This window comes from Allocatelliglobosispora scoriae (genome assembly GCF_014204945.1).
GTDB lineage: Bacteria > Actinomycetota > Actinomycetes > Mycobacteriales > Micromonosporaceae > Allocatelliglobosispora > Allocatelliglobosispora scoriae.
The window spans coordinates 1896550-1954220 of the sequence record NZ_JACHMN010000003.1; the positions used below are offsets into that span (position 1 = coordinate 1896550).

At 70.5% G+C, this 57671-nt stretch carries 49 protein-coding genes (2 of these 49 only partly in view); 29 read left to right on the forward strand and 20 right to left on the reverse strand.

What is annotated here, in order from left to right:
• The 6 genes from F4553_RS34710 to F4553_RS34735 form a co-directional block, all read left to right on the forward strand.
• Positions 1–1787: the 3' portion of a 1-deoxy-D-xylulose-5-phosphate synthase gene (locus F4553_RS34710; RefSeq protein ID WP_312875504.1), read on the forward strand. Its footprint begins 7 nt before the window's first position; only the last 1787 of its 1794 coding nucleotides appear in the window; its start codon lies off the left edge, out of view; the stop codon is at positions 1785–1787.
• Between the two features lie 10 nt (positions 1788–1797).
• A complete protein-coding gene (gene ispG / locus F4553_RS34715; protein ID WP_312875505.1) occupies positions 1798–2958 on the forward strand; it encodes a flavodoxin-dependent (E)-4-hydroxy-3-methylbut-2-enyl-diphosphate synthase in 1161 nt (386 codons plus the stop codon).
• A 40-nt stretch (positions 2959–2998) separates the two neighbouring features.
• Positions 2999–4786, forward strand: a complete 1788-nt coding sequence (locus F4553_RS34720) for a hypothetical protein (protein WP_221470601.1) — start codon at positions 2999–3001, stop codon at positions 4784–4786.
• 9 nt (positions 4787–4795) lie between these two features.
• A complete protein-coding gene (locus F4553_RS34725; RefSeq protein ID WP_184845030.1) occupies positions 4796–6010 on the forward strand; it encodes a cytochrome P450 family protein in 1215 nt (404 codons plus the stop codon).
• A 129-nt stretch (positions 6011–6139) separates the two neighbouring features.
• The gene (locus tag F4553_RS34730; protein WP_184845033.1) at positions 6140–6490 is read left to right on the forward strand and encodes a PadR family transcriptional regulator; all 351 of its coding nucleotides are present in this window, start codon (positions 6140–6142) and stop codon (positions 6488–6490) included.
• A 1-nt stretch (position 6491) separates the two neighbouring features.
• Positions 6492–7853 carry a permease prefix domain 1-containing protein gene (locus tag F4553_RS34735; RefSeq protein WP_184845036.1) on the forward strand — a complete coding sequence of 454 codons (1362 nt, stop codon included), beginning with the start codon at positions 6492–6494 and terminating at the stop codon, positions 7851–7853.
• Between the two features lie 73 nt (positions 7854–7926).
• Here F4553_RS34735 and F4553_RS34740 read toward each other — a convergent pair whose 3' ends face one another.
• Complete coding sequence (locus F4553_RS34740; protein WP_184845039.1) at positions 7927–8775, reverse strand: S1 family peptidase; 849 nt, start codon at positions 8773–8775, stop codon at positions 7927–7929.
• Positions 8776–9087: 312 nt separating this feature from the next.
• On the opposite strand from F4553_RS34740, the gene F4553_RS34745 reads away from it, so the two are divergent.
• The 4 genes from F4553_RS34745 (at position 9088) to F4553_RS34760 (ending at position 13023) form a co-directional block, all read left to right on the forward strand.
• Positions 9088–10665 carry a pectate lyase family protein gene (locus tag F4553_RS34745; protein ID WP_184845042.1) on the forward strand — a complete coding sequence of 526 codons (1578 nt, stop codon included), beginning with the start codon at positions 9088–9090 and terminating at the stop codon, positions 10663–10665.
• Positions 10666–10768: 103 nt separating this feature from the next.
• Entirely contained in the window at positions 10769–11989 is a 1221-nt protein-coding gene (locus tag F4553_RS34750; RefSeq protein ID WP_376776331.1) for a D-alanyl-D-alanine carboxypeptidase family protein, read from the forward strand.
• Positions 11990–12178: 189 nt separating this feature from the next.
• The gene (locus F4553_RS34755) at positions 12179–12604 is read left to right on the forward strand and encodes a helix-turn-helix transcriptional regulator (protein WP_184845045.1); all 426 of its coding nucleotides are present in this window, start codon (positions 12179–12181) and stop codon (positions 12602–12604) included.
• Between the two features lie 5 nt (positions 12605–12609).
• Positions 12610–13023, forward strand: a complete 414-nt coding sequence (locus F4553_RS34760) for a VOC family protein (protein ID WP_184845047.1) — start codon at positions 12610–12612, stop codon at positions 13021–13023.
• A gap of 28 nt (positions 13024–13051) precedes the next feature.
• Here F4553_RS34760 and F4553_RS34765 read toward each other — a convergent pair whose 3' ends face one another.
• Both F4553_RS34765 and F4553_RS34770 read right to left on the reverse strand, forming a co-directional pair.
• Entirely contained in the window at positions 13052–13675 is a 624-nt protein-coding gene (locus tag F4553_RS34765; protein ID WP_184845050.1) for a hypothetical protein, read from the reverse strand.
• Positions 13668–14147 carry an RNA polymerase sigma factor gene (locus F4553_RS34770; protein ID WP_312875506.1) on the reverse strand — a complete coding sequence of 160 codons (480 nt, stop codon included), beginning with the start codon at positions 14145–14147 and terminating at the stop codon, positions 13668–13670. Before F4553_RS34770 ends, F4553_RS34765 begins: the two co-directional genes overlap by 8 nt.
• 332 nt (positions 14148–14479) lie before the next feature.
• Between F4553_RS34770 and F4553_RS34775 the strand changes: the two genes are divergently transcribed.
• Positions 14480–15460, forward strand: coding sequence for an ATP-binding cassette domain-containing protein (locus F4553_RS34775; protein WP_184845053.1), 981 nt, complete (start codon positions 14480–14482; stop codon positions 15458–15460).
• On the forward strand, positions 15457–16284 hold the full coding sequence (locus F4553_RS34780; protein WP_184845056.1) for an ABC transporter permease: 828 nt from the start codon (positions 15457–15459) through the stop codon (positions 16282–16284). Before F4553_RS34775 ends, F4553_RS34780 begins: the two co-directional genes overlap by 4 nt.
• A 45-nt stretch (positions 16285–16329) precedes the next feature.
• Here F4553_RS34780 and F4553_RS34785 read toward each other — a convergent pair whose 3' ends face one another.
• Positions 16330–17688 carry a flavin-containing monooxygenase gene (locus F4553_RS34785; protein ID WP_184845058.1) on the reverse strand — a complete coding sequence of 453 codons (1359 nt, stop codon included), beginning with the start codon at positions 17686–17688 and terminating at the stop codon, positions 16330–16332.
• The gene (locus F4553_RS34790; protein WP_184845060.1) at positions 17576–18124 is read right to left on the reverse strand and encodes an OsmC family protein; all 549 of its coding nucleotides are present in this window, start codon (positions 18122–18124) and stop codon (positions 17576–17578) included. Before F4553_RS34790 ends, F4553_RS34785 begins: the two co-directional genes overlap by 113 nt.
• A 97-nt stretch (positions 18125–18221) precedes the next feature.
• Between F4553_RS34790 and metX the strand changes: the two genes are divergently transcribed.
• The 4 genes from metX (at position 18222) to F4553_RS34810 (ending at position 23869) form a co-directional block, all read left to right on the forward strand.
• On the forward strand, positions 18222–19436 hold the full coding sequence (metX, locus tag F4553_RS34795; RefSeq protein ID WP_184845063.1) for a homoserine O-acetyltransferase MetX: 1215 nt from the start codon (positions 18222–18224) through the stop codon (positions 19434–19436).
• Positions 19433–20758: an O-acetylhomoserine aminocarboxypropyltransferase/cysteine synthase family protein gene (locus F4553_RS34800; RefSeq protein ID WP_184845066.1), complete on the forward strand. Its 1326-nt coding sequence runs from the start codon at positions 19433–19435 to the stop codon at positions 20756–20758. The genes metX and F4553_RS34800 overlap by 4 nt, the downstream gene beginning before the upstream one ends.
• Positions 20759–20765: 7 nt before the next feature.
• Entirely contained in the window at positions 20766–21248 is a 483-nt protein-coding gene (locus F4553_RS34805) for a CoA-binding protein (RefSeq protein ID WP_184845068.1), read from the forward strand.
• Between the two features lie 71 nt (positions 21249–21319).
• Positions 21320–23869: a tetratricopeptide repeat protein gene (locus F4553_RS34810; RefSeq protein ID WP_184845070.1), complete on the forward strand. Its 2550-nt coding sequence runs from the start codon at positions 21320–21322 to the stop codon at positions 23867–23869.
• Here F4553_RS34810 and F4553_RS34815 read toward each other — a convergent pair.
• The 4 genes from F4553_RS34815 to F4553_RS34830 form a co-directional block, all read right to left on the reverse strand.
• Positions 23858–25501, reverse strand: coding sequence for a condensation domain-containing protein (locus tag F4553_RS34815; RefSeq protein WP_184845074.1), 1644 nt, complete (start codon positions 25499–25501; stop codon positions 23858–23860). The two genes, F4553_RS34810 and F4553_RS34815, sit on opposite strands and share 12 nt — an antisense overlap.
• A gap of 107 nt (positions 25502–25608) precedes the next feature.
• Complete coding sequence (locus F4553_RS34820; protein ID WP_184845077.1) at positions 25609–27912, reverse strand: ATP-binding protein; 2304 nt, start codon at positions 27910–27912, stop codon at positions 25609–25611.
• 140 nt (positions 27913–28052) lie between these two features.
• Positions 28053–28304: a chorismate mutase family protein gene (locus F4553_RS34825; RefSeq protein ID WP_184845080.1), complete on the reverse strand. Its 252-nt coding sequence runs from the start codon at positions 28302–28304 to the stop codon at positions 28053–28055.
• Positions 28304–30100: a chorismate-binding protein gene (locus tag F4553_RS34830; protein WP_246467562.1), complete on the reverse strand. Its 1797-nt coding sequence runs from the start codon at positions 30098–30100 to the stop codon at positions 28304–28306. Before F4553_RS34830 ends, F4553_RS34825 begins: the two co-directional genes overlap by 1 nt.
• A 251-nt stretch (positions 30101–30351) precedes the next feature.
• Between F4553_RS34830 and F4553_RS34835 the strand changes: the two genes are divergently transcribed.
• The 8 genes from F4553_RS34835 to F4553_RS34870 are packed head-to-tail and all read left to right on the forward strand — an operon-like array spanning position 30352 to position 38049.
• Complete coding sequence (locus F4553_RS34835; RefSeq protein ID WP_221470603.1) at positions 30352–31590, forward strand: aspartate kinase; 1239 nt, start codon at positions 30352–30354, stop codon at positions 31588–31590.
• Entirely contained in the window at positions 31587–32360 is a 774-nt protein-coding gene (locus F4553_RS34840) for a 2-amino-3,7-dideoxy-D-threo-hept-6-ulosonate synthase (RefSeq protein WP_184845086.1), read from the forward strand. The genes F4553_RS34835 and F4553_RS34840 overlap by 4 nt, the downstream gene beginning before the upstream one ends.
• Positions 32357–33457 (forward strand): 3-dehydroquinate synthase II, encoded by a 1101-nt coding sequence (locus F4553_RS34845; protein WP_184845088.1) that lies wholly within the window; start codon positions 32357–32359, stop codon positions 33455–33457. The genes F4553_RS34840 and F4553_RS34845 overlap by 4 nt, the downstream gene beginning before the upstream one ends.
• Positions 33458–33462: 5 nt before the next feature.
• Positions 33463–34221, forward strand: a complete 759-nt coding sequence (locus tag F4553_RS34850; protein WP_184845090.1) for an amidohydrolase family protein — start codon at positions 33463–33465, stop codon at positions 34219–34221.
• Positions 34214–35503 (forward strand): AMP-binding protein, encoded by a 1290-nt coding sequence (locus F4553_RS34855; protein ID WP_184845092.1) that lies wholly within the window; start codon positions 34214–34216, stop codon positions 35501–35503. The genes F4553_RS34850 and F4553_RS34855 overlap by 8 nt, the downstream gene beginning before the upstream one ends.
• Complete coding sequence (locus F4553_RS34860) at positions 35496–36629, forward strand: FAD-dependent monooxygenase (protein WP_184845094.1); 1134 nt, start codon at positions 35496–35498, stop codon at positions 36627–36629. The genes F4553_RS34855 and F4553_RS34860 overlap by 8 nt, the downstream gene beginning before the upstream one ends.
• 5 nt (positions 36630–36634) lie before the next feature.
• The gene (locus F4553_RS34865; RefSeq protein ID WP_184845097.1) at positions 36635–37405 is read left to right on the forward strand and encodes a 2,3-dihydro-2,3-dihydroxybenzoate dehydrogenase; all 771 of its coding nucleotides are present in this window, start codon (positions 36635–36637) and stop codon (positions 37403–37405) included.
• Complete coding sequence (locus F4553_RS34870; protein ID WP_246467564.1) at positions 37402–38049, forward strand: isochorismatase family protein; 648 nt, start codon at positions 37402–37404, stop codon at positions 38047–38049. Before F4553_RS34865 ends, F4553_RS34870 begins: the two co-directional genes overlap by 4 nt.
• A 60-nt stretch (positions 38050–38109) precedes the next feature.
• Here the strand turns inward: F4553_RS34870 and F4553_RS40355 are convergent, their stop codons facing one another.
• From F4553_RS40355 to F4553_RS34885, 3 genes are read right to left on the reverse strand one after another with little or no spacing between them, the layout of a single operon-like run.
• Positions 38110–38604 (reverse strand): helix-turn-helix transcriptional regulator, encoded by a 495-nt coding sequence (locus tag F4553_RS40355; protein WP_221470604.1) that lies wholly within the window; start codon positions 38602–38604, stop codon positions 38110–38112.
• A 30-nt stretch (positions 38605–38634) separates the two neighbouring features.
• The gene (locus tag F4553_RS34880) at positions 38635–40221 is read right to left on the reverse strand and encodes an FAD-dependent monooxygenase (RefSeq protein WP_221470605.1); all 1587 of its coding nucleotides are present in this window, start codon (positions 40219–40221) and stop codon (positions 38635–38637) included.
• The gene (locus tag F4553_RS34885) at positions 40218–40529 is read right to left on the reverse strand and encodes an SRPBCC family protein (RefSeq protein WP_184845099.1); all 312 of its coding nucleotides are present in this window, start codon (positions 40527–40529) and stop codon (positions 40218–40220) included. Before F4553_RS34885 ends, F4553_RS34880 begins: the two co-directional genes overlap by 4 nt.
• Before the next feature lie 126 nt (positions 40530–40655).
• Between F4553_RS34885 and F4553_RS42660 the strand changes: the two genes are divergently transcribed.
• Positions 40656–43424 carry a helix-turn-helix transcriptional regulator gene (locus tag F4553_RS42660; RefSeq protein ID WP_184845102.1) on the forward strand — a complete coding sequence of 923 codons (2769 nt, stop codon included), beginning with the start codon at positions 40656–40658 and terminating at the stop codon, positions 43422–43424.
• A 95-nt stretch (positions 43425–43519) separates the two neighbouring features.
• On the opposite strand, the gene F4553_RS34895 is transcribed toward F4553_RS42660, so the two are convergent.
• Positions 43520–44122, reverse strand: coding sequence for a malonic semialdehyde reductase (locus F4553_RS34895; protein WP_184845105.1), 603 nt, complete (start codon positions 44120–44122; stop codon positions 43520–43522).
• A 461-nt stretch (positions 44123–44583) separates the two neighbouring features.
• On the opposite strand from F4553_RS34895, the gene F4553_RS34900 reads away from it, so the two are divergent.
• Positions 44584–46260 (forward strand): FAD-dependent monooxygenase, encoded by a 1677-nt coding sequence (locus F4553_RS34900; RefSeq protein ID WP_184845108.1) that lies wholly within the window; start codon positions 44584–44586, stop codon positions 46258–46260.
• A gap of 146 nt (positions 46261–46406) precedes the next feature.
• Positions 46407–47780: an MFS transporter gene (locus tag F4553_RS34905; protein ID WP_184845111.1), complete on the forward strand. Its 1374-nt coding sequence runs from the start codon at positions 46407–46409 to the stop codon at positions 47778–47780.
• Between the two features lie 148 nt (positions 47781–47928).
• On the opposite strand, the gene F4553_RS34910 is transcribed toward F4553_RS34905, so the two are convergent.
• Positions 47929–48609, reverse strand: coding sequence for a TetR/AcrR family transcriptional regulator (locus F4553_RS34910; RefSeq protein ID WP_184845114.1), 681 nt, complete (start codon positions 48607–48609; stop codon positions 47929–47931).
• On the opposite strand from F4553_RS34910, the gene F4553_RS34915 reads away from it, so the two are divergent.
• Entirely contained in the window at positions 48608–49792 is a 1185-nt protein-coding gene (locus F4553_RS34915) for an FAD-dependent oxidoreductase (RefSeq protein ID WP_246467566.1), read from the forward strand. The genes F4553_RS34910 and F4553_RS34915 overlap by 2 nt on opposite strands.
• 93 nt (positions 49793–49885) lie before the next feature.
• On the opposite strand, the gene F4553_RS34920 is transcribed toward F4553_RS34915, so the two are convergent.
• Together F4553_RS34920 and F4553_RS34925 are read right to left on the reverse strand one after the other, a co-directional pair.
• Entirely contained in the window at positions 49886–50938 is a 1053-nt protein-coding gene (locus F4553_RS34920; protein ID WP_221470606.1) for a methyltransferase, read from the reverse strand.
• A gap of 88 nt (positions 50939–51026) precedes the next feature.
• A complete protein-coding gene (locus F4553_RS34925; protein WP_184845117.1) occupies positions 51027–51572 on the reverse strand; it encodes a cupin domain-containing protein in 546 nt (181 codons plus the stop codon).
• A gap of 363 nt (positions 51573–51935) precedes the next feature.
• On the opposite strand from F4553_RS34925, the gene F4553_RS34930 reads away from it, so the two are divergent.
• Positions 51936–54833, forward strand: a complete 2898-nt coding sequence (locus F4553_RS34930; protein ID WP_184845120.1) for a fibronectin type III domain-containing protein — start codon at positions 51936–51938, stop codon at positions 54831–54833.
• Positions 54834–54882: 49 nt separating this feature from the next.
• On the opposite strand, the gene F4553_RS34935 is transcribed toward F4553_RS34930, so the two are convergent.
• From F4553_RS34935 to F4553_RS34950, 4 genes are all read right to left on the reverse strand, one after another.
• A complete protein-coding gene (locus F4553_RS34935) occupies positions 54883–55353 on the reverse strand; it encodes a peptidase inhibitor family I36 protein (protein ID WP_184845123.1) in 471 nt (156 codons plus the stop codon).
• A gap of 53 nt (positions 55354–55406) precedes the next feature.
• On the reverse strand, positions 55407–56276 hold the full coding sequence (locus tag F4553_RS34940; RefSeq protein WP_184845126.1) for a hypothetical protein: 870 nt from the start codon (positions 56274–56276) through the stop codon (positions 55407–55409).
• Positions 56277–56367: 91 nt separating this feature from the next.
• Complete coding sequence (locus F4553_RS34945; RefSeq protein WP_184845129.1) at positions 56368–57399, reverse strand: LLM class flavin-dependent oxidoreductase; 1032 nt, start codon at positions 57397–57399, stop codon at positions 56368–56370.
• Positions 57400–57449: 50 nt separating this feature from the next.
• Positions 57450–57671, reverse strand: partial view of a DUF1810 domain-containing protein gene (locus F4553_RS34950; protein ID WP_184845132.1) — the 3' portion only. 204 nt of this gene lie beyond the right edge of the window; the window shows 222 of its 426 coding nt (coding positions 205–426); its start codon lies off the right edge, out of view; it ends in the stop codon at positions 57450–57452.

Consider the following 57671-nt stretch of genomic DNA (forward strand, 5'->3'; position numbering starts at 1 on the left):
CGTTGCCCGACCTGGCCCTGTTGAGCAGGGTCACCGGTCCAGCAGATGTACGCCGAATGCGACCCGACGAGCTGCCCGCACTGGCGCGGGAGATCCGGGACTTCCTCATCGACCGGGTGGCGGCCTCCGGTGGCCACCTCGGTTCCAACCTGGGCCTGGTCGAGGTGTCGATCGCCCTGCACCGGGTGTTCCGCTCGCCGACCGACACCCTGCTCTTCGACACCGGGCACCAGGCCTATGTGCACAAGCTGCTCACCGGCCGGGCGGAGCGGTTCGACCGGTTGCGGCAGGCCGACGGCTTGTCCGGCTACCCGTCGCGCGCCGAATCCGAGCACGACGTCATCGAGAACTCGCACGCGTCCACCGCCGTGGCGTACGCGGACGGGTTGGCGAAGGCTCTGGAACTTCGGGGTGACACCGACCGCCGCGTGGTCGCCGTGCTCGGCGACGGCGCGCTCACCGGCGGCCTGGCCTATGAGTCGCTGAACAACCTCGGCGGGGCGCCGGAGCGGCCGGTCATCGTCGTGCTCAACGACAACGGGCGCTCCTACGGCCCCACGATCGGCGGGATCGCCGACCACCTGTCCGAGCTGCGCACCATCTCGTCGGCGGAGGACGGCAACTTCTTCACCCACCTGGGGCTGGCCTATGTCGGGCCGGTGGACGGGCACGACGAGCCGGCGGTGGAGCGCGCGCTGCGGCAGGCCCGCGACCTCGGCGGACCGGTGGTGGTGCACTGCGTGACCCGCAAGGGCTACGGCTACGCCCACGCCGAGAACGACGAGCTGGAGAACTTCCACGCCGTCGGGGTGATCGACGTGGCGACCGGCAATCCGTACCGGGAGGTCGACGAGACCTGGACCGACGTGTTCGCGCAGGAGCTGTGCCACCTCGGGCAGTCCCGCCCGGACCTGGTGGCGATCACCGCGGCGATGGGCGGCCCGACGGGACTGCTGCAGTTCGCGACGAAGTTCCCGGAGCGGTATTTCGACACCGGCATCGCCGAGCAGCACGCGATGGCGTCGGCCGCCGGACTCGTGCTCGCCGGGGCGCACCCGGTCGTCGCGATCTACTCGACGTTCCTGAACCGGGCACTCGACCAGCTCCTGATGGACGTCGCGATGCACCGGTCGCCGGTGACCGTCGTCCTGGACCGGGCCGGGATCACCGGGCCCGACGGGGCCAGCCACCACGGCATCTGGGACCTGGCGCTGCTGGGCATGGTCCCCGGGCTGCGGGTCGCCGCCCCACGCGACCCGCAGCGGCTGCGGGACCTGCTCGCCGAGGCGATCGGGGTCGGCGACGGGCCGACCGTGCTGCGCTTCCCGAAGGCCGTCGCCGGTGCCGACATCGCCGCCGTCGACACGGTGCACGGCATGGACGTGCTGGCCGTGCCCGGCGACCTCCCCGCCGACGTGCTCCTGGTGGGGGTCGGCGTCCTGGCGGGGGAGTGCCTGCGGGCGGCCGAGCTGCTCGCGGCGCACGGGATCGGCGCCACCGTCGTCGATCCGCGCTGGGTGCTGCCGGTCAACCCCGCCCTGCCCGGCCTCGCCGCCCGGCACGCGCTGGTCGTCGCCGTCGAGGACGGTACGCGGGTCGGCGGCGTCGGGGCCGGGATCGCCCAGGCCTGCGCCGACGCCGATGTCACCACCCCTGTCCGCAACCTCGGCCTGCCCCGCTCCTTCATCGAGCACGGCAGCCGGGCCGACCTGCTCGCCGCCGCCGGGCTCACCCCGCAGGGCATCACCGACCTGGTGCTGCGCCTGCACCGCCGACCGACACAGTAAGGGCCTTTCCGTGACCGCCATCTCCCTGGGCATGCCCCCTTCCGCTCCGCGCGTCCTGGCCGACCGGCGGATCTCCCGCCGGCTCATGGTGGGCCGGGTCCCCGTCGGGGGCGACGCCCCCGTCAGCGTCCAGTCCATGACCACCACGCTCACCTCGGACGTCGACGCCACGCTCCAGCAGATCGCGCAGCTCGCCGCCGCCGGGTGCCAGATCGTCCGGGTCGCCGTCCCCAGCCAGGACGACGCCGACGCGCTGGCGGTGATCGCCCGCAAGTCCACGCTGCCGGTGATCGCCGACATCCACTTCCAGCCGAAATACGTCTTCGCCGCCATCGACGCGGGCTGCGCCGCCGTGCGCGTCAATCCCGGCAACATCAAGAAGTTCGACGACAAGGTCGGCGACATCGCCCGGGCCGCCCGCGACGCCGGGATCCCGATCCGGATCGGCGTCAACGCGGGCTCCCTCGACGAGCGCCTGCTCGCGAAGTACGGCCGGGCCACGCCGGAGGCGCTCGTCGAGTCGGCGCTGTGGGAGTGCTCCCTGTTCGAGGAGCACGGGTTCACCGACATCAAGATCTCGGTCAAGCACCACAGCCCGCTCGTCATGGTCGCGGCCTACCGGCAGCTCGCCGCCGCCTGCGACTACCCGCTGCACCTCGGTGTCACCGAGGCCGGACCGCTGATGCAGGGCACCATCAAGTCCGCGAGCGCCTTCGCGATCCTGCTCGCCGAGGGCATCGGCGACACGATCCGGGTCTCGCTGTCGGCCCCGCCGGTCGAGGAGGTCAAGGTCGGCATCGGGATCCTGGAATCCCTCGGCCTGCGTCCGCACCGGCTGGAGATCGTCTCCTGCCCCTCGTGCGGGCGGGCCCAGGTCGACGTCTACAAGCTCGCCGAGGAGGTCACGGCCGGGCTGGAAGGGCTGCCCTATCCGTTGCGGGTGGCGGTGATGGGCTGCGTCGTCAACGGTCCCGGCGAGGCGCGCGAGGCCGACCTCGGTGTCGCCTCCGGCAACGGCAAGGGGCAGATCTTCGTCCAGGGCGAGGTCATCGCGACCGTACCCGAATCCCAGATCGTCGAGACCCTCATCGAGGAGGCCCTCAAGCTCGCCGCCCGCCTCCAGCTCGAGGAGAGCGACGACGCGACCCCGGAAGTCCTGGTCGCCGCCTGACCGCAGTCCCGCACGACAACGCAACAGGGAGCACGAAAAGATGAGTGTGGAGCGCACCACCCAGCTCTGGCCGGAGGTGGTCGAGCGGGTGCACCGCGACGGCCCCGCCGCACCCGCCATCGGTGTCAACGGACCCGACGGCACCCCCGCGAACCCCTTCGACCTGCTCTGGACACGCAAGGCGATCGCGGGCTCGCCGCTGGCCGAGCACGTCGCCGCCGCCGGGACGCGACCCGAATACGGCACGTCCCTCTACGACCCGGTCGCGGCGTGGCGGGTCCTGCAGCAGTATCCCGGCGCGTTCGGCACCGAGTTCGAGCAGCGCAACCGGGCCTGCGCCGAGATGACCGAGCACGCGTGCGCGCTGCTCGGCGACATCAGCGCCGCCCGGTCCGGGCTCGGCGACAGCCGCCGGATCTGGCAGGCACCGGTGGAGATCGGCGACGACTCGGCCGGTGCGATCCTGGCGTCGGCGCGCAGCGGCGCCAACGGGGGACGGACCACGAAGTCGCATCCCGGGCTGTGCACGAGCCCCGCGTGGGCGGAGGTGATGGAGGAGTTCGGCCTCGCCGGCATCGCCTCGCTGCCGACCGTCGGCCTGGGCGCCTGGCTGATGTCGCTGCTGACCAACGACTTCCCGGGCGGCGACGACTGGCGGCAGGACTACGTGATCTTCCTCGCCTACGCCTTCTACTTCGAGTACAACCTCGACAGCGCCTCGTTCGGGCAGCAGCGGGCCGAGCGGGTCCTGCAGGACCTCAACCACATGTGGGACGTGCCCGGCCTGCCGGTCGACCTGGTGGTGCGGCGGCTGCACATGCTGACCTCGATGGCGTTCTTCGACACCAAGCGCAAGGACGAGGCCGCCGTCCGCGACAACCCGACCGACGGGCTCACCGCCTGGGTGCACCGCGACCGCGACTGGTGGCGCGACTTCAAGGCCCTCGACAGCGGCGGCTGGGCGCACTACCTGTCGTTCCACCCCGGGGTCGCCGGGCGCGACGACATGATGCTGTGCGGGCTGACCAACGACTGGGTCGACCTCGGCCCCGACCTGCGCAACGGCGAGTGCAACCAGAGCGTCCTGGCGATGACGCGCGGCTCGGTGACGACCTCGGCGCTGCTGGAGTGCTACGAGCGGTCGGTGTGGATGCTCAACAGCCAGCTCACCCCCGACGGCAGGGTACGCCCTGAGCGCTTCACCGGGTGCATGACGACGATCGGCACCTGCATGTGGGAGATGTCCAACCACCGGCACGACATCTGGCGCTACTACGTGATCGGCATCGACTCGTGCGCGGAGGCCACCGAGCGGGACCTCTACCGGTCCGGGCTGCTCGCCGACTGCTACGCCGAGGACTTCACCCCTCGCCTACCGGTCGGCACCGAGTCGCTGGCGGTGTCGCGGCGACCGCTGCCCTACGAGGTCCTCGTGGGCGGGGAGTGGCACCGGGGCGAGGTGGCCCTGAGCGTCCCGCTGTGCGACGCCGTCGAGGCCGGGGTGCTCGCGATGAGCGTGGTCCTCTACTCCTACGTCGTCCCGAAGCTCCTGCGCGACGGCGAGATCACCGTGCCGGCGTTTTTGTCCTACGTGGACAGTGAATACTGCGGCAACTTCGCCGAGGTGATGCGATCGGCGTACGCGAGCGGGTTCGACGACCCCTACTGCCAGGCGGTCGCGAGCCTCGTGCTGGAGCAGTGGTGGTCCGGCATGTACTTCGCCATCGGCCTGGGCAGCCTCATCGAGGCCCAGCCCGGTGCCATCGCCGGCGACCGCGCCTACGACACCGCCGCCGAACCGGCCCACCCCACTCCCAGCTACCGGTAAAGGATCACCATGTCTCAGCACGAAAGCTCCCGGGTGGCGCTCGCCACCGAGGTGTTCGGCAATCCCGCCGCGCTCTTCACGGCGCTTGGCAGCCGCTCGCCGCTGCACCGGGTCACGCTCCCCGACGGGCAGGCGGCGGTCATGGTCACCGGCAACCGCGAGGCCCGCGAGGCGCTCAACGACCCCCGCCTGGTACGCAGTATCGAAGCCGCCGCGCCCGAACTGCGCATGTTCCACCCCCTCGCCCATGACGAGTACAAGATGCCGCAGCACATGCTCTTCGCGGACCCGCCGAACCACGCCCGGCTGCGCCGCCTCGTCTCCAAGGCGTTCACCCGCCCCCGGGTGAAGGAGATGCGGGCCCGGGTCCAGGAGATCACCGACGAGCTGATCGACGTCATCGCGCCGAAGGGCAGCGCCGACCTCGTACCGACGCTGACCCAGCCGCTCTCCGTCGCGGTGATCAGCGAGATGCTCGGCGTACCGGCGCAGGACCGCGCCGAGTTCGCCCACCACGCGACCCTCATGACCGGCATCAACGCGTTCTCCGACTTCGCCGCGGTCATCGCCGCCAACCAGTGGCTGGACGCGTCCCTGACGGAGCTCGCGGCCCGCCGCCGGGTCGAGCCCGCCGACGACCTCCTCTCGGCGATGGTCGCCGCCCAGGTCGACGACGACCAGCTCACCGACCTGGAGGTGAAGTCCAACGCGCTGCTGCTGCTCATCGCCGGGTTCGAGACGACGATGAACCTGATCGCCAACGGCATCGTCGCGCTGCTGACCCACCCCGAGGCGCTGGCGGCGCTGCGGGCGGACCCGTCGCTGATGCCGAACGCGGTCGACGAGATGCTCCGCTACGACCCCCCGGGCTCCACGGTGACCTACTACTACGCCGCGGAGCGCACCGAGATCGCCGGGTTCGCGATCGAGCCGGGCGAGCAGGTGGTGATCTCGGTGGCCGCCGCCAACCACGACCCGGCGGTCTTCACGGACCCGTCGCGGTTCGACATCCACCGCAACACCGGCCAGATGCTCAGCTTCAGCCACGGCATCCACTTCTGCCTCGGCGCGCCGCTCGCCCGGCTGGAGGCGGAGGTCGCCTTCACCACCGTGCTGCGCCGGCTGCCGGACCTGGCCCTGGCGGTCCCGGTGCAGGAGCTGACCTGGAACCAGAGCTACCACCTGCACCGCATGGACGCCCTGCCGGTGACCTTCACCGTGTGACGCCTGTTCCGCAACGGGGCCCCGGGTGACCGGGGCCCCGTTTTGTGTGCAGGTTGTGTGACCGGCGTGGCCCCGAGCCCATACCTTGCACTACTATGCCTAACAGTTCAAGGTATAGGGAGGATCGATGTGCGTCTGACCAAGGATCTCGTCGCCGCTGCGGCCACTCCGCTGGTGCTGGCCATCCTCGCCAAGGGCGAAAGCTACGGATACGCCATCCTCAAGCAGGTCAACGAGCTCTCCGGTGGCGAGCTCGACTGGACCGAGGGGATGCTCTACCCGCTGCTGCACCGCCTGGAGCGGCTCGGCCATGTCGCATCCGTCTGGCGCGAGACGGATGGCGCCCGCCGCCGCAGGTATTACCTCATCACCGACCAGGGCCGCGCCGAGCTCGCCGAGCAGCGGCGGCAATGGACCACGGTCATGGACACCCTGAAGGGTGCCTGGCACACCACCACCCACCCACTGCTGGAGGCATGACGTGACCGACGATGTCGTGGAAGGGCAGATCGCGCAGTGGCGCGCGTTCGTCCAGCGGCGCCGCGAGCTGCAACAGCCCGACGCCGACGAGCTCGAAGACCACCTGCGGTCCACCATCGCCGAGCTCATCGAGGCGGGACTGCGCCCCGACGAGGCGTTCCTCGTCGCGGTGAAGCGGATGGGCGGCCTCGACGAGCTGTCCCGGGAGTTCGCGCGGGAGCACTCCGACCGGCTGTGGAAGCAGCTCGTCCTCGCCGGTGACACCGGCAGGTCGAAGTCCGGCTGGCTGGGCTGGCTGCCGATGGTGGTGTGCGCGGGGATCGCGGCGATCGCGGTCAAGGTGCCGTCCCTGTTCGGCGTCGACTTCGACGACGACTTCTGGACGCGCAACTTCGCGCTCTTCGGACTGATCCCGCTGGCGGCGTTCTTCGCCTGGACCCGCCGGATGAAGCCGCTGGGCATCGGCGTCCTGGTGCTGCTGTTCACGCTCGGTGCCGTCGGCGCCAACGTGTTCGCCCAGGATGCGCGCGGCACCGAGGACTTCTCCGTGGAGGGCCTCACCGCCGTCCACCTGCCGCTGGCACTGTGGCTGGTGGTGGGGTTCGCCTACGTCGGCGGGGAGTGGCTCTCGGCCCAGCGGCGGATGGACTTCATCAGATTCACCGGCGAGGCGTTCATCTATTTCGTCCTGATCGGGCTCGGCGGCGGAGTGCTCACCGGCATCACCTACGCCACCTTCCAGGCGATCGGCGTCGACGTCGACCCCTTCGTCACGAAGTGGCTCGTCCCCTGCGGGATGGTCGCCGCCGTGGTCGTCGCGGGCTGGCTGGTCGAGGCGAAGCAGAGCGTCGTGGAGAACATGGCGCCGGTCCTGACCCGGCTGTTCACCCCGCTGTTCACGGTGGTCCTCATCGCGCTCGTCGTCGCGTTCACCATCTCCAAGGGCGGCATCGACGTCACCCGCGACGTCCTGATCCTGTTCAACGTGGTGCTCATCGTGGTGCTCGGGCTGATCCTCTACTCGATCTCCGCCCGCGACCCCATGGCCAAGCCCGGGATCTTCGACCGGCTCCAGCTCGCCCTCGTCATCAGCGCGCTCGTCATCGACGTGCTGGTGCTGATCGCGGTCTACGGGCGTACCGGTGACGCCTTCGGCTACACCCCCAACCGGGTGGCGGCGCTGGGCCTCAACGTCATCCTCTTCGCCAATCTCGCCTGGTCGGCGGTGCTGCTCGGCGGCTTCCTCGGCGGGAAGTCACCGTTCCGGCGGCTGGAGCGGTGGCAGACCGACTACCTGCTGGTCTACGCCGGTTGGGCATGGATCGTGGTGTTCGCCTTCCCGCCGATCTTCGGCTACGCCTGACCGCAGGGGTTCCGCGCCGACCGTCGCTCGCAGGGGGAGCGGCGGTCGGCGTACCCGGATGGTGGTTTTGATCTCAGGGGATGCTGAGGCCGAGCGCGGCGAGGATCTCCGCCAGGGGCTGGTAATAGGTGACGCCGCCGCTGGTGCAGTTGCCGCTGCCGCCCGACAGGATCCCCAGGATCAGCCCGGTCGACGGGACGTAGAGGGGGCCGCCGCTGTCGCCCGGCTCGGCGCAGATGTTGGTGCGGATCAGGCCGGAGACGGTGCCCTCGGCGTAGTTGACGGTGGCGTTGAGCGCGGTGATGGTCCCGCAGCGGACACCGGTGGTGGCACCGCTGCGGCACACCGTCTGCCCGACGTAGGGAGTGCCGACCCCGTTGATCGTGAGCAGCCCCGGGTAGGTGTTGACGGCACTGGGGTGGGTGAGCGCCGTGTTGGTGTAGCGCACCGCGCCGTAGTCGTTGAGCGGGAAGCTCGTGGCGGTGCGGGTGCCGATCGCGATCGTCCGCGCGGAGTTGGTCCACCAGGTCGCCGACGTGGTGGTGCAGTGCCCGGCGGTGATCATGTAGTAGGTGGTGCCCTTGCGGGCGTTGGCGCCGAGCGAGCACCGCGCGGACGTGCCGTAGACGGGGTCGCCGCCGGCGAGCAGCGTCCGCAGGGTGCCGTGCTCGCGGCGGATCACCACCCCGGCGTGCTGCGTGCCCGCCCGCAGCGACGCGGCCTGCGCCGCGGTGACGGTGTCGTCGAGGGTGACGGTCGTGATGCCGGTCGTGGGGTCGACCGTCCAGGCGATGCCGGGGGTGTGCACGGAGCTGAGCAGTGCCTGCGCGGACTGCGGCGCGGCGGGCGCGGCCTGAGCGGCCGGTGCCGGCGCGGTGAGCAGGGCGGCTGCGGCTAGGGCGGCGAGGAGGGAACGGCGCATCGGGGGCCTCCGGAGATTCATCAAGTGTCATAGATGAATAGCCAGCATTCCATCGATCACTCTCGACGTGCAACGGATGCCGAGGTGTCGCCGTGTGCAGGTTTGTTGCAGGTTTGCCCTCCAGCATTGACATGACTTGATGACCGTGGCTAGGGTCCGACGTAACGGAAAGCGCTTTCCGCACGAACCGAGTGCCACCCGATGTCCTCCTCCGCAGGGCGGCACGCACCGAACTCGCCGATCTCCGCGCCCGTCCCGCGCGGTCTCTTGCGCCCCACTCGCTCCCGGCACGACAACGAAGGTGAGACCACCATGAAACGAGCAGTCGCACTGCGACTCCTGGCAGCCGGGGCCGCAGCGGCCACCGCCGCGGCGATCGGCATGGCCCTGCCGATGACCCAGGCCTCGGCCGCCGTCGGCGCGGCCACCGGCTTCGCGTCCGTCAACGGCGGAACCACCGGCGGCGCGGGCGGCGCGACGGTCCGGGCCACCACCGGCACCGCCATCCACACCGCCCTGTGCACCCGGGCCAGCAGCAGCACCCCGATCATCATCGAGGTCGTGGGGACCATCAACCACGGCAACACCGCCAAGGTGTCGGGCAACAGCTGCAACACCGCCGCCGGTGTGATCGAGCTCAAGGAGATCAGCAACGTCACGATCATCGGGGTCGGCGGCGGAGCGGTCTTCGACCAGCTCGGCATCCACATCCGCGACTCCAGCAACATCATCATCCAGAACGTGACGGTCCGGAACGTCAAGAAGTCCGGCTCGCCCACCTCCAACGGCGGCGACGCGATCGGCATGGAGAGCACCGTCCGCAACATCTGGGTCGACCACGTCACCCTGGAGGCCTCGGGCGGCGAGTCGGAGGGATTCGACGGCCTCTTCGACATGAAGGACAACGTCCAGTACGTCACGCTCTCCTACGCCATCCTGCGCAACTCCGGCCGCGGCGGCCTGATCGGGTCGAGCGAGAGCGACCGGTCCAACGGCTTCATCACGTTCCACCACAACTACTACAGCAACATCGACTCGCGTACGCCGCTGCTGCGCGGCGGTGTGGCGCACATCTACAACAACTACTACGAGAACCTGCACGAGTCCGGCATCAACTCCCGGGCCGGTGCCAAGGCCAAGGTGGACAGCAACTACTTCAAGGACTCCAAGGACATCCTCGGCACCTTCTACACCAGCGAGGCCGGCACCTGGCAGACCAGCGGCAACATCCTGGACAACGTGACCTGGTCCGCGGTCGGCAGCGAGAACAACCCGGCCGGTCCGAGCATGCCGTCCACCACCACGGTCAGCATCCCCTACTCCTACAGCCTCGACGGTGCGAGCTGCGTGCCGGCCATCGTCCGCCAGACCGCGGGCGCCAACACCGGCCTGCAGACGTCGAACGGCAGCTGCACGCCGCAGTCGCCGCCGGCCAGCCCGTCGCGGACCGCCAGCCCGTCGGCGTCGCCCAGCCCGTCGCGGTCGACCACCCCGTCGCCGTCGCCCTCGACCAGCCAGCCCACCGGCACCAACCTCAGCATCGGCGCCGGTGCCGACGGCTCCAGCAAGGGCGGCGGGACGAGCTACGGCAACGTCCTCGACGGCAGCATGACGACCTTCTGGTCGCCGTCCGGCACGACCGGTGAGATCTCGATCAAGTGGAGCTCCGCCAAGTCGATCTCGCGGATCAACATCCGCGAGGCCTCCGGCGCCACCGGCCTCATCGGGGCCTGGCAGGTCGTCAACGCCGACACCGGCGCGGTGCTGAAGTCCGGCAGCGGGGCGGGCGTCATCACCTTCTCGGCCACGTCGCTGAAGAAGATCACATTCAAGATCACAAGCGCGTCGGGTACGCCGAAGGTCGCCGAGTACGAGACCTACGCGCTCTAGCCGCCGCGAACACGGGCGGGAGCCGTCAACCGACGGCTCCCGCCCGTGGCGGACCCGGATCGGGGTGTGCGGTTGCGGGTGGCAGCCGATAACCTTGCCGACCATGGTCTCGTACAGGTCCGCCCGGTGGGGGAAGCTGATCGCGCTGCTGCTCAGCGCAGCTCTCGCCACCCCCGTGGCATTGGTGGGCGTCCCTGCGGCCGCGATGGATCCGGCCCGGGTGGCGCCGATTCCGTGCCCGAAGGCCGTCGCGCCGAAGGTGTCCCGCCCGCCCCGCCCCTCACCGCCCGCCACGGATCCGCAGCAGGCCGCCGTGGGCGGCGAAGGGCTGGCGACGACGGGCCTCGTCGTCCCGCCCGGCGTACCAGGCCCGCCCGCCAACACCGCGATCTCCTGGATCGTCGCCGACCTCGACACCGGCGCGGTGCTGGGAGCCTGCGGCGCGCACGAGTACGGCACCCCGGCGAGCGTGCAGAAGCTGCTCCTGGCGGCCACGTTCCTGAGCAGGCTGGATCCGAAGCAGGTCGTCACCATCACCCACGCCGACGTCGACATCCCCTTGGACAGCTCGGCGGTCGGCCTGATCGAGGGCGGCCACTACTCGATCGAGACGCTGTGGCTGGGTCTGCTGCTGCAGTCGGGCAACGACGCCGCCAACACGCTGGCCCGGCTGGGCGGCGGCACCGCGCTCGGCGGCGTCGAGGCGATGAACGCCGAAGCGGCCCGGCTCGGTGCGCTGCAGACGCACGCGGTGAGCCCGTCCGGCTACGACGGCCGCGGCCAGTTCACCAGCGCGTACGACCTGGCGCTGATCGCCCGGGCGTGCTTCGCCGACGAGACCTTCGTGCGCTACGCGCTGACGCGGACCACGAACATGCCGGCCCAGCCCCCGAAGCACCCCAAGGGCTACCAGATCCAGAACGAGAACAAGCTCATCTACGGGTACGCCGGCGCGCTCGGCGGCAAGACCGGCTTCACGTCGCTGGCCCGCCACACCTATGTCGGCGCGGCGGAGCGCAACGGCCGCCGACTCGTCGTGACGCTGCTCGGTGCCGAACCTCGACCGCAGCGCGGCTGGCAGCAGGGTGCCGCGCTGCTGGACTGGGGCTTCAGCCTGCCCGCCGATGCTTCCGTGGGCGAGCTCGTCCAGCCGGGCAACCTGTCGTCGACCCAGGCGCCGGGGTCACCGCAGCCCGCGGCTGCCGCTGCGGCATCCGGCGGCGGGTGGACGTGGGTGTTCGCCCTCGTCGCGGGACTGGCGGTGGCGGGATTCACCGTCGCGGCCGGGCTGATCCTGCGCGGCCGCCGACCCCGGCGAGGCTAGTCCGGTGCGGCTGGCTCGGCGAGGCTGGCCCGGTGCGGTTGGCTTGGCGAGGCTGGCATGGCGAGGCTGGCTTGGCGAGGTTGGACCGGTGCGGCTGGCTCGGCACGGCGACGAAGGGCCGAACCGGCCGGACGCCGCTGCCAGGCGGTAACCGGACTGCCTGTCGGGCCCGTATGCCATGCTGGTGCCATGGAACGTGCCGACCTGGTCCACCTGCGCCGGGCCCGGGACCGGATGGATCGCGACTACGCCCGCCCGCTCGACGTGGCAGCCCTCGCCCGGGAGGCGCTCATGTCGCCCGGCCACTTCTCCCGCAGCTTCCGGACGGCGTTCGGCGAGACTCCGTACTCGTACCTGATGACCCGCCGCATCGAGCGGGCGAAGGCCCTGCTGCGCCGGGGCGACATGTCCGTCACCGACGTCTGCATGGCCGTCGGCTGCTCCTCGCTCGGCTCGTTCAGCTCGCGCTTCACCGAGCTGGTGGGGGAGACGCCGAGCGCCTACCGGGCTCGCGGCCACTCCGAGCTCTCCTCGCTGCCGGCCTGCATCGCGAAGATCGTCACGCGGCCGGTCCGGAGCAGAGAAGGTCGCCCGGTCGGCCCTGCCGTAGCGTGACCTGCATGGATATCAGACTCTCGCATACCTTCCTGGCGGTGGACGATCCCGACAAGTCCGTCGAGTTCTACCGCGACGTTCTCGGCCTGGAGGTCCGCAACGACGTCGGCTACGAGAAGATGCGCTGGATCACCATCGGCTCGCCGTCCCAGCCGGAGGTCGACATCGTGCTCGAACCCCCGGCTGCGAACCCGAACATGTCGCCGCAGGACAAGGATGCCGTGGCCGACCTGATGGCGAAGGGCCTCTACGGCACCGTCGTGTTCTGGACGGACAACTGCGACGAGACCTTCGAGCGCGTCCTGGCCGCCGGTGCCGATGTCATCCAGGAGCCGATGGACCAGCCCTACGGCGTACGCGACTGCGCCTTCCGGGACCCGGCCGGCAACCAGGTCCGGTTCACGGAGGCGAAGCGCTGACCCACGCGGGCCGGTCGGGCCGGACGCGTCAGAGCTGCATCACCACATAGGCGTAGCCGGCGTGGTAGAGCGCGCGCACGTCCGGCTCGACCGTCACCGCGATTTCGTGCGGGCGGCTCTCCGGCCCGGGCAGGCTGAGCAGCATCGCCCCGCCCGCGGCGGCCATCCGGGTCGCACCGCAGTCGATCTCCTCCTCGATCCGGTTCGCTCCGGCTGCGAGCTGGAAGTGGATCGAACCGGCTCCGACGCAGGTGATCAGCAGCTGGTAGGTCGTGGCCCGGCCGGCGTCGTCGGTGTTGCGGATGTCGGCGTCGAGCGGGCCGGACGACGAGTTCACGACTCTCTCCCGCTCCTCGTCGTCGAGGGGCAGTGCTGCTCGGGCGATCTCGGCGAGTGCGGTGAGGTTGACGGCCTCGCCGCTGGGTGGGGCACCGGGCGTTTCGCCGTCGTCGCCGAGGCCGCCGATGCCGAGGGAGGCGGCACCGAGCACGAGGGCGGCGCAGCCCGCCACGGTGAGCGCGGCGGTGGTGCGGCGGCGGCGTACGGTCCGATGGGCGGCGGCGGTGCCCGGCGGGCGTACCAGGCTGAGTTCGGCGGCGCGGACATCGGCGAAGGCGCTCCGGGTGTCGTCCTCCGACAGCAGATCAGGCATGGTGGACCTCCGATTCGAAGTGGGCGGCGAGTGCGGTGCGCCCGCGGTGCAGCCAGGATTTGACGGTGTTCGAGGAGACGCTCTCCCGCTCGGCGATCTCCGCGACGGACATGTCCCCGAGGTAGTGCATGACCATCGCCCGGCGCTGCGCGGGCGGCAGCGTGGCCAGGGCCGCGACCAGGGCGACCCGGTCCGGCCCGGGCCCGGCGACGCTCGGCTCGTCGCGCTGCCGGCGCAGGAAATTCAGCGCGGTACGCCGTCGGCGCCAGCCGCTGGTCGCGAGGTTCCAGGCGACGCGGCGCACCCAGGCGACTGGATCGTCGTATGTGGACACCTGTCGCCAGCGCTGCAGTGCCCGGCAGAAGGCCTCCTGCACGACGTCCTGCGCCTCCTGCCGGTCGCCGAAGTAGACATACAGCTGGACGGTGAGGTCGCCGTAGTGCGCCGCGTAGAGCTCGTCGAAGTCGGTCACTGGCGTTGTCGCTCCCGGGGAAGTTCGGATGGTCCGGCGACTACACGTATGACCACCCCTCAGGGTTGCGGGTGCCGGTTCGGCACCCGGGGTCGTTACGCACTGTTGCCGCCGGGGCAGGGGTGGTCGTTGGTGTGTGTGGGACTTTGCTCTGCTTACACCGGCGCATCACCGGGAATGTCCGGATCTAGTGGCCGATGCGTGGGTGTAAGCAGAGCAAAGCGCTGCGCGTGGTGGTGGGTGTCCGAGGGCTGAATGTCACCCTGTGTGGCCGCGACACCGTGTCAGTCGCGTGTCAGGGCGCTGTCAGGCCGCCCCGGCACGCTGTAGGCATGACAGCTGAACCGATGATCGAGGCCGAGGGTCTCGTCAAGCACTTCGGTGCGACGAAGGCGCTGCAAGGTGTCGATCTCGTCGTGCCGCGAGGAACTGTGCTCGGTGTCCTCGGCCCCAACGGCGCGGGCAAGACCACGGCCGTACGCATCCTCTCCACCCTGCTGGCCCCCGACGCCGGGACCGCCCGCATCGGCGGCTTCGACGTCGTCCGCGACGCCGAGCGCGTCCGGCAGTCCATCGGCCTCACCGGCCAATACGCCTCGGTCGACGAGGACCTGACCGGCCGGCAGAACCTGGAGCTCTTCGGCACGCTGCTGGAGCTCGGCCGGACCGGATCCCGCCGCCGCGCCGTCGAGCTGCTGGAGTGGTTCGACCTCTCGGATGCGGCCGACCGGCCGGCCAAGACCTACTCCGGTGGCATGCGCCGCCGCCTGGACCTCGCCGCGAGCCTCGTCGGGTCCCCGGACGTGATCTTCCTCGACGAGCCGACCACCGGCCTCGACCCCGCCAAGCGCGAGGACATGTGGGACGTGGTCCGCTCCCTCGTCGGGAACGGCTCGACCGTGCTGCTGACCACGCAGTACCTGGAGGAGGCGGACGCGCTCGCCGACGCGATCACCGTCATCGACCACGGCCGGGTCATCGCCCACGACACCCCCGAAGGGCTCAAGCGGGTCGTCGGCGGCCAGACCCTCGAGGTCCGCCCGGCCGACCCGGCCAACCTGGCCCGGACCGCGCAGATCCTCTCCGAGGTCTCCTCCGGCGCGCAGGCCGACGAGATCCGCAAGGGCGTCCTCGCGGTGCCGGTCGGCAACGACGCGGCCCTCACCGAGAGCGTCGCCCGGTTCGCCGCCGCCCGGATCTCGGTCACCGAGCTCTCCCTGCACCTGCCCAGTCTCGACGAGGTGTTCTTCTCCCTCACCGGCCGGACCGCGTCCGCCGACGACACCACCAAGATCAAGGAGGTGGCTGTATGACGACCCTGCTCGAAGCCCGCCGCACCACCAACCCGGCCCAGTCCGCGGTGACCCCGAACCGGCGGCCGTTCCGGCTGGTCCGGCACTCGCTCGCCCTCATGAAGCGCAGCCTCATCAAGACCTGGCGGACGCCCGAGGCGCTCATCGACGTCACGCTCCAGCCGGCGCTGTTCCTCGTCATCTTCGTCTACATCTTCGGCGGCGCCGTCGCCGGATCGACCCACGACTACCTGCAGTTCCTCCTGCCGGGCATCCTGGCGCAGACGATCGCGACGGGCTGCATCGCCATCGGCGTCAACCTCAACACCGACATCGCCAAGGGCGTCTTCGACCGGTTCCGGTCGCTGCCGATCCCGCGCTCGGCACCGCTGCTCGGCGCGGTCCTCGGCGACGTCGTGCGCTACGTCATCGTCACGATCTCCACCCTCGGCATGGGCTATGCGATGGGTTTCCGAATCGAGTCCAACCTGCTCAGCGCGCTCGCGGGCTGCCTGCTCGTGGTGCTGTTCGCCCTGTGCCTGAGCTGGCTGCCGGTGCTCGTCGGCATGAAGGTGCGCACCGCCGGTGCCGTGCAGGGCATCATGTTCGCCCTGGTCATGCCGCTGAGCTTCGCGTCCAACGTCTTCGTCGGCACGAGCACCCTGCCCGGCTGGATGCAGTCTTTCGTCAAGGTCAACCCGATGACGCACCTCGTCGAGTCCGTCCGCGGGCTCTTCCTCGGCACGCCGGTCGGCAACCACGTGTGGTGGACGCTCGCGTGGTGCGCCGGGTTCGTCGTCGTGTTCATGCCGCTCGCGCTGCGGGCGTACCGGAAGAAGATCTGATTCGGCAGTGACCCCCCGCGAGCGATGCCTCGCGGGGGTTTGCTCCTACCCGGCGAGGTGCTGCGCGAGGTGGCCGACCACCTCGCGCGCGTCGTCCTCGATGCCGTGGATGAAGGTGGACTTGCGGCGGCGCAGCAGGGGCAGGCCCAGCGCGTAGAGGCCCGGGCTGTCGAGCACGCCGCCGTCGTGGTTGAGGTAGCCCTTCGCATCGACCACGGGGACGTCGAGCCAGCGGTAGTCCGGCCGGAACCCGGTGGCCCACACGATGGTGCTGATCTCGCCGCCGCGCAGGTCGAGCTGCAGCCGCGCCGACGCGGGCACCCCGGTCGGCGCGAAGCGCTCGGGCGGGCCGACCTCGGCATCGCGGTCGTGGCGGCGGGCCCACCCGTCGAAGGTGTCCAGCAGGCGTTCCATCTTGAGGTCCGCCAGGGAGAACACGTTGCGCAGGCCGCCGGAGAAGAGCGCGCGGCCGTCGCGGACCGCGGCCCAGCGCCCCACCAGCTCGACACCGAGCGCCGAGAGCGCGTTGAGGTCGAGCGTCGAGCGCTCCGGGGTGCCGACGAGCTGCGGCGAGGGCAGCCGCCGGGCCCGGGTGAGATCGTCGATCTCGTCGTGCCGCTGGTCCCACACGCCGGCGGAGTCCATCCACCACAGCACGTCGCGGCCGCGGTAGGTGCGCGGCAACCGGACGTGCTCCCCGACCGAGAGGATCACCGGCCGTCCCGATCGCTGGATCTCCGCCGCGAGCTGCACACCGGTCGCGGAGGCCCCCACGACGAGGACGCCGCCGTCGGGCAGCTGCGCGGGGTTGCGGTAGGTGAAGGGCGTGAGCTGCTCGATGGTGGTCGGGACCGCTTCGTGGAGCGCCGGGACCGTGGGCCGGTTGCAGGCTCCGCTCGCGATGACGAGCGCCCGGCAGCGGAGCTCGCCGTGGTTCGTCGTCACCCGGTACCCGTCGTCGACGCGGCGCACCGAGGTGACCTCGGTGCCGGTCTGGACGGGCGCGCCGGTGACGGCGGCGAAGTGATCGATGAATCCGATCACTTCGCCCATCGTCATGTAGCCGTCGGGATCCGGGCCATCGTAGTGATGGCCCGGCAGCCGACTCTGCCCGTTGGGGGTCAGCAGGCGCAGGGAGTCCCAGCGTTCCCGCCGCCAGGAGTTCGCCACCTCGCCGCGCTCGAGCACGACGTGGTCGATCGAGTGGGCGCGAAGGAAGTGGCTCGCGGCGAGACCCGCGTGTCCGGCGCCGATGACGACCGCGGTGGCGTACTCGATGGCTCTGCCCTCCTCAGGCGACTTCGACGGTGACGTTCGTGGGGTTGGTGAGGGCGTCGAAGACGGCCGAACGCTTCTGGGACTGGGCCACCAGCGCCTCGATCTCCTGCTTGGAGGCGTCGGCATCGATCGTGAAGGTCACCTTGACGTCGTTGAAGCCGTTGCGGACGTCGCTGTCGGCACCGAGGATGCCGCGGATGTCGTGCTGGCCCTCGACGACCGACTCGACCGAGCGCAGCTGGATGCCGCGGTTCTGCGCGACGGAGGCGACACCGGCGGTGAGGCAGCTCGCGAGCCCGACGAGGAGGTATTCGATCGGCGTGATGCCGTTGTCCGCGGCCGCGAAGACCGCGGGGTGGTCGGCGTCGAACACGGTCTCGGTCTTGTGGCTCTGCTCCTGGCCGAGGCCGAAGAACTGCTGGATGGTCGTGGTGCTGTGGACGCCGTGCTGCCACTTGGAGGCCGCCCGCCAGGTGAACTGGGCGGCCTCGGGCGCGCCCTTGAGCACCTCGCGCGCGTCGAGTAGTGCCTGAACATTGACTCCGTTATCGACGTCGGTCATGTCGGGGGTACTCCTCTCGGTTGTATTCCTATAATTCCTATCGGGGTTCACGACATTACACTGGCCCGCCCCACCGGGACTAGTTATGATCTCGGCTATGCCACCCTCGACAGCTGCAGCCGGTTCGGTCGGCAGTGTCGAGACGAGGTACCTCGACCTGCCCGGACCGGTCCGGCTGGACTGCGGCCGGGAGCTGCATCAGGTTCGTGTGGCGTACGAGACCTACGGCATCCTTTCACCCGATCGAGACAACGTCATCCTCGTGTGCCACGCGCTCAGCGGCGACGCGCACGCCGCCGGCTTCGCGAAGAACCCACCCGAGACGGGTACGCGGGACGGGTTCGCCGCCGAGTCCCGCGACGGTGCGGCCGGCAAGGGCCTGGGCTGGTGGGACGGGATGATCGGCCCCGGTAAGGCGTTCGACACCGATCGCTTCTTCGTCGTCTCCACCAACATCCTCGGCGGCTGCCGCGGCACCACGGGACCGTCGTCGACCGACCCCGCGACCGGCCGGGCATACGGGTCGGACTTCCCGGTGATCACCGTCGCCGACATGGTCCGCACGCAGCGGGCGTTCCTCGACGAGCTCGGCATCAGCAGGCTCGCCGCGGTGGCGGGCGGCTCCCTCGGCGGGATGCAGGCGCAGGAGTGGGCGGTCCTCTTCCCCGACCAGGTCGACGCCATCGTGGTCATCGCGAGCACGCACGCCCTGCACCCGCAGGGGGTGGCCTGGAACGCGATCGCCCGGGACGCGATCATGCGCGACCCGGCCTGGCAGGGCGGCCACTACCACGGCACCGGCCGAGCGCCCGACGACGGCATGGGCGTGGCCCGGATGGTCGGGCACATCACCTACCTGTCCGCACCGGCGCTGGGCGACCGGTTCGGGCGCAGGCTGCAGTTCGCCGACGACATCCGCTACACGATCAGCGAGCCGGAGTTCGAGGTCGAGAGCTACCTGCGCCACCAGGCCGACTCGTTCGTCAAGCGCTTCGACGCCAACACCTACCTCTACACGTCGCGCGCGCTGAGCTACTTCGACCTGGCACGGGAGCACGGCGACGGGTCGCTGGTGCGCGCGCTGGCCGGCGTCTCCGCGCGGACGCTGCTGATCGCGTTCAGCTCCGACTGGCTCTACGCGCCGTCCGCGTCGATCGAGATCGAGCAGGCCCTGCGCGAGCTGGGCAAGCCGGTGGAGTTCCACCTGATCGAGGCGCCCTACGGCCACGACTGCTTCCTGCTGGAGGAGGCGCGCCAGACGCCCATCATCCAGCAGTTCCTAGGCGACCCAGAGATGAAGAGGAACCAGTGACCGACCACCTCCCCCGGACCGAGGAGGCCCACGAGTTCGGGTTCGACACGCGGCAGCTGCACGCCGGGCAGCGTCCCGATCCGAACACGGGCGCCCGGGCGGTGCCGATCTTCCAGACGACGAGCTACGTGTTCGAGGATCCGGAGTCGGCTGCGGCGTACTTCAACCTCCAGGAGTACGGCAACACGTACTCGCGGATCATGAATCCGACCGTCGCGGTCTTCGAGGAGCGGGTGGCGAACCTGGAGGGCGGCAGCGGCGCGGTGGCGTTCGCGAGCGGGATCGCCGCGCAGGCGGCCGCGCTCTTCACGCTGCTCCAGCCGGGCGACCACGTGGTGTCGTCCTCGGCGATCTACGGCGGCACGGCCAACCAGCTCAAGCACCTGCTGCGCAAGATGAACGTCGAGCTGACCTGGGTCGACCCCGACGACCCGGACGCGTGGCGGCGGGCGGTCCGCCCGCATACGAAGGCGTTCTTCGGCGAGACGATCGGCAACCCGGCCGGCAACGTGCTCGACATCGAGACCGTGGCGGCGATCGCGCACGAGCACGAGCTGCCGCTGATCGTGGACAACACGTTCGCGACGCCCTACCTGTGCCGGCCCATCGAGTGGGGCGCCGACATCGTGATCCACTCGGCGACGAAGTTCATCGGCGGGCACGGCACGAGCATCGGCGGCGTCGTCGTCGAGGCGGGCACGTTCAACTGGTCCAACGGCCGGTTCCCGGTGATCGCGGACCCGTCACCGGCGTACCACGGGCTGCAGTTCCACGAGACGTTCGGGACCTACGGCTACCTCATGAAGCTGCGGGCCGAGACACTGCGCGACCTGGGCGCGGCGCTCTCGCCGTTCAACGCGTTCATGTTCCTGCTGGGGCTGGAGACGCTGTCCCTGCGGATGCAGCGCCACGTCGAGAACGCGCAGGTGATCGCGGCCTACCTCGACGCGCACGAGCTCGCGACGAACGTGACCTACCCCGGCCTGCCCGGCGGCAGATACGCGCCGCTCGTCGAGAAGTACCTGCCGCGCGGTGCGGGTGCGGTCTTCTCGTTCGACTGCGCGGGCGGCCTCGCGGGCGGCCAGGACCTCATCCGGGGCGTCTCGCTCTGGTCCCACCTCGCCAACGTCGGCGACGCGAAGAGCCTGATCATCCACCCGGCCAGCACGACGCACCGCCAGCTCAGCGACGACGAGCTCCGAGCGGCGGGTGTCGCGCCCGGGACGGTACGCCTGTCGGTGGGCATCGAGGCCGTGGACGACCTGATCTGGGATCTCGAACAGGGCTTCGCCCAGGTCGCGGCCGCAGCGGAAAAGAGGTAGACCTGCCATGACCGACCTCGAGCGGTACCAGGCTCCGGCGGCGATCCAGCGCGTCCTGCACAGCGCCAGGACGATCGCGATCGTCGGCCTGTCCGGCAACGAGCTGCGCGCCAGCTACTTCGTCGGCTATTACCTCAAGCGGCACAACTACCGGGTGATCCCGGTGAACCCCCGCGAGACGCAGATCCTCGGCGAGACCTGCTATCCGAGCCTGCTCGACGTGCCGGTGCCGGTGGACGTGGTCAACGTCTTCCGCGCGCCGGACGCGCTGCCCGGGATCGCCCGCGACGCCGTGGCGATCGGCGCGGGCACCCTCTGGTGCCAGTTCGGCGTGATCAACGAGGAGGGCGCCCGGATCGCGGAGGAGGGCGGTGTCAAGGTGATCATGGATCTGTGCCTCAAGGTCGAGCACGCGCGCTACGTGGGCCGCATGCACTGGCTCGGCTTCAACACCCAGCGCATCACCTCCGTCCGGGGCGGTCTGCAGTAGACAGTCGTGGTCGCCGATGTCCGGCCGTGTGACTGATACCGCGGAGCCTGCCGAATGGGCATGATCAGCGGGTGTCCGGGACCGCGCTGAGCGATGTGCTGCAGCAGGTGATGCAGCGGGTCGGCGTGGGCGCGCAGACGTTGAGCAAGCTGACCGGCGTGCCCCGGACCGCGATCGACAACTGGCGTGACGGCACCGTCCGCAGACCGCGGCACTGGCGGCCGCTGCTGCGGATCGCCGGGGCGCTGCTGCTGTCGCGGGACGAGACCGACGCGCTGCTCGCCGCCGCCGGGCACCCCCGCCTCGACACCCTCGACAGCACCCTGCCGCTGGACGATCCGGACCGGTCCCACCTGGCCCGATGGGCGGTCCAGCGGCGCCGCAGCGCGACCGTCCGCCACGAGCTCCGGGCACCGGCACCGGACTTCGTCGGGCGGATCGATGCCGTCAAGCGGATCGTCTCGCTGCTCAGCGAGCTCGGCGGCGGTGGCGGGGTCGTCGGCATCCGGGGCATGGGCGGCATCGGCAAGACCGAGCTCGCCCTCGTCGCGGCGAACGAGCTCGGCGAGTCCTTTCCGGACGCCCGGCTCATCGTCAACCTGCGCGGGGTCAGCGGTGCGCCGCTCAGCCCGGAGCAGGCGATGCGCCAGGTGATCCACGCCTTCGCCTCGGACGAGCCGCTCGAGGACGGGCTGGAGGCGCTGCAGCGCCGCTACTGCTCGGTGCTCAGCGGCCGACGCGTCCTCATCCTCGCCGACGACGCGGCCGACGCCGCCCAGGTGAGCCCGCTGCTCACCCCGTCCGGCAGCGCCCTGCTCGTCACCAGCCGACAGCGCTTCGCCATCGCGGGCATGACCACGGTCGACCTCGGCGAGCTCTCCGAGGCCGAGGCGGTGCGGCTGCTGGAGACCTCCTGCGAGCGGCTGACCGTCGAGGAGGCGCAGCTCATCGCGAGCGCCTGCGGCCACCTGCCGCTGGCCCTGCGGATCAGCGCGGGCCTGCTGACCAACGATCCGACGCTCGCCGTGTCCGAGCACCTCGCCGCGCTCTCCGACCACCGGCGTCGGCAGGCCCACCTGCGGGACCCCGACGACGAGCGGCTCGACGTCACCGCCTCCCTGGCGTTCAGCCAGGCCCGCCTCGACAGCGCCAGTCAAGCGGTGTTCCGCCAGCTGAGCGTGTTCGTCGGCGACTTCGACACGGCGCTGGCCGAGGCGGTCGTCCGGGTGCCCGGCGGCGCCGACACCACGGTGGTCCTGCGACTGCTACTGCGGCGCAGCCTGATCGGCTACGAGCCGGCGCGCGGCCGCTGGCGGCTGCACGACCTGGTCCGCGACCTGGCGCGCAGCGCCGCCGAGGACGCCGGTGACTGGGTCCCGGCCATGTGGCGGTACGCCGAGGCCGGCGTCCGGATGGCCGAGGCGATCCGCAACGGGTACCTGTCCGGCGGCGACGCGATGCCCGCCTCGCTGGCGATGTTCGACCTCGAACGCCCGCACCTCGACGCCGGGCGGCGATGGCTGGGAGCCCACGTCGGCGACGAGCGTGCCGACCGGCTGCTCGTCGCCGACGCCGTCGCGATCGACAGCTACTCGTTCCTCCGGCACGACTTCCACAACGAGCTCCAGCCCATGGTCGAGCAGGCGCTGGCCGCGGCTCGCCGACTCGGTGACCAGGCGGCCGAGGCGCAGCTGCTCAACCAGATCGGTCACCTGGCACTGCAGGCGAGCCGGCTGCCCGAGGCCGCCGCGCACTTCGAGCGGTGGCTCGCGATGCCCCGGCCGACCGGTGACCGGCTCCAGGAGATGCGCGCGCTGAACAACCTGAGCGTGGCGTACGTGCAGCTGGGCCAGCCTCGCCGCGCGATCACCGTGAGCGAACGTCAGCTCGATCTTGCCCGCGCGGACGGCAACCGGCGGCTAGAAGCGATGGCGCTGACCAACCTGGCCCGGACCCTCGGTTTCGTCGGCGAGCCCGTCATCGCCCGGGACCACCTGGAGCTGGCGCTGACGATGGTGCGCGAGGACGGCGAGCGGTTCGGCGAGTGCCTGATCCTCGACAACCTCAGCACCGTGCACCACATGCTCGACGAGCCCGCGCACGCCGTCGACCTCGCGCAGCGGGCCTACCGGATCGCCGCGAGCCTCGGCGACCGGGAGCGGATGGCCGAGGCGTCGGCGACGCTGTCCCAGGCGCTGGTCCCGGTGGAGCCGGTGGCCGGGGCGGACCCGGCCGGTGGCACGGGGCCGAGCGGGGCCGACGAGGCGGCGGCGGTCGGTGAACGCGCGCTCGCGATCGCCCGCGAGGTCGGCGCGCGGCGGACCGAGGCGAAGGCGCTGAAGGCGCTCGGTCGCGCCTACGCGGCGGCGGGGCGGTCGGAGCTGGCCCGGCGGATGTTCGAGGAGGCGCTGGCGATCAGGACGGAGACCGGCGACGAGAACGGCGCCGCGGACTGTGCCTGGCTGCTCGGTGCCAACCTGCTGCCGACGGACCGGGAGCGGGCGCTGCACCTGATGCGCCGGGCGGTGGCGCACTGGACCGGGATCGAGCACGCGCGGGTCGCCCTGCACGCCGCCCGGCTGGCGGAGCTCGACGGACCCGCGCCCGGATCAGGCCACTGACACGGCGGTACGCGTCAGCATGCCCGCTATCGCGCTCAACGGCTGCCCACCGGCGATCTGGTAGACGGTGACGCCCTCCCACCCGTGTTCCCGGAGCTCCGCCAGCACGCGGGGGATCCGCAGGACCCGCCCCCCGGCGATCGTGTAGGAGTCCGCCATGCTGACCCGGTCCAGCCCGTTGACCTCGGCGACCACGGCGGCGAGCACCCGCTCGTCGTCGCCGGCCGCTCGCCTGTCGTCCGGGGCGGTCGGCGCCGGCTCGTCGCCCACCGGCGGCCGGCCGGCGGTCGGAGCGGCGAATCCGATCATGCGAGCGACATCGGAGATCCGCAGGTCGACCGAGGGGTCGTCGTGCGCGAGCAGGACGGCCTCGTAGCCGCGCAGGAACCGCTCCATCGCGTCGGCGTCCAGCACCGTCGAGTGTGCCCTGAGCTCGACGACGACGGCATCCTGCAGCTCGTGGAGGCGCAGGTAGGTGTCCGAGCCGTAGGCCGCCCACGCGGTCGGCGTCGGGTTCCACCGCAAGGCGGTGTGCCGGACGTTCGCCGCCTGCGCCGGGACGCTGAGGAAGTTGAGCTCCGATCCGGTCCGCAGGACCTGCCCGCGCCGGACGCTCTCACGGGACACCAGCTCCACCAGCTCGTCGAAGGGCACGTAGGCGTTGCGCTGCCCGTGCTCGAAGCGCTCCGCGGTCCGGCGCAGGACCTCGGTGAACGACGGATCGCCCGTGCAGTCGACCTGCATCAGCAGCGGCGTGGACAGGCACGTCATGACGTCGTTGTAGGGGTTGGACTCGCGGTTGCCGGTGTAGGTGAGGTGGGCGACCCGGTCGCCGCCGGTGTAGGCGGCCATCACCATGGCGTAGGTGGTGAGGTGCATCAGCGACGGCCACGTCTGGTGGCGCGTGGCGATCCGGCGACTGGTGTCCAGCATGGACGGTGAGGTCAGGGCGGCGGAGCGGGCGACCGGGTCGTCGTCGGCGATGCGGCGCGGGCCGAAGGTGTCGGCGGGCATCTGCGCGATCTCGTCACGCCAGTAGGCCAGGGCACCGTCCTTGGCCGCGGCGGCTCCCACCGACGACTCGTAGCGGGCGAGGTCCAGGGGCTGGTGCCGGATCGGTTCGAGAACCGCCGGGCGTCCGGTGGCGATGCCCGCGCTGAGGGCCGCGAGGTCCCGGCCCAGGCGGTCGATGGTCCAGGCGTCGAACGCCATGTGGTTCAGCACCAGGACGAGGCGCTGGGGCCGACCGCCCGCGGTGACCACGCAGGCGCGCATCGGCCACTCCTGCGCGAGGTCGAAGTCCGCGGTGCTGAGCCGTTCGATGACGTCGGCCGGTGCCTCGGTGCCGTCCCGGTCGGCGGATGCGGTGCTCAGCGGCAGCGAGCCGGGCGGGTGCACCCGCTGTCGCGGGTCGCCCGCCACGTCGAAGTGATAGGTGGTACGCAGTGCCTCGTGCCGGCGGACCAGGTAGTTGAGCGTCGCCCGGAGTCCGGCGATCGAGACGCCGTCGGAGAGCTCGATCTCGATGACGAGATGCGTGTCGTGCCGGGCGAAGGGTGGCAGCTGGTGGTACCTCAGCCAGACGGATCGCTGTCCCCAGCACAGGTCCGCGTCCTTGGTCGCATTCGACATCGTGAATCCTCCACCCGTATTGAACAGCCCCGATGAATCGTTGCGCGAACGGCAACGGGGCGACAGCGGGTGGCGGTGGCAGGTTGCGGACGCGGAGGCGGTGTCCGCTACCTGCCAGGCGGAGCGAGGGCGGCGATGCGGGCGCGCAGGGCGTCCGCCTCCCCACGGCCGAGCTGATCGAAGACCTCGACCGCCCGCTGCCAGGCGGCCCGGGCGGCGGTGCGGTCCCCGGCACCCTCGTGCGCGTCGCCGAGGTGCACCAGCACGTCCGCCTCGTTGAAGAGGTCGCCCGCCTCCCGGTAGAGGCGCAGCGACCGCTCCAGGCACGCCACCGCCTCGACGTGGTCGCCGAGGTGATGGTGGGCGAAGCCGATGCTGTCCCAGATCGCCGCCTGCCCGTAGGCGTCGTCGAGCTGCTGGTTGAGCTCCAGCGCCTCCCCGCAGTGGCGCAGCGCGGCCGGGTAGTCGCCGAGCTGCGCGTAGCCCCAGCCGAGCGCGTTGAGGACACGAGCCAGTCCGACCCGGTGGCCCGCTCGCCGATAGAGGTCGGCCGCGCGCAGCCGGTGCTCCTGCGACTCCAGCGGGTTCCCGCGGAGCTCCGACAGCCAGGAGAGGCCGAAGGCGGAGTGCGCCTGCCCGAGCAGGTCGCCGAGGCGGTCATAGCCCTCGATCGCCCGCTGGTAGTGCCGCAGCGCCTCGTCGTACCGGCTGAGCTGGGCATATCCCCGGCCGAGCAGGCGGTCGGCGTAGGCGGCGCCCCGCTCGTCGCCGAGCCGGTCCGCCGCGCGCAGGGCCGCGTGCTCCACGGTGATCCAGTCCCACCAGTGGCCCTGGTGATCCAGGAAGTCGACCAGGCTCCAGGCGAGCTGCCAGACGTGCCGGTCCAGGCCCGCCGACTCGGCCCGGGCGACGGCGGCGAGCAGCACCGGGTGCTCCGCGGTGAACCACGCGAACGCCTGGTCGCGGTCGGCGAGCTCCAACGGCACCGCGGTCGGGTCGGCGGTGAGCGGTGTGATCGGATCGCGGTGCGGTTCGATCAGGAGTGCCGCGGTGCAGGCGATGCCGAGGTAGTGGTCGAGCATGCGGCGGGTCGCGGCGTCCCGGTCCGCCTCCTCCTCCGTCTCGATCAGCAACTCCACGGAGTAGGCGCGCAGCAGGTCGTGCATGGCGTACCGGCCGGGGGTGTGTTCGGCGAGGAGATGGGCGCGCGTGAGCTCGGCCAGGAGGCGGCGTGCTCGCGTCGGCGGCTCGCCGGTGAGCGCGCCCACGACCGCCGCGGCGAGGTCCGGCTCGGGGTGCGCGCCGCAGAGGCGGAACAGCCGGGCGGCGCCCGGTGTGAGTGTGCGGTAGGACCACGACAGCACCGCTCGCACGGCCGGGAACCCCTCAAGCTGGTCGGTGGCGTCGCGCAGCTCGGTCGCGATCGCAGCCAGGGGAAACGCCGGATAGGTCGCCGCCCGCGCGGTGACCACGGCGAGCGCGAGCGGGAGCCCGGCCGAGAGGGCCACGATCTCGTCGACCGCCTCCGGGTAGGCCGCCGCGCGGTCCGCACCGATCCGTCTCGCGATCAGGTCCCGGGCGTCGTCGGCGTCGAGCAGGCTCACCGGGATCGGTTCGGCGCCCTCGATCGCGACGAGGTCCTGCAGCTGATCCCGGCTGGTCACCATGACGCGGCAGTCCGGCGCGCCCGGCAGCAGCGGTCGGACGTGGTCCGCGTCGCGGGCGTTGTCGAGGACGATCAGCATCCGCCGATCCGCGACCAGGCTGCGATAGAGGTCGATCCGGGCCTCGAGGTCGGCCGGGATCCGGTCGCCGGGCACCCCCAGCCCGGTGAGGAAACCGCGCAGCGCGGTGGCGGGGGACAGGGCGTCGCTGCCGTGGTAACCGTGCAGGTTGACATAGAGCTGCCCGTCCGGGAACGACGCCCGGGCACCGTGCGCCCAGTGCAGGGCCAGCGCCGTCTTGCCGACCCCCGCCGTGCCGGAGACGGCGCAGATCGCGACGTCGCGGGCGGACGGACCGGGGGAGGGCAGCAGCTGGTCCAGCCGCTTGAGCTCGATGCCCCGGCCGACGAACCCGGCCACGCTCCCGGGCAGCTGGGCGGGGCGCGCGAGGACCGACTCCGGGCCGGTGCCCGGCGGGCTCACCGGCCCGGCCGCGGGAACGGTGCCCGCCACCGGGTTCTCCGGTCGGGCGGCGGCGCAGAACCGGTCGCGCTGCTCGCCCTCGAGCTCGAGGGCGTCGGCGAGCAGGCCCACCGTGGTCAGCCGGGGCAGTGCGATGCGGCCGGCCTCGATGTCGCGGAGCTGCCGGGAGCTGATGCCGGCCCGCTGCGCCAACTGGTCCTGTGTGGACGCCGATCTGAGTCGGTGAAGCCGCACCAACTGCCCGAACGTCTCTCCCCCGACCACGGACAAAACCTAGCAAGGCGAAAGGTTCCGCTCAATCTCCGGTAGAACTCCTGTTGCCCTCATCACCGTCCTTCAATGCACAAACGAGAAGCCAAGCCGCACCGTCCGCGAACAGGTGGTGGCGGCTCGGCTGCCTCATCTCAGCGGGAGTGGCGCAGCAGGATCACCGCCAGCTCCGATCCGTGCGGGCCGAGCTGGCTGAACCGCCGGGCGGTTGCGAGCTCGTGGTCGTGGGCGAAGCCGGAGCGCCCGCAGGCGACCCGCGCCTGCTGCACCTGCTGGGCGAGTTCGAGCCGCTCCCGGATCAGCCTGATCAGTTGCAGGTCGATGCGGTCCAGGCGGCCCTGCAGGGAGGTGACGAGCTCGGGCTCGGCCACCGTCTCGGATGCCATCAGGGTGCCAGCAGGGTGCCGACGTGGCGCCCGAGCAGGTGCAGGCCGTCGGCGGAGAGAATGGATTCCGGATGGAACTGGAAGGATCGGAAGTTCGGGCCGTGCATGGCGAAGACCTCCTTGGTCGCCGGGTCGCGGCTGACCATCACGGTCCCCAGGCGGTCGGTGTCGGCCTGGGCGACGAATGTGTTGTAGAAACCGACCGTCGCCGTCTCGTCGAAGATCTCGATCGTGCGCTGGCGGCCTTGCTGCGTGTGTTCGAGTCGGACCAGTGGCAGGCCCAGGTGGTGGCTGAGGATCTGGTGGCCGAGGCACACGGCCAGCAGCGGCCGCTGCGACGCGTAGATCTGCGCGGCCAGCGTCCGCAGCCGGGCGATCTTGGGATCGTCCCCGTCGCGTGGGTCACCGGGCCCGGGACCGAGCACGACCAGGTCCCAGCCGTCGGTCCGGCTCACCTCGCGATAGGTGCGCACGGTCACGTCGTGGCCGAGGTGGCGCAGCTGGACGGCGAACATGTCGGTGAAGGTGTCCTCGGCGTCGATCACGAGGGTGCGCCAGGTCGGCGGCTTGCGAGCCGGCCGTCGTCCCAGCCAGAACGGCGCCAGGTCCGCGTTGCGTCCCTCCAACTGGGCCTCGATCGCTGCGTCGACCGCAGGCACGGCCACGGGGGTACGCGCGGCCGCACGCTCGCCCGAGAGCGCGGCGAGCATGCCCGCCACCTTGGCATGGGTCTCCAGGACCTCGGTGGCCGGATCCGAGTGGCGGACCAGCGTGGCGCCGACGCTCAGCGTGAGGTCGCCGTCGGCGGTGATGTCGGCCGTGCGGATCACGATCGCCGCGTCGAGCCGGCGATTCGGCTCGACCAGGGCGATGACGCCGCTGTAGTAGCCGCGGCCGGTGGGCTCGCGGCGGTGGATGACCCGGCAGGCGTTCTCCACGGGGCTGCCGGTGACGGTGGGTGCGAGCAGCGTCTCGCGCAGGATCGCGGGCAGGGGCTGCTTGCTGGTGCCGCTGATGTGGTATTCGGTGTGCGCCAGCCGGGCCATCTGCCGCAGCCGGGGCCCGATGACGGTGCCGCCCTCGTCGCAGATGCGCGCCATCATCTTGAGTTCCTCGTCGAGCACCATGTAGAGCTCGTCGGTCTCCTTGCGGTCGTCGAGGAACGCCTGCAGCCCGGCGGGGTCCGGCTCGCCGGCCGGGTACCGGTAGGTCCCGCTGATCGGGTTCATGGTGACCAGGTCGCCGTCGACGCGCAGGTGGCTCTCCGGCGAGGCGCCGACGAGGGTCCGCCCGCCGAAGCTGACGAGAAACGTCCAGTAGGTGCCGTGCTCCTGGCGCAGCAACCGTTGGAAAATAGTCAGCGCCGTCGACGGGGAATAATCCGCTAGACATCCGTGATATGAACGCTTGATAACAAAGTTTGAACCTTCTCCGGCGCCGATTTCCTGGTCGATGATCTCGCGGACGGATGCGGCGTAGGCGGCGTCGGAAATATCGAACTCACCGTCGGCCAGAGACACCTCGGTGTTGGGCATGGCGGCGATGAATGAATCAAGAGGAATCGCGATTCGATCAGTGATTTCGATCGTCACGATAGGTTCGCCGTCGTCGTGGCAGGCGTAGCCGCGCTCGGTGATCTGCCGGTAGGGAAGCAGCACCAGAGCGGCATCGTCGCTCTTCATCGCGGTTTCGAGGGTGTGGCTCTCGACAGGTGTGCCCAGGATGAGCTCGACCGTGTCCGGATCGGTCTCCGGTCGGTAGAGCAGTGCGCAGGCCGCCGCATCAGGGCTGTCCAATGCGGATGAATGTAGGTTGCGCAGTTGTGAAATCAGGTTGTGCGTCGACACCCGGGCGGGCGGTTTAAGTCGCATTGCGTCTAGCTCCTCCCACGTGAACGCTGGCAACTATGGCACCGGAGAAGTGACATCGGCAACTACTCGTCCAATGCGGACGGCTACTCAATCGAGTAGTGCTGCGGGTAGGGATTCGCTGCTAGCGTCCGAGACCGAACTCGCCGAAACGGGATTTGCGAAAGCGAGGAATTGTCTTGGGCAACTTGGTGCAGAAGTTCGGCGGATCGTCGCTGGGCGACATCGATCTGGTGAGCCGCGCCGCGCGGATCGTCGAGGCGGCCTACCGCCGGGGCGACCGCGTGGTCGTGGTCGTGTCCGCCCGCGGCGACACCACCGACGATCTGCTGGCGCTGGCGGAGCAGACCTCACCCGAGCGGCCGGCTCGCGAGATCGACCAGCTGCTCGCCACGGGGGAGACCGCGTCGGCGGCGCTGATGGCGCTCGCCCTGCACGCGATCGGCGTCCCGGCGGTCTCCCTGACCGGTGCGCAGGCCGGCATCACCGCGGCCGGTCCGCACGGTGCGGGCGTGATCGCCGAGGTGGACCCGGCGCCGCTGACGGCGTTGCTGGACCGCGGCAACGTGGCCGTGGTCGCCGGATTCCAGGGCGTCGACCCGTTCGGCAACGTGCTCACCCTCGGCCGGGGCGGTTCGGACACGACCGCGGTGGCCCTGGCCGCGGGCCTCGCCGCCCGCTGCGAGATCTACACCGACGTCGAGGGCATCTTCACCGGCGATCCGCGCCTGGTGCCCGATGCCCGGCTGCTGCCCGTGATCACCGCACCGGTGATGGCCGAGATGGCGTTCGCGGGCGCTCGGGTCATGCACTCGCGTGCCGTGGAGCTGGCCGCTCTGACCAATGTGGAGCTGCACGTGCGCAGCAGCGCCTCGGACGCGCCCGGCACGACCGTGGCGAGCGGTCCGCAGGAGCTGATGGAGATCCGCGGTGCGGTCATCGCCATCACCCACGACGCACAGGTCGCCCGGGTGCTCATCCAGGCACACGCCGACCTGGCGCGGGAGGTGTTCGACATCCTGGCGTCGCTGGGCGTGCCCGCTGATCTGGTGGCGCGCTCGGGCAGCGGCGAGGCGGAGTTCCGGATGGGATTCACCATGCCCGCCACGGGCAGCGAGCTGGTCCGCACGGCGCTGGAGCGGGCAGCCGCGGCGCACGGCGGCCGGGTCGAGGTCTCGACCGACGTCGGCAAGGTGTCGCTGGTCGGCACCGGCATGCTCAACCGCCCCGAGCTCACCGCCCGCATGCTCGCGGTGCTGGCCGGGGCACAGATTCCGACCAGCTGGGTGTCGGCCACCCAGCTGCGCACCTCCGTCACCGTGCCGCACGGACGCCTGTCCGAAGCGGTGGTTCTGCTGCACAAGGAGTTCGAGTTGCAACGCGACGACTACGACATCGTGGCACTGGTCGCGCCATGAGCGGCCGCGACCTGCGCCTGCGGAGGCTTTTCCGCAACGGCCCGCGCCTGCTGGTGGTCCCCCTCGACCACGCGGTCACCGACGGTCCGATCCCGACGAGCGGCGGCATCGGTGCGCTCGTCGCCCAGCTGGCCGACAACGGCGCCGACGCCATCGTCCTGCACAAGGGCGGTGTGGGGCGTATCGACCCGAGTGCCTTCGGCGAGGCGGCCCTGATCGTGCACCTGAGCGCCAGCACCCGTTTCGCGCCCGACCCGGACGCGAAATACCTGGTCGCCAGCGTCGAGGAGGCGCTGCGCGTCGGTGCCGACGCGGTCAGCGTGCACGTCAACCTGGGCTCGCACGACGAGCGCCAGCAGATCGCCGACTTCGCCGCGACCGCCGAGGCCTGCGACCGGTGGGGCCTGCCGCTGCTGGCCATGATCTACCCGCGCGGTCCGCGGATCGACAATCCGCGGGATCCGGAGCTGATCGCGCACGCCGCGACGCTCGCCTCGGATCTCGGCGCGGACATCGTCAAGACGCCCTACACCGGCGACGTGCTGACCATGGCCGATGTCGTGGCCGGCAGTCCGATTCCGCTCATCGTCGCCGGGGGCTCCCGGCTCTCCGGTACGGGTGACGTGCTGTCGCTGGTCGACGACGTGCTCGCCGCCGGAACGGCCGGACTGGCGATGGGCCGCAACATCTTCGAGGCTCCCGATCCCGGCGAGCTCACCCGACTCATCGCCCAACAGGTCCACCGTGTACGAGAGGAAGTACTGACATGAAGGTGTGCTGGCTGGATGTCCGCAATCTGCCGGACGGAGTACGCGAGGCCGTCATCGAGGAGGCGATCCATCAGCGGATCGACGCGATCGTGGCGAGCAACGCGGAGCACCTGACCGCCATCCCGCCGACCGTGCGCCGGGTCCTGTGGCCCCGCGACGGCCGGCTGCCCGAGGAGCTCGGCGGCGTCGACGTGGTGCTCGTCGACGCGACGACCGGTGTCCCGGCCACCTACGGCAGCCGGACCGACGTGCAGTACGGCCAGTTCGTCGAGGTGACCGACGCGACGAGCCTGGAGCGGGCCAACACCGCCGCGCGGACGCAGCCGTGGTCGGTCATCCGGTTCCGGGACCCCACCAAGATCCCGCTGGAGATCGTGCTGGCGGCGGCGTACAAGGCCGACGGTGTCATCATCACCGAGGTCGCCGACCTCGAGGAGGCCGAGATCGTCTTCGGTGTGCTCGAGCACGGCTCCGACGGTGTGCTGCTGGCGCCGAAGGGCGTCGGCGAGGCGACGAAGCTGCGCGCGGTCGCCACCGGCGGCATCGGCGAGCTGGCACTCGTCGAGCTCGAGGTGACCGGCACCGAGCACATCGGCATGGGCGAGCGGGCCTGCGTCGACACCTGCTCGCACTTCCGCGAGGACGAGGGCATCCTCGTCGGCTCGCACTCCAAGGGCATGATCCTGTGCTGCAGCGAGACGCACCCGCTGCCCTACATGCCGACGCGGCCGTTCCGGGTCAACGCCGGTGCGATCCACTCCTACACCATGTCGGCGGAGGGGCGCACGCACTACCTCAGCGAGCTCAAGGCCGGCAGCAAGGTGCAGGCCGTGGACGCCAAGGGCCAGACCCGGCTGGTGACGGTCGGCCGGGTGAAGATGGAGACTCGGCCGCTGCTCTCCATCGACGCCGTCTCCCCGGACGGGCGGCACGTCAACATCATCGTGCAGGACGACTGGCACGTGCGCGTCCTGGGCCCCGGCGGTGTCGTGCTCAACACGACCGAGCTGCGCCCCGGCGACAAGGTGCTGGGCTATCTGCCGACCGAGGACCGCCACGTCGGCTACCCGATCGACGAGTTCTGCATCGAAAGCTGACGAGGATGACCCGGATCATCGATTTCCATGCCCGGCTGGGGGCGGGACCGGCAGCACTGTCCCGCCTCTACGCCGCGATGGACCGCCACGGCATCAATGCCGCTGCCGTGGCGGCCGGCGGCATCCTGCCGCCGGAGGTGCTGTCGCGACAACTGATCGACGGCAGCCACGTCACGACGGAGCCGGACAACGACGCGGTCCTCGCCGCGGCGGAGGTCTCGGCCGGGCGGCTGATCCCGGTCTACTTCGCCAACCCGCACACGGGTACCGGTGACTACACGGCTCGGGCCGGGCGGTTCCGCGGCCTGGAGCTGTCGCCGGCCGTGCACGGCGTACCGCTGACCGATCCGATCACCGACGACTTCGTGCAGGTCGCCTGGCGCAACGGGCACTCGGTCTACATCGTGTGCATCATCCGGCCGGGATGCGGTGTCGCGGACCTGGCCGACCTCGCCAAACGCCATCCGGAGACCAATTTCGTACTCGGACACGGCGGCGCGAGCGCCATCGACTTCTACGGCGTCAACCTGATCGAACCCCACCCCAACATCCTGTTCGAGACCTCGGGCGGCTACTCCAGCGTGCTCGGCTACGCGCTGCGCACGCTGGGCCCGGGCCGGATCCTGTTCGGCACCGAGCACCCGCTGCAGGATCCCGGACTGGAACTGGCCAAGTTCGCCGCGCTGGGGCTGGCCGAGGCGGACTGGCACCAGATCGCCGAGGCCAACGCGGTGCGACTGCTGAAAGAAGGCGACCATGAGTGAGGCGAAACCGCTCGGCGAGTGGGGCGATGCCGACGAGATCCGCGCGATCCAGGAGAAACAACTGCCGCAGGTGTTCGCCTGGGCGCAGCGCTCCCCGTTCTACCAGGCCCGGCTGCGCGGTGGCGAGACGCTGCGGGACCTGGCGCCGACCACGAAACAGGACCTGCGCGACGCGTACCCGTTCGGGCTGCTCGCCGTGGAGAAGTCGCGGCTCGCGACATACCACGAGTCCAGCGGGACGGCGGGTGCCGCCACGGCCTCCTACTACACGGAGGAGGACTGGGTCGACCTCGCCGAGCGGTACGCCCGCAAGTGGATCCCGATCGGCCCGGAGGACACGTTCTTCGTCCGGACGCCGTACGCGTTGATGATCACCGGGCACCTGGCGCACCGGGCGGCCCGCTCGCACGGCGCCACCGTGGTGCCCGGCGACAACCGCTCGCTGGCGATGCCGTACTCCCGGGTGGTGCGCCTGCTGCACGACCTGGAGGTGAGCATCACCTGGTCGCTGCCGACCGAGACCTTGATCTGGGCGGAGGCGGCCCGGCACGCGGGCTGGCGGCCGGAGCGGGACTTCCCGGCGCTGCGGGCGTTCTACGTCGGCGGCGAGCCGCTGACCGCCGCCCGGCGGGCCCGCATCAGCGAGGTCTGGGGTGGCGTGCCGGTGGTGGAGGAGTTCGGCTCCACCGAGACCGGGAGCCTGGCCGGCGAGTGCCCGCACGGCCAGATGCACTTCTGGGCGGACCGGGCCATCCCGGAGGTCCTCGATCCGCAGACCGGCGAGATCAGCGCCGAGGGCGCCGGGCACCTGATCGTCACGCCGCTGTTCCGCGAGGCGATGCCGCTGCTGCGCTACAACCTGGAGGACAACGTCGAGCTGTCCTATGCACCCTGCGCCTGCGGCTGGTCGCTGCCGACGATCCGGGTCCTGGGCCGGGCGGCGTTCGGCTACTCGGTCGGCACGGCCCGGATCAACCAGCACGACACCGAGGAGCTCGTCTTCGGCCTCCCCCTCGAGTACGGCGTGGCGTTCTGGCGGGGCCGCGCGCTGCCGGACCGGCTCCGCATCGAGATCGAGGTCACCGCCGAGCACCGGCAGGCGGCGTGTGCCGCGCTCGCCGAGGCCGTGCAGGCCCGGTTCGGCGCACCCTGCGAGGTGACCGGCATCGACCCGGGCGGGCTGCTGCCGCACCGGGTCCTCACCGCCAGCCAGGATGTCCTCAAGCCGCGCAGCCTGTTCGGCCCGGACGAGGACTGGGACAAGGCGATCATCTATGGGTGAGCAGCCGGTCGGCATCGTCGGCGCGGGCATCGCCGGGCTGACCCTCGCCGTGGCCCTGCAGCGGCGGGGCCTGAGCTATCACGTCTTCGAGCAGGCGCCCCGGTTCGGGGAGGTGGGCGCGGGCATCCAGCTCGCCCCGAACGCGACCCGGCTGCTCTACCGCCTGGGCCTCGGCGACGCGCTCGACGCGGTCGCCGTCCGGCCGCACGCCATCGAGCTGCGCGACGGGCGCACCGGCACGGTGATGGCGCGCACCGAACTCGGTGAGCGCTGCGTCGCCGAGTACGGCGCGCCCTACCTCGCCGTGCACCGCGCCGACCTGCATCAGATCCTGGCGGGTGCGGTGGATCCGGCCGCCGTCACGCTGGGCGTGCGGTGCACGGGGATCGACCAGGACGGCGAGGTGGTCACGGCGGCGTTCGACAACGGCCGCCGGGACCGGTTCGCCGTCCTGGCCGGCGCCGACGGCGTGCGGTCGGCGGTGCGGTCCACCTTCCTGCACGACGCGCCCCGCTACAGCGGGCACACGATCTTCCGCGGTCTCATCCCGGCCGAGCGCCTGCCGCAGCTCGCGGCGGAGCCCCGGATCGTGCTGTGGCTCGGTCCCGGCCAGCACGCCGTGGCCTATCCGGTGGCGGGCGGCAAGCTGATCAGCTTCGGCGCCACCATGCCCGAGGCCGAGTGGGGCGCCGAGTCGTGGTCCGAGCCGGGCTCGCTGTCCGGGCTGCGCGAGGCCTACGAAGGCTGGGACGACGGGCTGCGCGACCTGCTGTCCCAGGCCGACGAGGTGAGCCGGTGGGCGCTGCACGATCGCGACCCGATCATCGGCTGGACCCACGGCACCGCCACGCTGATCGGCGACGCGGCGCATCCGATGCTGCCGTTCGTCGCGCAGGGCGCCAACCAGGCCGTCGAGGACGCCTATGTCCTCGCGGGCTGCCTGGCGCAGGCGCCGGTCCCGGAGGCGCTGCGCCGCTACGAGCGGTTGCGCCGCCCGCGTACCGACGAGGTCCAGGAGATCTCCCGGCGCAACGCGACCGCGCTGCACGACGGCTCGCGCCCCGATCCCGCCCAGCAGCAGCGCCAGCAACGGTGGCTGTTCGGCTACGACCCAGAGGAAGGCTGAGCTCCATGCATACACAGATCGCCCTGGTCACTGGCGCCGCATCCGGCATCGGTGCGGCGGTGGCCGCGGAGTTGGCCCAGCAGGGCGTGGTGGTCGCGGCCGCGGACACCAACGAGTCCGCGCTGGCCGAGCAGGTCGAAAAGATCACCAGCAACGGGTACGCCGCACGCGCGTACTCGATCGACGTCCGAGATCCGGTCGCCGTCCACGAGGCGATAAACGCCATCGAACGAGACCTCGGCCCGATCGGCATCCTGGTCAACGTGGCCGGCGTTTTGCGTACCGCGCCGATCCTGGAGCTGACCGACGACGACTGGCAGACGGTCTTCTCGGTCAACACCGTCGGCGTCTTCAACATCAGTCAGGCGGTCGCCCGGGGCATGGTCGCCCGCCGTTCCGGCTGCGTGGTGACGGTCGGGTCCAACTCCGCCGCCGTGCCCCGGATGCACATGGCGGCCTACTGCGCAGCGAAGGCGGCCTCCACCATGTTCACCAAGTGCCTCGGTCTGGAGCTGGCCGAGTACGGCATCCGCTGCAACATCGTCGCGCCGGGCTCCACGGACACGCCGATGCTGCGCTCGATGTGGGCCGACGGCTACGGCCGCCAGTCGGTGCTCGACGGCGCCGCCGACCGCTACCGCATCGGCATCCCGCTGCGCAAGCTGGCCGAGCCCGCCGACGTGGCGCACGCGGTGGCGTTCCTCGCCTCCGACCAGGCCAGCCACATCACGATGCACGAGCTGTGCGTCGACGGCGGCGCGGCGCTGGGGGCATGACGATGGGAACACTGCCGATCGATGTCTACCCGATGCCGACCGAGAGCGAGCTGCCCGCCAGCACACCACAGTGGAAGCCGGACCCGCGGCGGGCGGCCCTGCTCGTGCACGACATGCAGCAGTATTTCGTGGACATGTTCCCCGCCGGGCAGTCACCCGTGACGGAGCTGGTCGCCAACGCGGCCCGGCTGCGTGCTGCGGCGGCGGATCTCGGGCTGCCGGTGTTCTATACCGCGCAGCCCGGCCGGATGAGCAGGGCCGACCGGGGCCTGCTGCTCGACGTCTGGGGCGAGGGGATGGAGGGCACCCCGCAGCAGCGCCAGATCGTGCCGGAGCTCTCGCCGCGCGACGGCGATGTGGTGCTCACCAAGTGGCGCTACAGCGCCTACCTGCGGACGGATTTCGCCGAGCGGCTCGCCGCCACCGGTCGTGACCAGCTGATCGTCTGCGGTGTCTACGGGCATGTCGGCATCCTCATGACGGCCTGCGACGCGTTCTGCCGCGATGTGGAGGTGTTCCTCGCCGCCGACGCGATCGGGGACTTCACGGCGGCGCACCATCGCTCGACTTTGGACTACGTCGCCGCTCGCTGCGGCGTGGTCGCCTCCACCCGCCAGTTGCTGGAGGCCATTTCAGCACCGTAGGCGGATGGTGGCAGTCGAGAGGGATGCCTGGCCGCCGACCAGCGGCCAGGCATGTCCTTCTCAGTCCGTCTCGCCGCGGCGCGATCGTGGCAGCAGGCGGGCGAGCTCGACCCGCGAGCGTACGTTGAGCTGGCGGAAGATCTGCCGCAGGTGATAGTTGACCGTATGATGAGATAGATAGACCTGTTTAGATACTTGCTGGTTGGTCATGCCCTGGGCGACGAGTTCGGCGATCTCCTGCTCGATCATGCTCAGCCCGTCCCAGCCGTCAGGCTGCGGTGCCGGGTGCCGGCGGGCGACCCGGAGGCTGTGCAGGACCGGCTGCGGGATGCCCTCGACGATCTCCCGCCAGATGTCGTCGTCGCAGAAGGCGAAGTCGTTGCCGTGGGCCGTGATGGCACCCAGCGCCAGTGCCTCGTCCATCACCGGCAGCAGCGCCGCCACAGGTTGATGAAGCAGATCGGCCACGTCGTGCAGAGCGAACGTCCGGCCGATGGCAGCAGCGACCCGCAGCACGTGATGGCAGTCGGTCGAATACTCGATTTCGGTGCTCATGAAGCCTCCCCCGATCGTTGTTCATCGTCCTCAGGTGACGATGCCGCAGACTATGTCCAGCAGCGCCTCCTCGGTGACCTCGCCAGGATCGCCGTGCCAGGCCACGTGCTGGTCGGGCCGGATCAGGGTCAGCGGTGCGCCGATCACCTTCCGGCAGCCGTCGTCGTCGACGGTCACGTGTCGGATCGGCACGCCGCGCCGTTGCGCGGCCGCCACGAGGGCTGCCCCCGCCGCGTCCGGCGTCTGGTCCAGCACCGCGAAACCGGCCCCCAGCCGGTCGAACAGGTGCTCACCATCGCCGAGGAACAGGCCGGGCACGCGCATCCCCGGCCAGACCTCCGGCGTGACCCTCCGCCAGTCCCACGCCGGCTCCGGCCCGCCGTCCGGCACGACGATCGGCGAGGTGTAGCGGGCGCCGAAGTGGATGCCCAGGTTGTCGATCTGGTAGGCGTCCTGGTCGAGGAACCCGGCGAGCTGCGCGCGGGTCGCGCCCACGGCCGCCAGCGCGGGGAAGCGCCGCCACACCTCCAGCAGGTTGAAGGAGAGCTCCCGGTTGATCAGTGCCACCGGCCGCCGCTCCGTCTCGTACGCCGTGAGCAGCCCCGCGCCGCCCCACCCCTGGACCACGCCGGCGAGCTTCCAGGCGAGGTCGACGGCGTCGGCGAGACCGGTGTTCGCCCCGTGTCCGCCGGTCGGGTAGAACTGGTGGGCCGCGTCCCCGGCGAGGATGACCCGTCCGCTGCGGTAGGTGGTCGCGACGCCGAGCCGGCCCTCCCAGTGCGCGACCGCCATGACCTCGTCGAACCGGATCGGGGCGCCGAGGCGCTGCTGCACGACGGCGAGCGGGTCCGTCGGCGGCTCTCCCTCGTAGGGGAAGGTCGCGGTCCAGACGGCCTCCTCGTCGCGGGAGACGAGCATGACCCCGCCCGTGTGGATGCCGAGGAAGTAGCGCCCGTGTGCCCGCAGGAGCGGGTCGTCACTGCGAAAGTAGACATCGCAGTGCTGCGAGGTGGGTCCGATCAGGTCGACGCCGATGTCGGCCGCGTTGCGGACCGCACTGCCCGCGCCGTCGCAGCCGATCGCGTACGCCGCGCGCAGCTCGTGCTGCTGTCCGTCCGGATCGGTCAGCCGCGCGATGACAACATTGTCATCCTGCGCCAGCGACCGGAACGTCCAGCCCTCCCGGAGCTCGATGAGGGGATGGTCGCGGACCGCGTCCCGCAGGATCTCCTCGAGGATCGACCCGGTGAGCCGCTGGTAGGGCTCCGCGGGCATGGTGCCGTCGTTGACCCGGCGGATCGTGTCGCGCTGCTGGTCGACGGACGGGTAGTTCCACACCGCCAGGGGCGGTTCGGCGAGGCTCGTATACCAGTGGAAGGTGAAGTCGAAGCGTGGCGGAACGCCCCGCTCGCGGATCGCCGGACCGACTCCGAGCCGGTGCAGCAGCTCCATGCTGCGGGCGTTGACGAAGTCCATCTTGGGATACGGCGTGGCCGCAACAGCACGATCGACCACCAGCGACGGTACGCCGAACTGTGCGAGCTGCAGCGCCAGCGTCGCGCCGACCGGTCCGCAGCCGACGATCAGGATCGGCTCGGTGGGAGTCGGGGCGGTCACCTCGGTTCTCCCAGGTCCGTGCCCGAGGTGGCGGCGATCCCGTCGGCGCCGACGATGGCGTAAGGTGATGATTCACCCATAAAGTTGATAATAATGCGACTTGGTGGATGGAATTCGTCGGGCTCGCGCTGGCGGATCGAGCCGTCGACGACGTTTTCGCGGACGAGTCCGCCGGGTTCGCCCTCCAGTGCGCTGCAGGGCGTGATCGCCGAGAAATAGCTGGTCGGGTCGGTTGCCTCGTGTGGCAGTCCGGACCACGACCGGTCGCGGCCCTGGTGTGCGGGCCGCCGACAACTGATCGAAGACATGCTTCATCCACTCCTGTTCGAAGGTCGTGGACAAAGCCTCGTCTTCATCGATGCGTCATTGCATCACGTGTTTCCGTGAGGTTGAATGGAATACGCGCCAGGGGGACACATGGGGGATGATCGCACGTGGCTGAGCAGAGCCTTGTCGGCCGTTCGGAGGAGCTCGCGGAGGTTCGCGGGATCGTCCAACAGACCAGGCAAGGGATCGGCGTATGTTTAACCATCGATGGCGCTGCCGGCATTGGGAAGAGCCGGCTGTTGCACGAGGGCGCCCGTGAGGCCGCCGACTCCGGAGTCACCGTCGTCTCCGGGAGAGTTACCGAGCTCGACGCCGCCGCACCACTGTCGCCGCTGCTGTCGGCACTGCGCGGGCACGTCGACCTCGGTGAGTTGGACCCGGTCGCGGGCAACCGCTACTGGTTGATCAATCGGCTGACCGAGCTGATCGAGGCCGCCGCCCGCATCCGACCCGTGCTGATCGTCCTCGACGACCTGCACTGGGCCGACGAACTGACCGTGCTCGCCCTGCGGGACATGGTTCCGGCACTGCGCACCAGCCCCGTCGGCTGGCTGCTCGCCCTGCGGCCGCTGCCGCGCCGCTCAGCTGTCCGCGACGCGCTGCGCTGGATCGCGACCGAGCACGGCCAGCAGATCCATCTCGGTCCGCTGAACCAGCGGGAGATCGCCCAGGTCTGCCAGAACATTCTCGGCGCTCCGGCCAGCCCGGAGCTGCTGGCGCTGGCCGACCGCAGCGGCGGCAACCCGTTCCTGCTCGAGGAGCTGATCACCGGCCTGCGATCGGGCGACCGGATCCGGTTCACCGGCGGCGTGGCGACGGTCGAGGACGGCAGCCTGCCGCCGGGATTCGTCGTCGCCGCCCGACGGCGCCTGCTCGAACTGCCGCCTCCGGTGCGCCAGCTGCTGGACGCGGCAGCGGTGCTCGGACGGCCGTTCTCCCTGCACGAGGCCGCCGCGCTGCTCGGCAAGACCGCCGGTGACATGGTCGATCCGGCGGCCGAGGCGGTCACCGCGTGCATCCTGGTCGAGGTCGGCGACGAGCTGATGTTCCGGCACGACCTGCTGCGCGACGCGACCTACCGCTCGCTGTCCGCTCCGGTCCGCCAGGCACTGCACCGCGAGGCGGTCGACGTCGTGCGGATGGAGGGCCGTCCCGCCGTCGAGGCGGCCCAGCACCTCATCCGGGTCGCCCGCAAGGGTGACGCCCAGGCGGCCGCGGTGCTCCATGAGGCGGCCACCGAGCTGCGGGCCTCGGCACCGAGCGCCGCCGCAGATCTGCTGCTCCACCTGCTGGAACTGCTCGAGGACGACGACGAGACCCGTCCGGCCCGCATCGCCGAGGCGGTCGACGCGCTGGCCACCGCCGGTCGACTCGCCGAGGCGCGCACGTGGGGGGAGCGGGCCCTGCGCAGCGGGATCGACCTCGGCACCGAGGGGCAGCTGCTGCTGGGGCTCGCGGAGTCCTACAAGCACGCCGGGCAGAACGCCGTGGTGGTCGAGCTCGCCGACCGGGCGCTGGCGCTGTCCACGGTCGACGACGCGGTCCGTTCGCAGCTGCACGCGGTGCGGGCGCATGCGCTGCTCGTGGGCGATCTCAGCGGTGCCGAGTCGGCTGCCGACCAGGCCGTCGTTCTCGGTGCGCAGGAGGGCATGTCCACCGCGGTGGTCTTCGGCAACGCGGCGCGCAGTGTGGCGAGCCGCGCGCGGGGCCACCTCGACGAGGCGGTGAGGTACGCCAACGACGCGGTCACCGAGGCGGGCCGGGCCGGTGGGGCGACCGCGCACCGCCACCCCGGAGTGTGGCTGGGCGCCGCTCTGGCTGCTCAGGACCGTTTCGACGAGGCGGAGGAGATCTATACCCACGGGCAGCGAACGGCGGAGCAGCTCGGCACCGCCTGGTCGCTCCCGCTGTGGCACTTCTACCGCGCGTCGCTGTATTTCGCACAGGGCCGGTTGTCCGATGTGGAGGCGGAGGGCGAGGCCGGCCTCCGGGTCGCCGAGCAGCTCGGCGCGCTTCAGCTCAGCGTACCCCTGGCGGGGTTGTTGGGCCGGGTGGCGGTGATCCGCGCGCAGATGCCGCTCGCACGCGACTACCTGCGCCGCATCCAGCGCACACTCGCCACGGGGATCACGGTGGCGCCGGAGGACGCGGCCTGGACCAACGCGGTCATCCAGGATGCCGGCGGGCAGGCGCACGCTGCCTACCAGGCCCTCGCCGACCTCCACTCCCAGCTGCCCGAGCGGGTCCTGGTGTTCTGCCAGGATCCAGGCGCGGTCGCCGCGATGGTGCACATCTCCAAGAAGGCGGGGCAGTCCGCCCAGGCCGCCGCGATCGCCGCCGTCGCGCTCACGCTCGCCGAGGGAAATCCCGGCAACCGCACCCTCGCCGGGGTCGCCTCCCATGCCGAGGGCATCGCGCACATGGACGTGAAGCTCCTGGTGGAGAGCGTGGAGCTGCTGGAGAACAGTCGGCGGCCGCTGGTGCGGGCGAGCGCGCTGGAGGATGCGGCGACCGCCGAGCATGCCGCCGGCCGACGGGGCCGCGCCATCGAAATGCTCGAGATCGCCTTGGGGATCTATACCGACTGCGGAGCCTGGCAGGGACAGGCGCGGGTGGAGAGGCATCTGCGCGCGATCGGCGTGCGGCGCCGGGCGTCGTCACCGGTCACGGCGTCGCCGCTCGCCGGGCTCACGCAGGCGGAGCTGCGGGTGGTTCGGCTGGTCGTCGAGGGTGCGACGAACCGCGAGGTGGCTCGACAGCTGCTCCTGTCACCGCACACGGTCGACAGCCACCTGCGGCATGTCTTCGCGAAGCTGGGCATCAGCAGCCGGGTCGAGCTGACCCGGGTCTTCATGGCCAACGCGATCATCCCGTAAAGACGTGATGCGCCGCCCGTCGGCGGTGTGCATGCAGGTCCGCGACCGAGTAGCTGTAGCTCGGGTCGCGGGCCTGCATGCACCGTCCTAGCCTGTCAGTGGGTGGTGAAGACCCGCTCGTACTCCAGGCGCGGCTGGCGGTCGAACCATGCGTCCGGGCCCGGCTTGCCGAGGTTGATGACGAGGAAGGCCTGGTGCCGGGTCGGGTCGAAGAACTCCTCGGTGATCTTGTCCGCGTAGAAGCCGGTCATCGGCCCCGCCGCCAGACCGACCGCGCGGGCGCCGAGGATGAAGTAGCCGGCCTGCAGGGTCGCGTTGAGCTGGGCCGCCTCGATCCGCACGTCCTCCTCGGAGAAGAAGACGTCCTTCGCCGCCGGGAAGATCGGGAACAGCTCGGGCAGCAGCTCGTGGAACCGGACATCCGCGGCGAGAATGGCGACCAGCGGTGCGGCCGAGGTCTTGCCCTGGTTGCCGTCCCACATCAACGGGATCAGGCGGCTCTTGGCCTCTTCCGACCGGATCAACGCCACCCGCAGCGGCTGCTGGTTGAACGATGTCGGCGCCCACTTCACGAGGTCATAGAGCGCGGCGATCTGCTCGTCGCTGACTGGCTCGTCGGTGAACGTGTTCGCCGTACGCGCCTCACGGAACAGCAGGTCCTGTGCCCGCTCGTCGATCAGTACGTGGTTTGACGACATCAGTCATCTTCCTTTCGGAGATCATGCGAAATGATCAGTGGTGTCTCGGCAATTCGGTGTGTGTGCGCCGATGCGAGAGTGGACCTGACCATGTGGACCCCTGGCGCACACCACAAAGGCGCCCACGCTCCCGCACCGGGCTACGCTCCGCCTTGCCCGGAGCCAGGCCGACACTTGTCCCATGCTCGATCCCACTCGCATCGGTCCCGGCCGACCGTGATGGGGGCATCCGGCCGGCCACCCCATCAGGGGTTCGATACCAGGCTGTCTCACGAGGAGTCCCGGAACATCACGTATTCATGTGACTTTCGAAGGGCCGATCCGATCGCCGGGACGGCAGGCGGAGTGACCTGCGGCCGCTTCGGTCCACCGATCAGGATCCCAGGAACACGTGATGTGGCGTAGCGGTCGGCCACGGAGACTACGGGTGTCACTTCGATGAGCTAGAGGTAAGGGAGCGCATGGACAACGTCCCCGTAGTGGTGGTCGGCGCTGGCCCGGTCGGAATGATGGCGGCGCTGGAGCTGGCCCACCATGGGGTGGAGTGCGTGCTCGCCGAGCAGAACGCCGGACCCACCCTGCATCCGAAGATGGAGTTCACCAACCCCAGGACCATGGAGCACCACGCCAGGCTGGGACTCGCGGATGACATCCGCAAGGCGGGCGTGCCCGCGGGCTACCCCTTCGACGTCCTCTGGTCGACCGGCCTGGACCAGGACGGCGAGCGGCTCGCAGTGTGGCATCAGCCCTCGGTCGAGCAGAAGTGGCAGGAGATCAGGGAGCGCAACGACGGCAGCCAGCCCAGCCAGCCCTACCAGCGGATCTCTCAAGCCGACCTCGAGCCGGTGCTGCTCGACCACTGCCGTCGCCATCCACTGATCGATGTCCGCCACCACTGGCGGTTCGACTCGCTGCAGCAGGACGCCGACGGCGTCACCAGCACGTTCCAGGATCTGACGAACGGCACTCCCCGGACGGTGCGCTCCCAGTACATCGTCGGCTGTGACGGCGCCGGCAGCGCGGTGCGCCAGGCCGTCGGGATCCCGCTGAGCGGCGGCGGCATCGCCGACGGCGAGGGCGGCGGCATCCGCGACCTGCCGGTCGTCTTCTCCGTGACCTTCCGCACCACCGACACCGAGCGCCTGTTCCGGCACGGCTACTTCTGGCACCACTTCACCAACCGCTACGTGCTGATCTCGCTCGACGAGGCCGGGACCTGGTCCTTCCACGCCCTGCACCAGTCCGACTTCGACCCGCCGCCGGCCGACCCCGCGGCGTGGATCCGCTCCCTGCTCAACGTCGACCTGGATATCGAGAAGATCCTCGTGACGTCGCGCTGGAAACCGCAGTACCTGATCGCCGACAGCTTCCGGTCCGGCCGGGTGCTGCTCGCCGGTGACTCCGCGCACCAGATGTTCCCCGCGGGCAGTCATGGCATGAACACCGGCGCGGGCGACGCGGTGGACCTGGGCTGGAAGCTGGCGGCGCTGGTCAACGGTTACGGCGGGCCGACGCTGCTCGACAGCTATGAGATCGAGCGACGGCCGGTCGGGCTGCGCAACATGGCGATGTCGCGACAGCACCTCGACGTGCACTTCGAGCACATGCGGCTGCGGGGTGAAGGGGGACCGTTGGCCCCGCTGGGCGAGTTCCTCTCCGCACAGCCCGGCGAGAACACCTACGAGGGCATCTACCTCGACTACCGGTACGCGGGGTCTCCGATCGTCTGTGCCGACGGGACCAGCGAGCCGGAGTCCGACCAGCTGCGGTATGTCCCGAGCACCTGGCCGGGTTCACGCCCGCCGAGCGTGCTGCTGGCGGACGGCAGCCAGCTCTTCGATCACTTCGGACCCGAGTTCACGCTGCTGGATCTGGCGGGTGACGGCAGGGCCGACGCTCTGCTGACCGCTGCGGCCGACCGGGGCCTGCCGGTCCGCCACGTCGTGATCCGGGAGGACCGGGTGCGCGAGCTATGGGAGTGCGACCTGGCGCTGTTGCGCCCGGACCAGCATGTTGCCTGGCGGGGGGAGCGCGTCCCCGCCGACCCGGTCGAGATCGTCGACCGGGTCCGAGGCGCGGCGAATGAGAACACGACGCCGCTAGCGGCCGAGGAAAGGTCGAGCCAAGGGCACCGTTAGAACATGCAGCACTTCGTAATAAGCATCGCAGATTCACATTCAGCATTCAGGAGGCCCTAGTGGCGACCGAACCATCTAATCTGGTGGCGACCGCACCATCGAACATAACCAGTGGCGACGCGGGAGCTAAGAGCAAACCTACCTGGATGATCCTGGCGTTGGCCTGTGCCTGCCAGTTCATGGTGATCCTGGACTCGTCCATCGTCAACGTCGCTCTGCCCTCGATCCAGCAGGATCTCAGCTTCACCGCCACCAGCCTCGCCTGGGTGGTCAACGGCTACCTGCTCACCTTCGCCGGCTTCATGCTCCTGGGCGGTCGAGCCTCGGACCTGTTCGGCCATCGGCGGATGCTGATCGCGGGCCTGTTCGTCTTCTCGGCGGCGAGTCTCGTCGCCGGTCTGGCGAATGCGTCAGAGGTGCTGGTCGGAGCCCGGATCGTGCAGGGCATGGGAGCCGCGATGTTGGCCCCGGCGACACTCGCCGTGATCAACACGTACTTCACCGAGCAGCCCGCACGTTCCAAGGCGTTCGGCGCATGGTCCGCCTCGGGCGGTATCGGCGGCATGGCCGGCGCGATCGCGGGCGGCGCACTCACCACCGGTCTGTCGTGGCGGTGGATCTTCCTCATCAACGTGCCGATCGGCGCGGTGCTGATCGCGGTGGCCGTGGTCTCCCTCGTGCGTGCGCAAGCCCGCCAGCGGGAGTCGCTCGACATCGTCGGTGCCATCACCGGCACGGCGGGTCTCGGCGCGCTGGTCTACGGCGTCATGCACGTCGCCGACTACGGCTGGACGTCCACGCGGGTCGTCGTGCCCGCGCTGGTGGGCGTGGTCCTGCTCATCGTCTTCGTCGTGGTGGAAGCGCGATTCGCGGTCAACCCGATGATGCCCCTGCGGTTGTTCAAGATCCGGGGTGTGGCCGTCGGCGGAGGAGCGCTGCTGCTGTTCGGTGGAATCGCCATCGGCATGTGGTTCTTCACGTCGCTGTTCATGCAGAACGTTCTCGGCTACAGCGCTTTCGAGACCGGGCTCGGGCAGACCCCCGCGGCGGTCATGTTCGTGGTGATCGCACGCTTCGCCTCCGGCCTGCTGCCGAAGACCGGCGTACGCCCACTGGTGCTGGCGGGCGCCGCCTGCTTCCTGGTCGGCTTCACCTGGCTCGCCCAGGCAGACTCCACCAGCAGCTACGTGGCCAGCCTGCTCGGGCCGACACTGCTCATCGCGGTCGGCATCGGCCTGACCTTCCCCACCCTCATGGCCGCGTCGACCGCCGACGCTCCCGAGGGCGACGCGGGGATCGTCGGCGGCATGGCCGTCACCGCCAGCCAGGTCGGTGGCTCGATTGCCCTGGCCGTGCTCGCGACGGTCGCCGGGACGGGCATCGCGTCGGCGCTCAGCGGCGGAAGCACTCCGGCCGAGGCCTTCGCCTCCGGCTACGAGACGGTCTTCTACATCGCGGCCGGGGTCGGCGTGGCGATCGCGGCGGTCAGCCTCCTGCTGCCGCGGCTCAAGACCGACTGACCCTGCGACAGGTCCTGACGTAGGGTCCTACTGACGTCAGACCGGGACGCAGGACCAGCGCCGCAGCATGTTCACGCATGCTGCGGCGCTTTTACGTCCGGCACCGGCTCTGCGCCTGCCGCCGCGATAGGACACAGCGCTCCACGCGTCAGCTGGAGATGCGGGCCGCGATGCCGTCGAGGAGGAAGTCGAGGCCGGTGCGGAAGGTCTGGTCGGCGTCCAGATGGGTGCCGTCGCGAATGGCCGAGGCGAGCGCGGGGAATCGGCCGGTGGCGAAGGTCCGCTCCAGATAGGGCCCGTGGGCGGCCTGCCACTGTCGCTTGTCCATGCCGGTCGCCCGCTCGGCGCGCAGCTCGGCGATCTCCCGCCGCACCGCGCCGACGACGTACGCATCGACCGCGGCGATCGCCGGGACGGCGGTGTCCACGTCGACGCCGCCGAGCGCGGCCACCGCGGCCTCCATCCTGGCCAGCGCGTGCGGCCCGAGCTGCGGCCGCCCGCCGATCAGGTCGGCGAACCATTCGTGCCGGTGGGCGGCGTGCCGGGTGGCCTCGGCGAGCGAGCGCAACGCCTCCCGCCAGCCGTCCCCGGCCGGGCGGATCTCGGCGTGGACGGCGTCGACCACCAGGTCGAGCAGTTCGTCCTTGGTGGCGATGTAGCCGTAGAGCCGCATCGGCCCGACGCCCAGCACGGCGGCGACCTTGCGCAGCGACACCGCTTCCAGCCCGTCCGCGTCGGCCAGCAGGATCGCCGCGCTGACGATCCGGTCCCGGCTCAGGGGGGCCGGCACCGGTCGATCCGGCGGCTCCGGTCGCTCCCACACCAACATGCCGCTGACGATACATCCCCTAGCGCGATACAGTGTATCAATCGATACGGTGATTTGGAGGAAAGCCATGACCATCGCCATCGTCGGGGGCGGCCTCGGCGGCCTGGCTCTCGCCCGCGTGCTGCATCTGAACGGGATCGAAGCCGTCGTCCATGAACGCGAAGCGTCGCGTGACACGCGGGTGCAGGGCGGCATGCTGGACCTGCATGCGAAGACCGGACAGCGGGCGTTGCGCCTGGCCGGCCTGATCGACCAGTTCCACGCGATAGCCCGGTCCGAGGGCCAGGACCTGCAGCTTCTCGAACCGGACGGCACAGTGCTGCTGCGGCAGGACACGCCCGACGGCGCCCCCCTCGACCGCCCCGAGGTCGACCGTGCCGATCTGCGCAACCTGCTGCTGGACTCTCTCCCGGAGCACGCGGTGCGCTGGGGGCATGGTGTCGAACGCGCCGACGGCGGCCTGCTGCGCTTCGCCGACGGCAGCAGCGCGCCATATGACCTGCTGGTCGGCGCCGATGGCGCGAACTCCCGGGTCCGCCCGCTGCTCACCGACGCCCGCCCGGTGCACACCGGCCAGAACGCCGTCGAGCTGTGCATTCCTGATATCGATCGCACCCACCCCGACCTCGCGGCGATGGTGGGGCGCGGCAACTACTGGGTGCTCGGCGACGGACAGTCCCTGTCGGCGCAGCGCAATGGCGACGGTCGCGTCCGCGTCTACCTGAGTTTCTATCGCACCGCCGAGGACTGGTTCGCCACCAGCGGGATCCCGTTCGACGATCCGGCTGTCGCCCGGGCACGGCTGATCGAGCTCTTCAACGGCTGGGACCCGCGGTTCATCGCGCTGATCGCCGCCTGCGAGGACATGATCGTGCCCCGGTCGATCACCACTCTGCCGGTCGGCCTGACCTGGCCGTCCACACCGGGCGTCACGCTGCTGGGGGATGCCGCGCACCTGATGCCGCCGGTGGGACAGGGCGCCAACATGGCGCTGCTCGACGGCGTCCTGCTCGGCCTGGCACTGGCCGAGCACCCGGACGATTTTCCGGCCGCCGTCCGCGAGTACGAACAGGAGATGTTCGAGCGCACCAGCGCCGCGGGCCGGATGTCCGTGCGGATCCAGGAGATGCTGACGGCGCCGGACGCCAGTCGTCAGATGCTCGCGTTCTTCCGACCCCGCTGAACGGTGCCGATGAGTGGCTCCTGGCCTGCCCGTTGGCCAGGAGCCGTCGGGGAGCCTGCCGGACGGGGGACCCCCGGCAGACTCCCCGAGCTGTCACCGCCGGACGCCCGTGATCACCACGTCGCCGAGGCCGCCGACATACAGGCGGCCGGTCGGGTCGAAGCCGGCCTCGCCGAACCACTCCTCGTACTCGGCGCAGGTGTAGACCATGCCCTCGCCGCTCGCGACCGTCAGGAAGTACGCCGACAGTGCCGCCGCGAGGTCCGGGCCGGTGCCGTCGTCGTCCGCGCCCGGCGTGACGACGAAGATCCCGGCTCCCGGCTCGACCGCGCGAGCCGCCTTGGCCAGCAGCTCCTTGTTGCGCTCGATCGACCAGATCTCCAGGAAGTGGCCGAACAGCACGGCGTCACAGCCCTTGGGGAACTCGTCGTTGAAGGCGTCGAGACCGATCGCGCGGACCCGGTCGCTGAGGTCGAGGGTGGCGATCTTCTCGTTGGCCGCCTCGGCGACGGTCGGCAGGTCGACGATGGTGACCTGCAGGTGCGGCCACCGGCGGGCCAGGTGGGTGGCGTTGATCGCCGTCCCGCCGCCGATGTCCAGCAGGTGCGTGTAACCCGAGAGGTCGAGGTGCTGCATGAGCTCCTCGGCGACGAGCCGGCTGACCGACCCCATCATGTTGTGGAACGTCTTCTCCAGCTTGGGGTCCTGCGCGAGCCGCCCGTAGAGCGTCGGCGAGTCGCCCGGGATCGCCTTCTGGAGGCCGACGTTGGTGTACTCCTTGATGGACTCGTAGAACCAGGCCATCGGGCGGTAGTTGACGTGCTGCTCCCACGGCACGAACGCGGCCGGGACGTCGTCGAGCTTGCCGGCGAGCGGCTCGGAGACCGCCGTGTTGTAGTACTTGTCGCCGTCCTTGCGCAGCAGCCCGGCCGAGGTGGCGCCGAGCAGCAGGATGCGGGCGGGCTGGTTCTGGATCTCCAGTCGGCTCGCGATCTCCTCGCGGGTGAGCCCCGGCTCGCGACCGAGCAGCTCGAAGAGCCCGAACTCGCAGGCGGCGGCGAGGTACTGGAATCGGTAGTGCGCGTAGAAGAGCTCACGAAGCGGGTCGATCTGGTTCGTCCGTGAGTCGTTGGGTACCGTAGTCAACGTTCAACTCCTTTGTGGACAGTGTGAAGGGTGTTCGACGCGAAGGCCGGCCCGGCGACGACAGTCACCGATCGCTACCGCAACCTGGTCAGAGGTCCTCGGGGGAGCGGATCACCGGCGTCAGCTGCTCGGTGTGGTGCCGCCGCCGGATCTCGGCGACCGCTTCGCTCAGCGCCGCCTCGTCGGACGGCGGTGCGGCGAGCAGGTCCGCGATGTCCTGCTGGTAGACCTCGTGGCCGGCCGGTGACGCCATGAAGAGCATCCGCATCGGGCCGGGTCCCGGGTTCCGGAAGCCGTGGGGGGTCTTGGCCGGCACGTACATCACGCTGCCGACGGGTGCACGAGCCACCCGGGCACCGCTGGCCGACTCCCAGTCCCGCCAGGATCCGGGTCCGGTCGTGCGCACCACCGGCTCGAAGGCGAAGAGCTCCAGCTCGCCCTCGAGCACGTAGAAGATCTCCTCGTGATGGGCATGGATGTGTGCCCCGACGTCGAATCCGGGTCCGAACCGGCACTCGACCGCCAGCAGGTTCGGAGTGTGGATCTCGCCGACCTTCAGGCTCAGCTGGTGGCCGATCGGCTTGCCTTCGCCCGGTCCGAGCACGAATCCATCGTGTCCTTCATTCACGCTCATATCTGCTCCCCTTCGTACTGGGGTTGGTGAATTCGATCTCCGGATGCAGGTCGGCCCGTGTGTTCCCTGAGCTCCGCCGCCTCCGTTATCGAAGTGACACAGGTAGTCTCTGCGGCCGACCGCAGCCCTACATCACGTGTTCCTGGGATCTTGATCGTTGATCATGAATGCGGACGGGTGCCGGCGGGCGGCCGGGGGGCGTTCGGCTCGCGTACCGATGGCCGAGTTGCGCCAGGGCGCGGCGCCGCTGCGCGGCGAAGATCATTTCATCGACAGGTGCAGATTAGGGGGCTTGTCCTGATCGGTGTGCCACTCGATGATCGACATCGATATCCGATGATGTTCCTCGAGAGGATCTGCATCATGACACCCCTCCCCAAACGTCGGGGCGGTCTGCGGCGGACGCTGCTCGCCGTCACTGCGGCACTACTGCTCAGTCCGCCGGTCGTGACCATGGCGGCCCAGCCCGCGGCGGCCCTGCCGCCTGGCTACAAGGGCATCCAGGCCGGTGCCGTGCTCAACGACGACTGCTCGCTGTCGGTGTCCGGGCAGAAGATCTCCGGCCCCGGTGCCGACACGGCCGTCCTGAACGCCACCAAGTGGCTGCGGATCGACTTCCGCATCGCCCGGACCTGCCGCGACGCCTACGTCAACCTGCTCGCGGGGCTGCCGTCGCACATCTCGATCATCGGTCTGCTGGACTCCGAGTTCTCCAACGCCGAACCGGTCGACTTCGCCCAGCACGCCGTGGAGATCGCCTGCGACGGCGGCTACGGCCGGGTCACCGTCTGGGAGATCCGCAACGAACCCAATCACAACGACACGTGGCTGGAGCCGGCGCGGTTCGGCGAGTTCGTGGCCCGGTCGGCCTACCGGATCCACTCCGAGTGCCATGACGAGGTCATCAGCGGCGGCCTGGTCGGCGACTCGGGGCGCGGTCCGGTCTGGACCTACATCACCGACACGAGCGCGGCCATCGCGGCCCATCCCGAGTGGAGCAACAGCGCCTACACCTCGCTCAACGCGGCGGTCGACGGTGTCGGCATCCACCCCTACTCCTACGCCCGGCGGATGCACATCACCGAAGAGCCGCACCAGCCGCTGGCGGACTTCCTCTGGCACATGACGGGCGAGCGGGGCAACCCGGTCAGCGGTGAGCGGATCTACGTGACCGAGTTCGGCTACCGGATGCAGGACAACAACATCGACGAGCTGAAGCCCGAGGAGATGGCCGACGAGGGCGAGCAGTGCGACAACCTCGTCGAGGGGTTCCAGCAGATCGCGGCCAGCGGCATCTACGCCGCGACCTGGTTCACCCTGATGGACTGGGACGACGAGCACCGCCGGTTCGGCCTCTACAACATCAACAACGGCCCCGAGCGGCTCGCCCGCTACGGCTACGTCGACGGCAACTGCGCCGGTCCGACGGCCGGCGTCTTCAACGAGGAGGCCGACCAGCTCCAGTGGACCAGCACCGCGCTCGCCGGGACGGCCGGCCGGGCGTCGCTCGCCGCGACCAGCTATGAGATCGCCGTCGCCCCGCCGGGCTCGTCGGCCTTCTCCATCATCAAGACCTCGAGCCAACCCTTCCTGCCGATGTACGCCTTCAATCCGCCGCTCGCGGTGGGCGTGCACCGGTGGAAGGTCACCCGGATCACCGACGGCAGGCGTTACCCGTCGCCGGGCCAGTGGACCTTCAACTACCTCGGCCGACCGTCCCCGCCGACCGGTGCCTACGCCGCCGGCGGCTCGACCGGCACCTTCTACACGATCAATTGGACCGACAACGCGATCAGCGAGACCGGTTACGAGATCTCCAACAGCTTCGAGACCAGGATCGCCCCGGCCAACGCCACCAGCCTCACCTGGACCGGCGCGACCCCGGGCGTGAAGGACTGCTTCCGGGTCCGCTCCTACAACGCCTTCGGCCCGTCCTACTGGGCGCTGGAGACCTGCGCCACGACACCGTCGCTGCCCACGGCGCCGTCGAACGTCACGGCGACGGTGCTCAGCGGGACCAGCGTACGCGTCAACTGGGCCGACCTGGCCGGCAACGAGACCGGCTACCAGGTCTCCGACGGCACGACCACCGTGTCGCTGGCGGCGAACTCGACCACATACACCTGGAGCGGCCTGACGATGGGCACGACCAAGTGCTTCACCGTCCGCTCCTACAACACGGTCGGCTACTCGCCGTGGTCGGGCAGTGTCTGCGCGACGCTGCCGACGATCCCGATCGCACCCGCCGGGCAGACCGCGACCGTCGCCAGCGGCACCAGCATCACGCTGACCTGGCAGGACAAGTCGACCAACGAGTGGGGCTTCGAGATCTCCAACGGCACCACCACCAACGTGGTCGGCGCCAACAGCACCAGCTACACGTGGGGTGGCCTCGCCAACGGCACCTACCTGTGCCTGATGGTGCGGTCCTACAACAACGCCGGGTACTCGGCCTGGACGCCGTATGCCTGCGCCACCACCCCGACGATCCCGGTGGCGCCCAACGCGCAGACCGCGACCGTGGTGAGCGGCACCAGCATCCGGATCAACTGGGCCGACCGCTCCGCCAACGAGTGGGGTTTCGAGATCTCCAACGGCACCACGTCCACCGTGGTCGGCGCCAACAGCACCAGCTACACCTGGGGCGGGCTCGCCAACGGCACCTACATGTGCTTCATGGTGCGCGCCTACAACCAGGCCGGCTACTCGCCGTGGACGCCGTACGCCTGCGCGACGACGCCGACGATCCCGATCGCCCCGGCGGGGCAGACCGCGACCCCGATCAGCGGTACGCAGATCACCGTGACCTGGCAGGACCGGTCGAACAACGAGACCAGCTTCCAGCTCTACAACGGCGTCAGCTACCTCACCCTGCCCGCCAACACGACCAGCTACACGTGGGGCGGGCTCGCCAACGGCACCTACATGTGCTTCTCGATCAAGGCGGTGAACCTGGCCGGGCAGTCGGCGTCGACGCCGTACGCCTGTGCGACGACGCCGACGGTTCCGGCCGTGCCGACCAACCAGACGGCGACACCGATCAGCACCTCGCAGATCCGCGTCAACTGGGTCGACCGGTCCACCAACGAGATCGGTTTCCAGGTCTTCGACGGGGTGACCTACTGGACGGTCCCGGCGAACACGACCGTCTTCACGCGTACCGGCCTGGCCTCGAAGAAGTACATGTGCTTCGCGATCAGGTCCTACAACTCCGTCGGCTACTCGGCCTTCACGCCGTACGCCTGCGCGACGACCTTCTAGAGGACGGGGGAGGGCCGGGCGGGTGCGTCACCCGCCCGGCCCTGGGGGTTCAGCAGCCGGTGGTGCTGAACGAGTGCGAGGAACCGGAGTTGTCCCAGCCGATGTCGCGCAGGTCGGGGAATCCCCAGCCGGGGGAGAGGCAGACGTTGCCCGGGTGCGCGCTGGTGCTGGTGTAGTTGTAGCCGGCGTACATGCGCACCCGCATGTTCTGCGAGCTGTTGTTGAGGATCGCCGACGGCGAGTCGTTGAGGCTCACGCCGTCGCTCCAGTAGTTGTTGCGGTAGTCGCCGTCGGAGCCGTACCACTCGTAGCGGTTCACGTCCGAGCCCGGGTTGGTGTAACGCCAGACGCAGAAGTAGCCCGACGGGCAGCTCGGGCCGGCGAGCAGGCCGGCGCCCGCGGTGACGGTGACGCCCATCTCCGCGGCGGTCACCCCGCCTGCGGCCGAGTGGGCCGAGGTCGGGACGGCCATCGCCGCGGCGAACGCCATCACGCCGACCGCGATGCGTAGAGCACGCATGTGTGTGCCTCCTTGTGGGTGGTTGAGCCCGCGGCTACATGCCGCGGACGGCTTCAGCGGGCAGCGGTGATCTCGCGGGCCCGGGGGAGCGCAGCACGCTGCATGCTCCGGTGGTGCCGGACGGCGTCCCGGTTGTCGCGGCCGACCTCGAGGGTGTATTTCTCGTCGAGCTCGCGGGCGACCCTGCCGAACCCGGACGCCACCGCGCAGTCGGCGGCGGCGGTCGCGTCGGCCAGCTCGACCCGCCTGGCCTCGGCGGGGCCGCCGGTGGCGGCGCCCGCGGCGACCCGCAGCTCGTCGGGGGTGGCGGCGGTGATGCCCCGCTCCCGCAGGCAGGTGCTCCAGGCCGTCTGAGCTGCCTGGTACGCGGGGTCGGCCAGCACGCGGGGGATCACCAGCGGGCTGAGGTTGGTGGCGATGGCGGAGACCCCGAACCACGTCGGGTGGTCGCCGTAGAGCCGCCCTCGGGCGGTGGCGATGCAGGAGCGGGTGTCGGCGGTCAGGGTCTGCCCGGTCGGCAGCGTGACCGAGAGCACCTCCTGCTGGGTGCCGATCAGCGCGGTCTGGAACGCGGGGCTGTCGTCACGGTTGCCGGGTTCGCGGGCCAGCGCGTCTAGACTGTCCTGGATGTCGCTGCCGTAGCCGTGCAGGCGTGCCCAGGCGGGATCGTCGATCACATAGCGGAAGTCGCGCTCGTCGGGCAGGGTGGCCGGGTCCCGGGCCGTGTAGCGGAAGCCGTGCTCGCTCATGCACCGGCCGACGAGGATGTCCTCGGCGTAGTTGAGCAGCCGCTCCTCGTCCCGGCTGAGGGCCGGACCGATCGCGGGACTCGGCTGCGGGTCGCCGGCGGCCATCGCGTTGACCGCGACGGCGGTGCCGACGCCGAGCGCGATGACCAACAGCACGCCGCCCAGGTATCTCATGGACGTCGACCCTAGGCATCGTTATATCGATAGAAATCCCGCTGCGGGTTGAGATGTCCGTGCGACTTCCGTGGTAGTCCGGCCGCGGCGTCTACCGCACCGGCTGGATGCCCGGCCGCCAGCCGAGTGCCGGTCCGAGCCGGCCGGCGATGTCGGTGAGGATCTGCACGTAGTCGTCATGGTCGAAGGTGAACGGCAGCGCGAACGCCACCTCGTCGATCTCCCGGAAGGCCGCGTGCGCGTAGAGCCGCTCGGCGATCTGCTCCGAGGTCCCGACGAGGTCGAGGGCGAACATCATCCGGGCCGGGCCCTGCGGCACGGCGGTCCGCGGGGTGCGCTTCTCGGCGTAGGCGGTGTATCTGGCCCGCTGCTCCGGTGTGGCGCTGTCGGTGGGGATGACGACGAGGCCCTGCGAGACACGGGCGGCGGCACCGGCGGGATGCGCGGCGCGGAAGGCCCGCACGTGCGACAGCTGGATCTCGGCGAAATCCTCCGACTCCTCGGCCTTCACGACACTGCTGGTCAGGAAGTTCATCCCGTTCTCGCCGGCCCACTGCGCCGAGCGCAGGCTCGCACCGCCGTACCACATACGCGCGCTCAGGCCCGGCGAGTGGGGCTGGACCCGGTCGGAGAAGACCTCGAAGCCCTCGACCCCGCGGAAGGCGGTGACCGGCTCGCCGCGGACGCCGTCGAGCAGGCGGCGCACCCGCTGATAGCTGAAGTCCTCCGCCTCGGCGGTGTCGGGGTAGAGCGCGTCCTTGACCTGGTCGAAGTGCATCGGCGGGCCGACGCTCACCCCCGGATTGAGCCGGCCGCCGGACAGGATGTCGACGGTCGCCAGGTCCTCGGCGAGACGCAGCGGGTTCTCCCAGCCCAGCGGGGTGACCGCCGTGCCGAGCTCGATGCGCTGCGTGCGCTGCGACGCCGCCGCGAGCAGTGCCACCGGCGAGGACACACCGAACTGCAGGTGCCGGTGCCGGACCCAGGCGCTGTCGAACCCCAGCTGCTCGCCCAGCTCGATGATCTCCAGCGTCGACCGGTGCCCCCGGCCCGGATCGGCCTCGTCGAACAGCCCGATGGTCAGGAAGCCCAGCTTGCGCAGCGGTCGTTCGGGCAGCGGCACGGGATCCTCCATCGTCCGGGTAGCGACCATCGTGCCAGGCCGCGGCGGCGTCAGAGCAGCCGGTCGGTCGCCTGGTCCGCGTCGCCGCCGAAGAACACGTCCAGCACCTGCTGGAAGATCCGCTCCTGCGGGTCTGCGCGCAGGAACAGCGTCATCGACGACCGCAGCTTCACCGCGTCGATCCCGCCGAAGATCTCCTCGGCGGACCGCCCGGAAGTGCCGGCCACCACCGACGCGCACTCCCGCAGCCGGGCGCCGAGCACCTCGTGCCG

Excerpts from the sequence above, each read along its gene's own strand:
- F4553_RS34900 (WP_184845108.1), top strand. The coding sequence starts at position 44,584 with ATGGACAACGTCCCCGTAGTGGTGGTCGGCGCTGGCCCGGTCGGAATG.
- F4553_RS34915 (WP_246467566.1), top strand. The coding sequence starts at position 48,608 with ATGCCGCTGACGATACATCCCCTAGCGCGATACAGTGTATCAATCGAT.
- F4553_RS34780 (WP_184845056.1), top strand. The coding sequence starts at position 15,457 with ATGACGACCCTGCTCGAAGCCCGCCGCACCACCAACCCGGCCCAGTCC.
- F4553_RS34895 (WP_184845105.1), bottom strand. The coding sequence starts at position 44,122 with ATGTCGTCAAACCACGTACTGATCGACGAGCGGGCACAGGACCTGCTG.
- F4553_RS34935 (WP_184845123.1), bottom strand. The coding sequence starts at position 55,353 with ATGCGTGCTCTACGCATCGCGGTCGGCGTGATGGCGTTCGCCGCGGCG.
- F4553_RS34845 (WP_184845088.1), top strand. The coding sequence starts at position 32,357 with ATGAAGGTGTGCTGGCTGGATGTCCGCAATCTGCCGGACGGAGTACGC.
- F4553_RS34925 (WP_184845117.1), bottom strand. The coding sequence starts at position 51,572 with ATGAGCGTGAATGAAGGACACGATGGATTCGTGCTCGGACCGGGCGAA.
- F4553_RS34760 (WP_184845047.1), top strand. The coding sequence starts at position 12,610 with ATGGATATCAGACTCTCGCATACCTTCCTGGCGGTGGACGATCCCGAC.
- F4553_RS40355 (WP_221470604.1), bottom strand. The coding sequence starts at position 38,604 with ATGAGCACCGAAATCGAGTATTCGACCGACTGCCATCACGTGCTGCGG.
- F4553_RS34860 (WP_184845094.1), top strand. The coding sequence starts at position 35,496 with ATGGGTGAGCAGCCGGTCGGCATCGTCGGCGCGGGCATCGCCGGGCTG.
- metX (WP_184845063.1), top strand. The coding sequence starts at position 18,222 with ATGCCACCCTCGACAGCTGCAGCCGGTTCGGTCGGCAGTGTCGAGACG.
- F4553_RS34870 (WP_246467564.1), top strand. The coding sequence starts at position 37,402 with ATGACGATGGGAACACTGCCGATCGATGTCTACCCGATGCCGACCGAG.
- F4553_RS34750 (WP_376776331.1), top strand. The coding sequence starts at position 10,769 with ATGGTCTCGTACAGGTCCGCCCGGTGGGGGAAGCTGATCGCGCTGCTG.
- F4553_RS34765 (WP_184845050.1), bottom strand. The coding sequence starts at position 13,675 with ATGCCTGATCTGCTGTCGGAGGACGACACCCGGAGCGCCTTCGCCGAT.
- F4553_RS34840 (WP_184845086.1), top strand. The coding sequence starts at position 31,587 with ATGAGCGGCCGCGACCTGCGCCTGCGGAGGCTTTTCCGCAACGGCCCG.
- F4553_RS34930 (WP_184845120.1), top strand. The coding sequence starts at position 51,936 with ATGACACCCCTCCCCAAACGTCGGGGCGGTCTGCGGCGGACGCTGCTC.
- F4553_RS34720 (WP_221470601.1), top strand. The coding sequence starts at position 2,999 with ATGAGTGTGGAGCGCACCACCCAGCTCTGGCCGGAGGTGGTCGAGCGG.
- F4553_RS34790 (WP_184845060.1), bottom strand. The coding sequence starts at position 18,124 with ATGACCGACGTCGATAACGGAGTCAATGTTCAGGCACTACTCGACGCG.
- F4553_RS34855 (WP_184845092.1), top strand. The coding sequence starts at position 34,214 with ATGAGTGAGGCGAAACCGCTCGGCGAGTGGGGCGATGCCGACGAGATC.
- F4553_RS34785 (WP_184845058.1), bottom strand. The coding sequence starts at position 17,688 with ATGCCGACGCCTCCAAGCAGGAGATCGAGGCGCTGGTGGCCCAGTCCC.
- F4553_RS34805 (WP_184845068.1), top strand. The coding sequence starts at position 20,766 with ATGACCGACCTCGAGCGGTACCAGGCTCCGGCGGCGATCCAGCGCGTC.
- F4553_RS34850 (WP_184845090.1), top strand. The coding sequence starts at position 33,463 with ATGACCCGGATCATCGATTTCCATGCCCGGCTGGGGGCGGGACCGGCA.
- F4553_RS34885 (WP_184845099.1), bottom strand. The coding sequence starts at position 40,529 with ATGTCTTCGATCAGTTGTCGGCGGCCCGCACACCAGGGCCGCGACCGG.
- F4553_RS34905 (WP_184845111.1), top strand. The coding sequence starts at position 46,407 with ATGATCCTGGCGTTGGCCTGTGCCTGCCAGTTCATGGTGATCCTGGAC.
- F4553_RS34745 (WP_184845042.1), top strand. The coding sequence starts at position 9,088 with ATGAAACGAGCAGTCGCACTGCGACTCCTGGCAGCCGGGGCCGCAGCG.
- F4553_RS34825 (WP_184845080.1), bottom strand. The coding sequence starts at position 28,304 with ATGGCATCCGAGACGGTGGCCGAGCCCGAGCTCGTCACCTCCCTGCAG.
- F4553_RS34815 (WP_184845074.1), bottom strand. The coding sequence starts at position 25,501 with ATGTCGAATGCGACCAAGGACGCGGACCTGTGCTGGGGACAGCGATCC.
- F4553_RS34755 (WP_184845045.1), top strand. The coding sequence starts at position 12,179 with ATGGAACGTGCCGACCTGGTCCACCTGCGCCGGGCCCGGGACCGGATG.
- F4553_RS34740 (WP_184845039.1), bottom strand. The coding sequence starts at position 8,775 with ATGCGCCGTTCCCTCCTCGCCGCCCTAGCCGCAGCCGCCCTGCTCACC.
- F4553_RS34725 (WP_184845030.1), top strand. The coding sequence starts at position 4,796 with ATGTCTCAGCACGAAAGCTCCCGGGTGGCGCTCGCCACCGAGGTGTTC.
- F4553_RS34775 (WP_184845053.1), top strand. The coding sequence starts at position 14,480 with ATGACAGCTGAACCGATGATCGAGGCCGAGGGTCTCGTCAAGCACTTC.
- F4553_RS34865 (WP_184845097.1), top strand. The coding sequence starts at position 36,635 with ATGCATACACAGATCGCCCTGGTCACTGGCGCCGCATCCGGCATCGGT.
- F4553_RS34910 (WP_184845114.1), bottom strand. The coding sequence starts at position 48,609 with ATGTTGGTGTGGGAGCGACCGGAGCCGCCGGATCGACCGGTGCCGGCC.
- F4553_RS34940 (WP_184845126.1), bottom strand. The coding sequence starts at position 56,276 with ATGAGATACCTGGGCGGCGTGCTGTTGGTCATCGCGCTCGGCGTCGGC.